This window comes from Mycobacterium sp. 3-98 (genome assembly GCF_035918355.1).
In the GTDB taxonomy this organism is placed as follows: domain Bacteria; phylum Actinomycetota; class Actinomycetes; order Mycobacteriales; family Mycobacteriaceae; genus Mycobacterium; species Mycobacterium intracellulare.
The window spans coordinates 5409459-5464993 of record NZ_CP142360.1 but is presented as its reverse complement, the minus strand read 5'-3'; the positions used below and the strand labels follow the sequence as shown (position 1 = coordinate 5464993).

The 55535-nt window shown below is 68.0% G+C and carries 59 protein-coding genes (2 of these 59 cut by a window edge); 30 read left to right on the top strand and 29 right to left on the bottom strand.

Features of this window, described 5'->3' with window-relative positions; translation table 11 throughout:
- Positions 1–253, bottom strand: the 5' portion of a protein-coding gene (locus QGN30_RS25695; RefSeq protein ID WP_202349675.1) for a metal ABC transporter solute-binding protein, Zn/Mn family. The gene continues 650 nt to the left of window position 1, outside the view; only the first 253 of its 903 coding nucleotides appear in the window; its start codon is at positions 251–253; the stop codon falls past the left edge of the window.
- Positions 254–380: 127 nt separating this feature from the next.
- Here QGN30_RS25695 and QGN30_RS25690 point away from each other — a divergent pair, with 127 nt between their 5' ends.
- Positions 381–1460 (top strand): LacI family DNA-binding transcriptional regulator, encoded by a 1080-nt coding sequence (locus tag QGN30_RS25690; protein WP_009957019.1) that lies wholly within the window; start codon positions 381–383, stop codon positions 1458–1460.
- Between the two features lie 6 nt (positions 1461–1466).
- Here the strand turns inward: QGN30_RS25690 and kstR are convergent, their stop codons facing one another.
- On the bottom strand, positions 1467–2066 hold the full coding sequence (kstR, locus tag QGN30_RS25685) for a cholesterol catabolism transcriptional regulator KstR (RefSeq protein WP_008263559.1): 600 nt from the start codon (positions 2064–2066) through the stop codon (positions 1467–1469).
- A gap of 370 nt (positions 2067–2436) precedes the next feature.
- On the opposite strand from kstR, the gene QGN30_RS25680 reads away from it, so the two are divergent.
- Positions 2437–4575 carry an acyl-CoA dehydrogenase gene (locus QGN30_RS25680; RefSeq protein WP_248923355.1) on the top strand — a complete coding sequence of 713 codons (2139 nt, stop codon included), beginning with the start codon at positions 2437–2439 and terminating at the stop codon, positions 4573–4575.
- Here QGN30_RS25680 and QGN30_RS25675 read toward each other — a convergent pair.
- On the bottom strand, positions 4572–5144 hold the full coding sequence (locus tag QGN30_RS25675) for a TetR/AcrR family transcriptional regulator (protein ID WP_009957021.1): 573 nt from the start codon (positions 5142–5144) through the stop codon (positions 4572–4574). The two genes, QGN30_RS25680 and QGN30_RS25675, sit on opposite strands and share 4 nt — an antisense overlap.
- Before the next feature lie 85 nt (positions 5145–5229).
- Between QGN30_RS25675 and QGN30_RS25670 the strand changes: the two genes are divergently transcribed.
- Positions 5230–6123 carry an SDR family oxidoreductase gene (locus QGN30_RS25670; RefSeq protein WP_248923356.1) on the top strand — a complete coding sequence of 298 codons (894 nt, stop codon included), beginning with the start codon at positions 5230–5232 and terminating at the stop codon, positions 6121–6123.
- A 4-nt stretch (positions 6124–6127) separates the two neighbouring features.
- Here the strand turns inward: QGN30_RS25670 and QGN30_RS25665 are convergent, their stop codons facing one another.
- Entirely contained in the window at positions 6128–6661 is a 534-nt protein-coding gene (locus QGN30_RS25665; RefSeq protein ID WP_008263570.1) for a hypothetical protein, read from the bottom strand.
- Positions 6662–6713: 52 nt separating this feature from the next.
- Positions 6714–7808: a ferredoxin--NADP reductase gene (locus QGN30_RS25660; RefSeq protein ID WP_036454500.1), complete on the bottom strand. Its 1095-nt coding sequence runs from the start codon at positions 7806–7808 to the stop codon at positions 6714–6716.
- Between the two features lie 158 nt (positions 7809–7966).
- On the opposite strand from QGN30_RS25660, the gene hsaA reads away from it, so the two are divergent.
- The 5 genes from hsaA (at position 7967) to QGN30_RS25635 (ending at position 12491) form a co-directional block, all read left to right on the top strand.
- Positions 7967–9151: a 3-hydroxy-9,10-secoandrosta-1,3,5(10)-triene-9,17-dione monooxygenase oxygenase subunit gene (gene hsaA, locus QGN30_RS25655; protein ID WP_248923357.1), complete on the top strand. Its 1185-nt coding sequence runs from the start codon at positions 7967–7969 to the stop codon at positions 9149–9151.
- A gap of 54 nt (positions 9152–9205) precedes the next feature.
- Positions 9206–10078, top strand: coding sequence for a 4,5:9,10-diseco-3-hydroxy-5,9,17-trioxoandrosta-1(10),2-diene-4-oate hydrolase (gene hsaD / locus QGN30_RS25650; RefSeq protein ID WP_009957025.1), 873 nt, complete (start codon positions 9206–9208; stop codon positions 10076–10078).
- A complete protein-coding gene (hsaC, locus tag QGN30_RS25645) occupies positions 10078–10980 on the top strand; it encodes an iron-dependent extradiol dioxygenase HsaC (RefSeq protein WP_009957026.1) in 903 nt (300 codons plus the stop codon). The genes hsaD and hsaC overlap by 1 nt, the downstream gene beginning before the upstream one ends.
- A gap of 2 nt (positions 10981–10982) precedes the next feature.
- Positions 10983–11546 (top strand): 3-hydroxy-9,10-secoandrosta-1,3,5(10)-triene-9,17-dione monooxygenase reductase subunit, encoded by a 564-nt coding sequence (hsaB, locus tag QGN30_RS25640; protein WP_008263575.1) that lies wholly within the window; start codon positions 10983–10985, stop codon positions 11544–11546.
- A 114-nt stretch (positions 11547–11660) separates the two neighbouring features.
- Positions 11661–12491 carry an arylamine N-acetyltransferase family protein gene (locus QGN30_RS25635; RefSeq protein WP_009957028.1) on the top strand — a complete coding sequence of 277 codons (831 nt, stop codon included), beginning with the start codon at positions 11661–11663 and terminating at the stop codon, positions 12489–12491.
- A gap of 11 nt (positions 12492–12502) precedes the next feature.
- Here QGN30_RS25635 and QGN30_RS25630 read toward each other — a convergent pair whose 3' ends face one another.
- From QGN30_RS25630 to fadD3, 5 genes are all read right to left on the bottom strand, one after another.
- Entirely contained in the window at positions 12503–13669 is a 1167-nt protein-coding gene (locus QGN30_RS25630; RefSeq protein ID WP_008263579.1) for a pyridoxal phosphate-dependent aminotransferase, read from the bottom strand.
- The gene (gene ipdE2 / locus QGN30_RS25625) at positions 13666–14616 is read right to left on the bottom strand and encodes an acyl-CoA dehydrogenase IpdE2 (protein WP_014379009.1); all 951 of its coding nucleotides are present in this window, start codon (positions 14614–14616) and stop codon (positions 13666–13668) included. Before ipdE2 ends, QGN30_RS25630 begins: the two co-directional genes overlap by 4 nt.
- Before the next feature lie 256 nt (positions 14617–14872).
- Positions 14873–15817, bottom strand: a complete 945-nt coding sequence (locus QGN30_RS25620) for an acyl-CoA dehydrogenase family protein (RefSeq protein ID WP_248923358.1) — start codon at positions 15815–15817, stop codon at positions 14873–14875.
- On the bottom strand, positions 15814–16959 hold the full coding sequence (locus QGN30_RS25615; RefSeq protein ID WP_008263612.1) for an acyl-CoA dehydrogenase family protein: 1146 nt from the start codon (positions 16957–16959) through the stop codon (positions 15814–15816). The genes QGN30_RS25620 and QGN30_RS25615 overlap by 4 nt, the downstream gene beginning before the upstream one ends.
- Positions 16959–18494 (bottom strand): 3-((3aS,4S,7aS)-7a-methyl-1,5-dioxo-octahydro-1H-inden-4-yl)propanoate--CoA ligase FadD3, encoded by a 1536-nt coding sequence (gene fadD3, locus QGN30_RS25610; protein ID WP_136245524.1) that lies wholly within the window; start codon positions 18492–18494, stop codon positions 16959–16961. Before fadD3 ends, QGN30_RS25615 begins: the two co-directional genes overlap by 1 nt.
- Before the next feature lie 59 nt (positions 18495–18553).
- On the opposite strand from fadD3, the gene ipdE1 reads away from it, so the two are divergent.
- The 4 genes from ipdE1 to fadA6 are packed head-to-tail and all read left to right on the top strand — an operon-like array spanning position 18554 to position 22299.
- The gene (ipdE1, locus tag QGN30_RS25605) at positions 18554–19702 is read left to right on the top strand and encodes an acyl-CoA dehydrogenase IpdE1 (protein WP_008263616.1); all 1149 of its coding nucleotides are present in this window, start codon (positions 18554–18556) and stop codon (positions 19700–19702) included.
- A complete protein-coding gene (ipdF, locus tag QGN30_RS25600) occupies positions 19699–20487 on the top strand; it encodes a (5R,7aS)-5-hydroxy-7a-methyl-1-oxo-2,3,5,6,7,7a-hexahydro-1H-indene-carboxyl-CoA reductase (RefSeq protein WP_009956926.1) in 789 nt (262 codons plus the stop codon). The genes ipdE1 and ipdF overlap by 4 nt, the downstream gene beginning before the upstream one ends.
- A 47-nt stretch (positions 20488–20534) precedes the next feature.
- On the top strand, positions 20535–21137 hold the full coding sequence (kstR2, locus tag QGN30_RS25595) for a TetR family transcriptional regulator KstR2 (protein ID WP_008263620.1): 603 nt from the start codon (positions 20535–20537) through the stop codon (positions 21135–21137).
- A gap of 1 nt (position 21138) precedes the next feature.
- A complete protein-coding gene (gene fadA6, locus QGN30_RS25590; protein ID WP_014381749.1) occupies positions 21139–22299 on the top strand; it encodes a steroid 3-ketoacyl-CoA thiolase FadA6 in 1161 nt (386 codons plus the stop codon).
- 25 nt (positions 22300–22324) lie between these two features.
- Here the strand turns inward: fadA6 and QGN30_RS25585 are convergent, their stop codons facing one another.
- From QGN30_RS25585 to echA20, 6 genes are read right to left on the bottom strand one after another with little or no spacing between them, the layout of a single operon-like run.
- Positions 22325–23065 carry a hypothetical protein gene (locus QGN30_RS25585; RefSeq protein WP_014383764.1) on the bottom strand — a complete coding sequence of 247 codons (741 nt, stop codon included), beginning with the start codon at positions 23063–23065 and terminating at the stop codon, positions 22325–22327.
- Positions 23062–23709, bottom strand: coding sequence for a SatD family protein (locus tag QGN30_RS25580; protein WP_248923359.1), 648 nt, complete (start codon positions 23707–23709; stop codon positions 23062–23064). The genes QGN30_RS25585 and QGN30_RS25580 overlap by 4 nt, the downstream gene beginning before the upstream one ends.
- Before the next feature lie 60 nt (positions 23710–23769).
- The gene (gene ipdC, locus QGN30_RS25575; protein WP_008263630.1) at positions 23770–24843 is read right to left on the bottom strand and encodes a (3aS,4S,5R,7aS)-5-hydroxy-7a-methyl-1-oxo-octahydro-1H-indene-4-carboxyl-CoA dehydrogenase; all 1074 of its coding nucleotides are present in this window, start codon (positions 24841–24843) and stop codon (positions 23770–23772) included.
- Positions 24843–25586, bottom strand: a complete 744-nt coding sequence (ipdB, locus tag QGN30_RS25570) for a cholesterol ring-cleaving hydrolase subunit IpdB (protein WP_014379016.1) — start codon at positions 25584–25586, stop codon at positions 24843–24845. The genes ipdC and ipdB overlap by 1 nt, the downstream gene beginning before the upstream one ends.
- A gap of 2 nt (positions 25587–25588) precedes the next feature.
- Positions 25589–26464: a cholesterol ring-cleaving hydrolase subunit IpdA gene (ipdA, locus tag QGN30_RS25565; protein WP_014379017.1), complete on the bottom strand. Its 876-nt coding sequence runs from the start codon at positions 26462–26464 to the stop codon at positions 25589–25591.
- The gene (gene echA20 / locus QGN30_RS25560; RefSeq protein WP_014379018.1) at positions 26461–27219 is read right to left on the bottom strand and encodes a (7aS)-7a-methyl-1,5-dioxo-2,3,5,6,7,7a-hexahydro-1H-indene-carboxyl-CoA hydrolase; all 759 of its coding nucleotides are present in this window, start codon (positions 27217–27219) and stop codon (positions 26461–26463) included. The genes ipdA and echA20 overlap by 4 nt, the downstream gene beginning before the upstream one ends.
- Before the next feature lie 59 nt (positions 27220–27278).
- Here echA20 and QGN30_RS25555 point away from each other — a divergent pair, with 59 nt between their 5' ends.
- Together QGN30_RS25555 and QGN30_RS25550 are read left to right on the top strand one after the other, a co-directional pair.
- A complete protein-coding gene (locus QGN30_RS25555) occupies positions 27279–28076 on the top strand; it encodes an SDR family oxidoreductase (RefSeq protein ID WP_162832313.1) in 798 nt (265 codons plus the stop codon).
- 14 nt (positions 28077–28090) lie between these two features.
- A complete protein-coding gene (locus QGN30_RS25550) occupies positions 28091–28996 on the top strand; it encodes an SDR family oxidoreductase (RefSeq protein ID WP_008263643.1) in 906 nt (301 codons plus the stop codon).
- Positions 28997–29021: 25 nt separating this feature from the next.
- On the opposite strand, the gene QGN30_RS25545 is transcribed toward QGN30_RS25550, so the two are convergent.
- Genes QGN30_RS25545 through QGN30_RS25530 form a run of 4 tightly spaced genes read right to left on the bottom strand, consistent with a single transcriptional unit; the run spans position 29022 to position 31586 of the window.
- Positions 29022–29519, bottom strand: a complete 498-nt coding sequence (locus QGN30_RS25545; RefSeq protein WP_248923360.1) for a nitroreductase family deazaflavin-dependent oxidoreductase — start codon at positions 29517–29519, stop codon at positions 29022–29024.
- Positions 29520–29558: 39 nt separating this feature from the next.
- Positions 29559–30011, bottom strand: coding sequence for a nitroreductase family deazaflavin-dependent oxidoreductase (locus tag QGN30_RS25540; RefSeq protein ID WP_008263646.1), 453 nt, complete (start codon positions 30009–30011; stop codon positions 29559–29561).
- A 17-nt stretch (positions 30012–30028) separates the two neighbouring features.
- Positions 30029–30415, bottom strand: a complete 387-nt coding sequence (locus tag QGN30_RS25535; RefSeq protein ID WP_009956914.1) for a hypothetical protein — start codon at positions 30413–30415, stop codon at positions 30029–30031.
- Positions 30416–30422: 7 nt separating this feature from the next.
- Positions 30423–31586: a steroid 3-ketoacyl-CoA thiolase gene (locus QGN30_RS25530; RefSeq protein ID WP_038534905.1), complete on the bottom strand. Its 1164-nt coding sequence runs from the start codon at positions 31584–31586 to the stop codon at positions 30423–30425.
- A 159-nt stretch (positions 31587–31745) separates the two neighbouring features.
- Here QGN30_RS25530 and QGN30_RS25525 point away from each other — a divergent pair, with 159 nt between their 5' ends.
- From QGN30_RS25525 to QGN30_RS25495, 7 genes are all read left to right on the top strand, one after another.
- On the top strand, positions 31746–32996 hold the full coding sequence (locus QGN30_RS25525; protein ID WP_009956913.1) for a cytochrome P450: 1251 nt from the start codon (positions 31746–31748) through the stop codon (positions 32994–32996).
- Positions 32997–33015: 19 nt separating this feature from the next.
- Positions 33016–34029: an acyl-CoA dehydrogenase family protein gene (locus QGN30_RS25520; RefSeq protein ID WP_248923643.1), complete on the top strand. Its 1014-nt coding sequence runs from the start codon at positions 33016–33018 to the stop codon at positions 34027–34029.
- Positions 34020–35183 (top strand): acyl-CoA dehydrogenase FadE29, encoded by a 1164-nt coding sequence (gene fadE29 / locus QGN30_RS25515; RefSeq protein WP_009956911.1) that lies wholly within the window; start codon positions 34020–34022, stop codon positions 35181–35183. Before QGN30_RS25520 ends, fadE29 begins: the two co-directional genes overlap by 10 nt.
- A complete protein-coding gene (locus tag QGN30_RS25510; protein ID WP_009956909.1) occupies positions 35180–36142 on the top strand; it encodes a bifunctional MaoC family dehydratase N-terminal/OB-fold nucleic acid binding domain-containing protein in 963 nt (320 codons plus the stop codon). The genes fadE29 and QGN30_RS25510 overlap by 4 nt, the downstream gene beginning before the upstream one ends.
- Positions 36139–36540, top strand: a complete 402-nt coding sequence (locus tag QGN30_RS25505) for a MaoC family dehydratase (RefSeq protein WP_008263666.1) — start codon at positions 36139–36141, stop codon at positions 36538–36540. The genes QGN30_RS25510 and QGN30_RS25505 overlap by 4 nt, the downstream gene beginning before the upstream one ends.
- A complete protein-coding gene (locus tag QGN30_RS25500; RefSeq protein ID WP_036397586.1) occupies positions 36541–37722 on the top strand; it encodes a lipid-transfer protein in 1182 nt (393 codons plus the stop codon).
- 142 nt (positions 37723–37864) lie between these two features.
- A complete protein-coding gene (locus QGN30_RS25495; RefSeq protein ID WP_029385379.1) occupies positions 37865–38710 on the top strand; it encodes a DUF559 domain-containing protein in 846 nt (281 codons plus the stop codon).
- A gap of 74 nt (positions 38711–38784) precedes the next feature.
- Here QGN30_RS25495 and QGN30_RS25490 read toward each other — a convergent pair whose 3' ends face one another.
- Together QGN30_RS25490 and kstD are read right to left on the bottom strand one after the other, a co-directional pair.
- Positions 38785–39645, bottom strand: a complete 861-nt coding sequence (locus QGN30_RS25490) for a MaoC/PaaZ C-terminal domain-containing protein (protein WP_014379029.1) — start codon at positions 39643–39645, stop codon at positions 38785–38787.
- A 5-nt stretch (positions 39646–39650) separates the two neighbouring features.
- Complete coding sequence (gene kstD, locus QGN30_RS25485) at positions 39651–41342, bottom strand: 3-oxosteroid 1-dehydrogenase (RefSeq protein ID WP_008263674.1); 1692 nt, start codon at positions 41340–41342, stop codon at positions 39651–39653.
- Between the two features lie 73 nt (positions 41343–41415).
- Between kstD and QGN30_RS25480 the strand changes: the two genes are divergently transcribed.
- From QGN30_RS25480 to QGN30_RS25450, 7 genes are all read left to right on the top strand, one after another.
- Positions 41416–42201 carry a 2-keto-4-pentenoate hydratase gene (locus tag QGN30_RS25480; protein ID WP_008263676.1) on the top strand — a complete coding sequence of 262 codons (786 nt, stop codon included), beginning with the start codon at positions 41416–41418 and terminating at the stop codon, positions 42199–42201.
- Positions 42202–42252: 51 nt separating this feature from the next.
- The gene (locus tag QGN30_RS25475) at positions 42253–43185 is read left to right on the top strand and encodes an acetaldehyde dehydrogenase (acetylating) (RefSeq protein ID WP_014710858.1); all 933 of its coding nucleotides are present in this window, start codon (positions 42253–42255) and stop codon (positions 43183–43185) included.
- Positions 43182–44240, top strand: a complete 1059-nt coding sequence (dmpG, locus tag QGN30_RS25470) for a 4-hydroxy-2-oxovalerate aldolase (protein WP_008263680.1) — start codon at positions 43182–43184, stop codon at positions 44238–44240. The genes QGN30_RS25475 and dmpG overlap by 4 nt, the downstream gene beginning before the upstream one ends.
- Before the next feature lie 62 nt (positions 44241–44302).
- The gene (locus tag QGN30_RS25465; protein WP_008263682.1) at positions 44303–44605 is read left to right on the top strand and encodes a hypothetical protein; all 303 of its coding nucleotides are present in this window, start codon (positions 44303–44305) and stop codon (positions 44603–44605) included.
- Between the two features lie 88 nt (positions 44606–44693).
- On the top strand, positions 44694–45833 hold the full coding sequence (locus QGN30_RS25460; protein WP_009956901.1) for a hypothetical protein: 1140 nt from the start codon (positions 44694–44696) through the stop codon (positions 45831–45833).
- Positions 45830–46612, top strand: coding sequence for an SDR family oxidoreductase (locus QGN30_RS25455; protein ID WP_009956900.1), 783 nt, complete (start codon positions 45830–45832; stop codon positions 46610–46612). The genes QGN30_RS25460 and QGN30_RS25455 overlap by 4 nt, the downstream gene beginning before the upstream one ends.
- Positions 46612–47757, top strand: coding sequence for a sulfotransferase family protein (locus QGN30_RS25450; RefSeq protein WP_009956898.1), 1146 nt, complete (start codon positions 46612–46614; stop codon positions 47755–47757). The genes QGN30_RS25455 and QGN30_RS25450 overlap by 1 nt, the downstream gene beginning before the upstream one ends.
- 189 nt (positions 47758–47946) lie before the next feature.
- On the opposite strand, the gene QGN30_RS25445 is transcribed toward QGN30_RS25450, so the two are convergent.
- Positions 47947–48399 carry a hypothetical protein gene (locus tag QGN30_RS25445; RefSeq protein ID WP_014379036.1) on the bottom strand — a complete coding sequence of 151 codons (453 nt, stop codon included), beginning with the start codon at positions 48397–48399 and terminating at the stop codon, positions 47947–47949.
- Between the two features lie 5 nt (positions 48400–48404).
- Complete coding sequence (locus tag QGN30_RS25440) at positions 48405–49562, bottom strand: Rieske 2Fe-2S domain-containing protein (RefSeq protein ID WP_008263691.1); 1158 nt, start codon at positions 49560–49562, stop codon at positions 48405–48407.
- Positions 49563–49677: 115 nt separating this feature from the next.
- Between QGN30_RS25440 and QGN30_RS25435 the strand changes: the two genes are divergently transcribed.
- On the top strand, positions 49678–50202 hold the full coding sequence (locus tag QGN30_RS25435; protein ID WP_008263694.1) for a gamma carbonic anhydrase family protein: 525 nt from the start codon (positions 49678–49680) through the stop codon (positions 50200–50202).
- On the opposite strand, the gene QGN30_RS25430 is transcribed toward QGN30_RS25435, so the two are convergent.
- The 4 genes from QGN30_RS25430 to QGN30_RS25415 are packed head-to-tail and all read right to left on the bottom strand — an operon-like array spanning position 50199 to position 53888.
- Positions 50199–50606, bottom strand: a complete 408-nt coding sequence (locus QGN30_RS25430; protein ID WP_008263695.1) for a nuclear transport factor 2 family protein — start codon at positions 50604–50606, stop codon at positions 50199–50201. The genes QGN30_RS25435 and QGN30_RS25430 overlap by 4 nt on opposite strands.
- A gap of 7 nt (positions 50607–50613) precedes the next feature.
- Entirely contained in the window at positions 50614–51813 is a 1200-nt protein-coding gene (locus QGN30_RS25425) for a thiolase domain-containing protein (protein WP_008263698.1), read from the bottom strand.
- Positions 51813–52877: a thiolase domain-containing protein gene (locus QGN30_RS25420; RefSeq protein WP_008263700.1), complete on the bottom strand. Its 1065-nt coding sequence runs from the start codon at positions 52875–52877 to the stop codon at positions 51813–51815. Before QGN30_RS25420 ends, QGN30_RS25425 begins: the two co-directional genes overlap by 1 nt.
- 15 nt (positions 52878–52892) lie before the next feature.
- Complete coding sequence (locus QGN30_RS25415) at positions 52893–53888, bottom strand: Zn-ribbon domain-containing OB-fold protein (RefSeq protein WP_008263702.1); 996 nt, start codon at positions 53886–53888, stop codon at positions 52893–52895.
- Positions 53889–53951: 63 nt separating this feature from the next.
- Here QGN30_RS25415 and QGN30_RS25410 point away from each other — a divergent pair, with 63 nt between their 5' ends.
- Entirely contained in the window at positions 53952–54983 is a 1032-nt protein-coding gene (locus QGN30_RS25410; protein WP_248923361.1) for an LLM class F420-dependent oxidoreductase, read from the top strand.
- 140 nt (positions 54984–55123) lie between these two features.
- Here the strand turns inward: QGN30_RS25410 and QGN30_RS25405 are convergent, their stop codons facing one another.
- Positions 55124–55535, bottom strand: partial view of an acetoacetate decarboxylase family protein gene (locus QGN30_RS25405; RefSeq protein ID WP_008263712.1) — the 3' portion only. It continues 311 nt past the right edge of the window; the window shows 412 of its 723 coding nt (coding positions 312–723); its start codon lies off the right edge, out of view — the gene reads right to left on this strand; its stop codon occupies positions 55124–55126.

Sequence of the window (55535 nt, the reverse complement as noted above, 5' to 3'; positions counted from 1 at the left end):
CCAGGGCGGCGTCGGCGATGGCGGCGGCGTCCGAGGGGCTGGCCTCGTAGGAGTGCGGGTCGGTTTCCGCGCCGCTCAGGATGGACTTGACCGCCACATGGCTGCCGGCGACGGCGCGCGCGACGCTGCCCCACACGTCGGTGGAGGCGACGACGGCAGACGCGTGCGGGTGCGCGGGGTGCCCGCCGCAGCCGGACAGCACCGCCGAGCCGGCCACGGCCAGTGCGGCCGCCAGCCCACGCGTCAGTGCCATGCGCACGTCCGATTTCCTCCCGCCCGCCAGCAAGCCGATCCACAATACTAATGAAAATCGTTTCCATTACAAAGCCGCGGTCGGAAGCGCATGGGCCGCGCACCGATCCGCTGTAGCGTCACCGAACGTGAGCCCCACACCGCGCCGGCGTGCGACCCTGGCGTCGGTCGCGGACGAGCTCAACGTTTCGCGCACCACGATCTCGAACGCCTTCAACCGCCCCGATCAACTCTCCGCCGACCTGCGTGAACGCGTGCTCGCGACGGCCAAGCGGCTCGGCTACGCCGGCCCCGACCCGGTGGCGCGCTCGTTGCGGACCCGCAAGGCCGGCGCGGTCGGTCTGGTGATGGCCGAGCCGCTGACCTATTTCTTCAGCGACCCCGCCGCCCGGGATTTCGTCACCGGGGTGGCGCAGTCCTGCGAGGCGGCCGGGCAGGGGCTCCTGCTGGTGGCCGTGGGGCCCAGCCGCAGCCTGAAAGAGGGAACCGACGCGGTGCTGTCGGCGGGCGTGGACGGTTTCGTGGTGTATTCGGTGTGCGATGACGATCCCTACCTGCAGGTGGTGCTGCAGCGGCGGCTGCCGGTCGTGGTGGTCGATCAGCCGAAGGATCTCGCCGGCGCCTCGCGGGTGGGCATCGACGACCGCGCGGCGATGCGTGAGCTCGCCGACTACGTGCTCGGGCTGGGGCATCGCGAGATCGGGCTGCTGACCATGCGGCTGGGCCGGGACCGGCGCCACGGCCTGGTGGACGCCGAGCGGTTGCGCTCGCCCGCCTTCGACGTGCAACGCGAGCGCATCATCGGCGTGTGGGAGGCGATGACGGCCGCCGGCATCGACCCGGATTCGCTGACCGTGGTGGAAAGCTACGAGCACCTGGCCGAATCGGGCGGCGCGGCCGCCAAGGTGGCGCTGGAAACCAATCCGCGCATCACCGCGCTGCTGTGCACCGCGGACATCCTGGCCCTGTCCGCCATGGATTACCTACGGGCGCATGGCATTTACGTGCCCGGCCAGCTGACCGTCACCGGATTCGACGGCGTGCCCGAGGCCATCAGCCGCGGGCTGACCACGGTGTCGCAGCCGAGCCTGCACAAGGGGCGCCGCGCGGGCGAGCTGTTGTTGAAGCCACCGCGGTCCGGTCTGCCGGTCACCGAACTCCTCGACACCGAGCTGATCCGCGGACGCACCGCCGGCCCGCCCGGGTGAGCGCCGCTATTTGGAGTCTTGGTCGCCGATCAGCAACCGCACGGCCAGATCCAGCCGCTTGCTGACGTCGGTGGCCGAGGCGCGGCGGGTGAGCCAGGCGAGCAGGTTCGACAGCCACACGTCGGAGATCACCCGGGCGATGTGGTACTGGTCCTCGGTCGGTTCGCCGTCGGCCATCGCGCGCGCGAACATGGAGTCGATGAGCTTTTCGACCTGGTCGACCTCGCTGGCCGCCGACGCGTCGGCGAAGACGTAGGCGCGCGTCATCGCCTCGGTCAGCAGCGGGTTGCGTTGCATCGCGCGGTTGAGCTTGCCCACCATGAAGTTCAGCCGCTGAAAGGGTGTGCCGCCGGTCATCGCCGAGCGGTCGGTCTTGGCGTCGATGCGGCCGAACTCGCGGCCCAGCGCCGACACCAGCAGGTGCACCTTCGACGGGAAATACCGGTACAGCGTCCCCACCGCCACGTCGGCGCGATCCGCGACCGCACGCATCTGAACGGCCTCGTAGCCGCCCTTGGACGCGATGGCCATGGTGGCATCCAGGATGCGCTTGCGGCGTTCCCGCTGCGCCTCAGACCCGAGTTCGGACTCCGCCAGAACCGCCACGTTTATGACCTCACGCGGCTGCGAGTCGGAAACGCGGCCCGAACTAGCCTTGGAAGTGGCCTTGGCATTGGCGCTGGCTGGCATGTGATGGTTTGCTCCTGTTCCGGGCGGTTCGTTTGCAAACGATACGCATTCTGCGTGTGAATTTCCCACCTCCATACCGCCGGGGACAAGCGCATGTGCTGCTGCAATGGCGTTCGACTTGACGGTCGATCACTGGCACTATTAGAACACGTTCTAGTCTTCGGTGAGCGGGTTGCGCGCCAACTGGTGGTGGGGATGTCCCCGCTCGCGCAAGATCGGACAATCAGGACACGGGTGCCGGCCGGCCCCGTGTCACGTCGAGCCAAGGACGCGGAGGTCCTCTCAGGTGGTAGCGACCGTCACCGATGAGCAGTTTGCCGCGCGCGCCCTGGTGCGCGATTGGGCCCGCAATGCGACGTCGGGACCGGGTGGCACCGCGGCGATCCGCGAGGTCGAGCAGGGCAAGCCCGACGCGTGGCGGCCGGTGTTCTCCCGGCTGGCCGAACTGGGAATCTTCGGCGTCGCGATCCCGGAGGAATCCGGCGGGGCGGGTGGGTCCATCGAAGACCTGTGCGCGATGGTCGAGGAGGCGGCCAAAGCGCTGGTCCCCGGCCCGGTCGCGACCACCGCGCTCGCGACGCTCGTCGTCACCGACCTCGAACTGCTGGAGGCGCTGGCCGCCGGGGAGCGCTTCGCCGGGCTGGCGCTCGAAGGCGACGTCCGACTCGACGGCGCGACGTCGACGGCGTCGGGCACACTTCCGTTCGCGCTGGGCGCCGCCGACGATGGCGTGCTGCTGGCGCCCGCCGACGGCAAGTGGCTGCTGATCGACGCCGCCGGCGAGGGCGTGCGGGTCGAGCCGCTGCAGGCCACCGACTTCTCCCGGCCGCTGGCCCGGGTGGTGCTCAGCTCCGCCCCGGCCACGGTGCTGTCCGAAACCGGCACGCGCGTCGAGGAACTGGCCGCGACCGTCCTGGCCGCCGAGGCCGCCGGCATCACCCGATGGGCGCTCGAGACCGCCGTCGACTACGCCAAGGTCCGCGAGCAGTTCGGCAAGCCGATCGGCAGCTTCCAGGCCATCAAACACCTGTGCGCCGAGATGCTGTGCCGCGCCGAGCAGGCCGAGGTGGCCGCCTCGGACGCGGCTCGCGCCGCCGGCGACGGCGACGCGTCCCAGTTCTCCATCGCGGCCGCGCTGGCCGCCAGCACCTGCATCACCACCGTGAAGGCCAACGTCAAGGACTGCATCCAGGTGCTCGGCGGCATCGGCTGCACCTGGGAGCACGACGCGCACCTGTACCTGCGCCGGGCGCACGCCATCGGCCGCTTCCTGGGCGGCCCCGAGCGCTGGCAGCGGCGCATCACCGCGCTCACCCAGGACGGCGTGCGCCGGCGGCTGGGCATCGACCTCACCGAGGTCGAGGGCCGGCGCGCCGAGATCGCCGCGGCCGTCGCCGAGATCGCCGAACTGCCGGCCGAGAAGCGACAGGTGGGTCTGGCCGAGGCGGGCCTGCAGGCGCCGCACTGGCCCAAGCCGTACGGGCGCGCCGCATCCCCGGCGGAGCAGCTGCTGATCGATCAGGAGCTCGCCGCGGCCGGCGTCGAACGGCCGGACCTGGTGATCGGCTGGTGGGCGGCGCCGACCATCCTCGAGCACGGCACACCGGAGCAGATCGAGCAATTCGTGCCGGGCACGTTGCGCGGTGAATTCCTGTGGTGCCAACTGTTTTCCGAGCCCGGCGCGGGCTCCGACCTGGCGTCGCTGCGCACCAAGGCGGTCCGCGGTGACGGCGGCTGGCTGCTGACCGGCCAGAAGGTGTGGACGTCCGCGGCGCACAAGGCGCGCTGGGGCGTGTGCCTGGCGCGCACCGACCCCGATGCGCCGAAACACAAAGGCATCACCTACTTCCTGGTCGACATGAAATCGCCCGGCATCGACATCCGGCCGCTGCGCGAGATCACCGGCGACTCGCTGTTCAACGAGGTGTTCCTGGACAACGTGTTCGTGCCCGACGAGATGGTGGTCGGTGAGGTCAACGACGGCTGGCGGCTGGCCCGCACCACGCTGGCCAACGAGCGGGTGGCGATGGCCAACGGCACGGCGCTGGGCAACCCGATGGAAGAGCTGTTAACCCTCTTGGCGGCAAGGGAACTCGACGTCGCCGAGCAGGACCGGCTGGCGCGCCTGATCATCCTGGCCCAGACCGGCGCGCTGCTGGACCAGCGCATCGCCCAGCTCGCGGTGGGCGGCCAGGACCCCGGCGCCCAATCGAGTGTGCGCAAGCTGATCGGCGTCCGCTACCGCCAGGCGCTGGCCGAATTCACCATGGATGCCGCCGAAGGCGGCGGCCTCGTCGACCGCCGGGCCGACGGCGACCGGGCGGTGTTCGATTTCCTCAACACCCGCTGCCTGACGATCGCGGGCGGCACGGAGCAGATCCTGCTGACCGTGGCGGCCGAACGCCTGCTCGGTCTGCCGCGCTAGCCGAGATCGGCCGCGGCGGCGTGTAATTCGTGCAGCGCGTCGCATGCCATGGCGCCCAGGTCTCGGTCGTCGCCCGGTTCGCTCCAGCGTGCGTAGGCCGTCTTGAACGCCAGCGCACCGAGTTCGGCGGCCAATACCGCCGTCGGCTCGGGTATGCCGCGCGCCTGGAGTGCCTCGGCCACCGCGCGCGCCAGCCCGATTTGTTTGAGCGCGTTGCGCTCCTGGAGTTCGGTGCTGGCGGCGATCGCGGCCTTGAGCCTGGGCGCGAGCTCCCGGTTGAACGACGTGAACGCGGCCGCGGCCGATTTCAGCCCGGAGCACACGGCGGCCAGCGGCGTCGCGTCGGCCGGCGCCGTGGCGATGCCCTCGCGCAGTAGTTGCGCGATCGCGTCCTGGCCGGCCGCCAGCACGTCCCGCTTGTCCGGGAAGTGCCGAAAGAACGTGCTTTTCGTCAGGCCGGCGCGCTCGGCGATCTGCGTGACGGTCGTCTCGTCATAGCCCCGTTCGTTGAACAGGTCCAGTGCGGCGGCGACCAGGCGTTCGCGCGCATCGGGTTCCCACCGGGCCATGGCCCCAGCCTAGTGATGCGACCATAGTCCCGTCACGGGTGTAGGGTGATGGGACAAATGTCTCATCACATGGAAGGAGCTGCTCGTGCGCGTATTCGTCACCGGCGCCAGCGGAGGAATCGGCTCGGCCGTCGTCACGGAACTGCTCGCCGCCGGCCATCAGGTCGTGGGCCTGGCCCGCTCGGAGGCCGCGGCGGCGACCATCGGCGGACTCGGGGGCGAGCCGCTGCGCGGCGACGTCACCGACCTCGACGTGTTGCGGGAGGCGGCCGGCGACGCCGACGGCGTTGCCTACCTGGCGTTCTCGCACGACTTCGCCGGTACCGGCGACGTGATCGGAGACGCGATCGGGGACGAGGCCCGCGCGGTCGCCGCGCTCGGCGACGCGCTCGTCGACACCGGCAAGCCGCTGGTGCTCGCCAGCGGCACCCCCGCGGTGGCCGGTCGCGCCAGCACCGAGGACGACCCGTTCAACACCGAGGGGCCGATGGCCGGGCGTGGCCGCACCGGACAAGCCGTCATCGACCTGGCCGAGCGCGGTGTCAGATCGGCCGTGGTGCGGCTGCCGCGGTCGGTCCATGACGCCGGCGGACGCTACGGCTTCGCCGGCATGCTGATTCAGCTCGCGCGCCGGCGCGGGGTGTCGGCCTTCATCGGCGACGGCGCGCAACGCTGGCCCGCGGTGCACCGCGACGACGCGGCGTCGTTGTTCCGGCTGGCCCTCGAGCAGGCCCCGCCCGGCTCGGTACTGCACGCGGTGGGTGACGAAGGCGACCCGATGCGGGCGATCGCCGAGGTGATCGGCCGCCGGCTCGGGGTGCCCGTCGAATCCGCCCCGGTCGAGGCCTTCGGCCCGCTCGGCGCCATCTTCGCCGCCGACCAGCCCTCGTCCAGCGCGCTGACCCGCCAACGATTCGACTGGAAACCCACGGGCCCAAGCCTTCTCGACGACCTCGAGACCGGCGACTACCCGGACTGAGAGATCAGGAGAAGGTGGTCTGCGCGCAGGTGCTGGGCGAGGTGATGTTGACCCCGGAGTAGACGACCTGGATGTGGGTGCAGGCGATGACGTTGTTGTCGGTCTTGGGTTGCCCCGTCTGCCAATCGGTGGAGTCGATGCGCCCGTTGGTCTGATACTTCTCCGGGGGACCCTCGCCCATGTAGATCGTGGTGATCTCGTCGGAACCCATCGACTTGTGCACCCGCTCGTACTGGCCGTCGGCGTGCGCGTCGAGGTAGGCCAGCCGGTTCGAGGAGCGGATCTCGGTGGTCTGACGGGCCCACAGGCCGGGCGGGAAACCGGTCACCCCGTCGGGCGTCAGCATGTCCGCGCCGGCGGTGAAGTCGCAGTGGCCGTCGGATTTGAAGCAGTTGAGGATCACCCGCGTCTCGAGCTGGTTGGGCCCGTCCAGCGGGAACAGCGTGGTGGCCGTGTTGCTCGCCGCCGCGCACACCCCGGCGGGCAGCAACATCGGCAGCGCCGCGACCACCGCGAATCCCGACACCAGCCGCATCATCGACGCCATCCCTTCCCCGTTGCTGACCCCAAGGGTGAACCTAACCCCGCGACTACTCGTCGTAGGTCACTTCTACCGAATCAGATTCGGGGTGGGATTGACAGGCCAGGATCAGGCCCTCGTCGAGGTCCTGCTGCTCGAGCACGTCGTTGACCTCCATGTTCACCTTGCCGCTGCGCAGGGTGCAGGCGCACGCGCCGCAGTGACCCTCGCGGCAGGAGAACGGCGCGTCGAGGCCCTTGGCCAGCAGCACGTCGAGCAACTTGGCGTTGCGCGGCCATGACACCGTGTGGGTCTCGCCGTCGAGCTCCACCACCGCGGTGGCCGGCGGCTGGTCACCCTCGGGGGTGTCCTCGATCTTCACCGCGGCGAACGGATCCGATTCCAGCGACTTGAACACCTCGATATGTATTTGTGGCGCAGGCACTTTCAGCGTCTCCAGCGCCTCCTTGGCGGACTCCATGAACGCGCCCGGGCCGCAGATGTACACGGGCCTGTCGGTGTAGGGGGCCGCCAGCTTGGCCAGCGCGGCCACGCTGGGCAGGCCCTGCAGCGATTCCAGCCAGTGCACGACGGTGAGCCGGTCGGGGTATTTGGCCGACAGCTCGCGCAGCGCCTCGGCGAAGATCACCGAATCCTCGTCGCGGTTGGCGTAGACCAACGTCACCTGTCCGCCGCCGTCGGCCAGCGCCGACTTGCAGATCGACATGATCGGGGTGATCCCGCTGCCCGCGGCCATCAGCAGGAAGTCGTCGCCGAGCGTCTTCGGCACGAAATTGCCCGACGGGGCCAGCACGTGGATACGCATGCCCGCCCGCGCGTTGTCGCACAGCCAGTTGGAGGCGTACCCGTCGGCGGTCCGTTTGACCGTGACGGCCAGGGCGTCGTCGGTGAACGGCGAGCTGCACAGCGAATAGCAGCGCGCCACCGACCCGGTGCGCTCGCTGGGGACGCGCAACGTCAAGAACTGGCCCGGCGAGTAACGCAGTCGCTCGGGCGGGATGCCGGGGTCCCCTTCGTCGTCGGGCACCGCGAACACCAGCGACCGCGCATCGTCGGTCTCCGCGATGACCTCGGCGATCTGCAGTTCGAGGACGTGGTCACCGAGTGGCTCGTCGGGTACTTGGTCCAGATCCGCCTCGGTCAAGGCCCGTGCCTTCCTGTCGTTGCAACTAGAACATGTTACAGAAAAGTGGATTCGTATCGCTACCAGCCGCAGGAATACCCTGCTCGACACAAATCGGAACGTGTTCTAGTCTCTGGTGTAAGTCCGCTGTGTAAGTCTGGCCCAGGAGGCAAACTTAAGTGACGTCCATTCAACAGCGCGATGCGCAGTCGGTTCTGGCTGGCATCGATGATCTGCTCCCGCAGATCCGGGAGCGCGCTCAGGCGACGGAGGATCTGCGGCGGCTGCCCGACGAGACCGTTCAGGACCTGCAAGACGTGGGCTTCTTCACGCTGTTGCAGCCCGAGCAGTGGGGCGGACTGCAGTGCGATCCGACGCTGTTCTACGAGGCGGTCCGGCGGCTGGCCAGCGCCTGCGGCTCCACCGGCTGGGTCAGCTCCATCATCGGCGTGCACAACTGGCACCTGGCGTTGTTCGACCAGCAGGCCCAGGAGGAGGTCTGGGGCGAGGACCCCAAGACCCGGGTTTCCTCGTCGTACGCCCCGATGGGCGCGGGCGTGGTGACCGACGGCGGCTACCTGGTCAACGGCGCGTGGAACTGGTCCTCGGGCTGTGACCACGCGACGTGGGCGTTCCTGGGTGGCCCGGTGATCAAGGACGGCCGCCCGGTCGACTTCGGCAGCTTCCTGATCCCGCGCAGCGAGTACCACATCGACGACGTGTGGCACGTCGTCGGCCTGCGCGGCACCGGCAGCAACACCGTCGTCGTCAAGGACGTCTTCGTGCCGCGGCACCGGTTTTTGTCCTACAAGTCGATGAACGACGGCACCGCCGGGGGTTATGAGACCAACACCGCGCCCGTCTACAAGATGCCTTGGGGCACAATGCATCCCACCACCATCTCGGCGCCGATCGTCGGCATGGCCTACGGCGCCTACGCCGCGCACGTCGAGCACCAGGGCAAGCGGGTGCGCGCGGCGTTCGCCGGCGAGAAGGCCAAGGACGACCCGTTCGCCAAGGTCCGCATCGCCGAGGCGGCCAGCGACATCGACGCGGCGTGGCGCCAGCTGAGCGGCAACGTCGCCGACGAGTACGCGCTGCTGTCGGCCGGCAAGGAGATCCCGTTCGAGCTGCGCGCCCGCGCCCGTCGCGACCAGGTGCGCGCCACCGGCCGGGCCATCGCCTCCATCGACCGGTTGTTCGAGGCGTCCGGTGCCACCGCCCTGGCCAACGACCAACCGGTGCAACGGTTCTGGCGCGACGCCCACGCCGGCCGGGTGCACGCGGCGAACGACCCCGAGCGGGCCTACCAGATCTTCGGGAACAACGAGTTCGGGCTGCCACCCGGCGACACGATGGTCTAAACCATGCGCGCCGACGACGATGCAGAGCGAAGCGATGAGGAGGAGCGGCGCTAAGTGACCGCGACAGAGGAACTCACTTTCGAGTCGACCTCGCGGTTCGTGGAGGTGGACGTCGACGGACCGCTGAAGCTGCACTACCACGAGGCGGGGGTCGGCAACGACCAGACCATCGTGCTGCTGCACGGCGGCGGACCCGGGGCGGCGAGCTGGACGAACTGGTCGCGCAACATCCCGGTGCTCGCCGAGCGGTTCCACGTGCTCGCCGTCGATCAGCCCGGTTACGGGCATTCGGACAAGCGCGCCGAGCACGGGCAGTTCAACCACTACGCGGCCAGGGCGCTCAAGGGCCTCTTCGACCACCTGGGCCTGGGACGCGTTCCGCTGGTGGGCAATTCGCTGGGCGGGGGCACCGCGGTCCGGTTCGCCCTGGACTACCCCGACCTGGCCGGGCGCCTGGTCCTGATGGGGCCCGGCGGGCTGAGCATCAACCTGTTCGCCCCGGACCCCACCGAGGGCGTCAAGCGGCTGGGCAAGTTCTCGGCCGAGCCCACCCGGGAAAACCTCGAGGCGTTCCTGCGGGTGATGGTCTACGACCAGAAGCTGATCACCGACGAATTGATCGACGAGCGGTTCGCGTTGGCCAGCACGCCGGAATCGCTGACGGCGACGCGGGCGATGGGAATGTCGTTCGCGGGCGCCGATTTCGAGCTCGGCATGATGTGGCGCGAGGTGCACCGCCTGCGCCAGCCCGTGCTGCTGATCTGGGGGCGTGAGGACCGCGTCAATCCCTTGGACGGGTCGCTGGTCGCGCTCAAGACCATCAAGCGTGCGCAGCTGCACGTTTTCGGGCAGTGTGGGCATTGGGCGCAGGTGGAGAAGTTCGACGAGTTCAACAAGCTCACCATCGATTTCCTGGGAGGTGCGTGATGAGCATCCGTTCGCTGGGCTATCTGCGCATCGAGGCCACCGACATGGCGGCCTGGCGTGAGTACGGCCTGAAGGTTCTCGGCATGGTCGAGGGCAGCGGCAACACCGAGGGCGCCCTGTATCTGCGGATGGACGACTTCCCCGCGCGGCTGGTGATCGTGCCCGGCGAGCGCGACCACCTCATGGAGGCCGGCTGGGAGTGCGCGAACGCCGAAGGCCTGCAAGAGATCCGGGACCGCCTCGACGTCGAGGGCGTCCCCTACAAGGAAGCCACCGCCGCGCAACTGGCGGACCGCCGGGTCGTCGAGATGATCCGGTTCTCCGACCCGTCGGGCAATTGCCTGGAGGTCTTCCACGGCGTCGCCCTGGAACACCGCCGGGTGGTCAGCCCCTACGGGCACAAGTTCGTCACCGGTGAGCAGGGCCTGGGGCACGTGGTGTTGTCCACCCGCGACGACGACGAGGCGCTGCACTTCTACCGCGACGTGCTGGGGTTCAAGCTGCGCGACTCGATGCGGATGCCGCCGCAGGTGGTGGGCCGGCCCGCCGACGGGGCCCCCGCCTGGTTGCGTTTCTTCGGCTGCAACCCGCGCCATCACAGCCTGGCCTTCCTGCCGCTGCCCACACCGAGCGGCATCGTGCACCTGATGATGGAGGTCGAGAACGCCGACGACGTGGGGCTGTGCCTGGACCGGGCGCTGCGCCGCAAGGTGCCCATGTCGGCCACCCTGGGCCGTCACGTCAACGACCTCATGCTGTCGTTCTACATGAAGACACCCGGCGGATTCGACATCGAATTCGGTTGCGAGGGAAGGCAAGTCGAAGACGACGACTGGGTCGCCCGGGAAAGCACCGCGGTCAGCCTGTGGGGCCACGACTTCACGGTCGGCATGCGCGGCTGACCATGTCGGCGCCCATCGATCCGCGGACCTTCCGGCAGGTGCTGGGGCAGTTCTGCACCGGCATCACCATCATCACCACCGTGCACGACGACGTCCCCGTCGGCTTCGCCTGCCAGTCGTTTGCGGCGCTGTCGCTGGACCCGCCGCTGGTGCTGTTCTGCCCGACCAAGGTGTCGCGGTCCTGGAAGGCCATCGAGGCCTCCGGCCGGTTCTGCGTCAACATGCTGACCGAGAACCAGAAGCACGTCTCGGCCCGGTTCGGCTCCAAGGAGCCCGACAAATTCGCCGGCATCGACTGGCACCTTTCCGATCTCGGTTCACCGATCATCGACGGGTCGCTGGCCTACATCGACTGCACCGTGGCCTCCGCGCACGACGGCGGCGACCACTTCGTGGTGTTCGGTGCGGTGCAATCGCTTTCGGAGGCCCCCAAGATCAAGCCGCGGCCGCTGCTGTTCTATCGCGGTGAATACACCGGCATCGAGCCGGACAAGACGACGCCGGCGCAGTGGCGCGACGACCTGGAAGCGTTCCTCACCACGACCACCCAGGACACCTGGCTGTAGGGGTTCTCTTCGCCGTAACGCCACGGCGACTTCGCGCGCGTTTTTCCGCCGTGGCGTTACGCCCGCGGGACACCCGGCCGCCGTAACGCCCCGCATGGGGCCCAGAATGGTTTCATGACGCTGGATCTGGGCGCGTACTTCGACCGCATCGACTACCGCGGTGCCGCCGAGCCGAATCTCGAGGTGCTGCAGGATCTGATGACCGCGCACACCGGGTCGATCCCGTTCGAGAACCTCGATCCGCTGATGGGGGTGCCGGTCGACGACCTGAGCCCCGAAGCCCTCACCGACAAGCTGGTGTACCGGCGCCGGGGCGGCTACTGCTACGAGCAGAACGGCCTGATGGGTTACGTGCTGGCCGAGATCGGGTTCCGGGTGCGCCGCCTGGCCGGGCGGGTGGTCTGGATGCAGCCGCCCGACGCGCCGTTGGGAGCCCAGACGCACACGGCGCTGGCTGTGACGTTCCCGGGCTCGCAGGGCTCCTATCTGGTCGACGTCGGTTTCGGTGGCCAGACGCTGACGTCCCCCATCCGCTTCGAGACCGGAAACGCCCAGCAGACAACGCACGAGCCGTACCGGCTCAACGACCGCGGCGACGGCCTGGTGCTGCAAGCCCTGGTCCGCGACGAGTGGAAACCGCTGTACGTGTTCGGCACCCAGACCGTGCCGCAGATCGATCTGCGGGTGGGCAGCTGGTACGTCTCGACGCACCCCGAGTCGCACTTCGTGACAGGGCTGATGGCCGCCCTGACGACCGCCGACGCCCGCTACAACCTGGCCGGCCGCCACCTGACCGTCCACCGCGCCGACGGCAGCGAGAAGATCCGCCTGGACGACGCGGCGGCGGTCGTCGACGTGCTCGGTGAGCGATTCGGCATCGATGTGGCCGGCATCGGCGAGCGCAGTGCGCTCGAGGCGCGCATCGGCCAGGTGCTGGACGCGTAGGCGCGGCGCGGCTAGCGGGCCGAAAGCCACGGGCCGAGCCGTCGCACCGCTTCCTCGATGTCGGCGGTGGGCCCCGCGAACGACAGCCGGACGAACGAATTGCCGCGGGTGGTATCGAAGTCGATGCCGGGCGCGATGGCGATGCCGGTCTCTTCCAACAGTTTCGAGCAGAACTCCATCGAGTTGTCGGTGAAGTCCGAGACGTCGGCGTACACGTAGAACGCGCCGTCGGTGGGGGCCAGGCGCTCGACACCGATGCCGCGCAGCCCGTCGAGCAGCAGCGAGCGGTTGGTCGCGTAGTGGTGCAGGTGGCCGTCGGCTTCGGCGGTGGCCTCCGGGGTGAAGGCCGCCACCGCGGCCAGCTGCGAGAGCACGGGCGGGCAGATGGTGAAGTTGCCGGTGAGGCGATCCACCGCGCGGCGTAACTCGGCCGGCACCAGCAGCCAGCCCAGCCGCCAGCCCGTCATCGCGTAGTACTTCGAAAAGCTGTTGACCACCACGGCATTTCGCGATGTCTGCCACGCGCAGCTGGTCTGTGGCGCGCCCTCGTAGACCAGCCCGTGGTACACCTCGTCGCTGATCAGCCGCGCCCCGGAGGCGTCGCACCAGGCGGCGATCGCGGCCAGCTCCTCCGGCGCGATGACCGTTCCGGTGGGGTTGGCGGGGCTCGCCACGATGACGCCCTGCACCGGGGGGTCGAGCTCGGCGAGCATCCGCGCGGTGGGCTGGAAGCGGGTCTGGGGCCCGCAGGGGATCTCCACGACCTCACATCCCAAGGCCGACAAGATGTTTCGGTAGCACGGATAGCCGGGGCTGGCCAGGGCCACCCGGTCGCCGGCGTCGAAGCAGGCCAGGAAGGTCAGCAGGAAGCCGCCCGAGGAGCCCGTGGTGATCACCACGGCGTCGGGTTCGACGTCGAGGCCGTGCTGGCGCCGGTAATCCGCGGCGATCGCGGCACGCAGCTCGGGGGTGCCCAGCGACACCGAGTAGCCCAGCTGGTTGGAATGCACGGCCGCCGCGGCGGCCGCGCGCACCGGCTCGGGCGCCCCGACGCTGGGCTGGCCCGCCGACAGGTTGACCAGATCGCCGTGGCTGCGCTGGCGTTCGGCGGCCGCCAACCAGACATCCATCACGTAGAACGGTGGGATGCCCGCGCGCAGCGAGACACGATCGGTCACGGCGTGTTGAGTACCTCGGATTCCAGCCGGTTAAGCAGCTCCTGCGGCGTGTCCAGCAGGTGCGCGCTGCCGTGGGCGCGTTTGAAGTACAGGTGCATGTCGTGTTCCCACGTGATCGCGATGCCGCCGTGCAACTGGATGCCCTCGGCGGCCACCGTGTTCAGCGCCTCGGTGGCGGCCAGCCGTGCCGCGGCGGCGTTGGTGGGTGAGGGGTCCTCACACGCGTCGGACACGACGGCCTTCGCCGCGGCGACCGTGACATACAGGTCGGCCATTCGATGCTTGAGCGCCTGAAAGCTGCCGATCGGCCGGCCGAATTGCACTCGGTCCTTGGCGTATTCGACCGTCAGCTCCAGACAGCGTTCGGCGGCGCCGATCTGCTCGGCGGCCAGCAGGACGGCAGCCTTGTCCGCCAGGCCGGGATCCGCGCCGATCGCCTCGGCCTCCTGCGGTTGCACCCGGGCCAGGCGCCGGGTCGGGTCCATGGTGGTGCCGGCCTGCGCGCTGAAGCGGGTCCACCTGCTCAGCCGGCCGTCCTCGACCGCGCACACGACGTCGGCGATGTCGCCGTTGACCACGTAGTCGGGATCGAGCACCAGCGCGCCGATCGCGGTGCCCTCGGCCAGGCCCGCCAGCGTCGCGGCGTCGGGCTCGGCGGCGCTCAGCAGCGCCAGCTCGGCCAGCGTGGTGCCCAGCAGCGGGGAGGGCACCAGGGCGCGGCCCAGCTCCTGCAAAACCGCTGCGGCGTCGGCCAATTCACCGCCGGCGCCGCCCAACTCCTCCGGTATCACCAGGGCCGCGGCGCCGACCTGCTCGCACAGCAGCCGCCAGAGCGATTCGTCGTAGCCGCGGTCGGACTCCATGGCGGCGCGCACCGCCGCCGGGCCGGCGTGCTTGGCGACCAGCGCGGCGACGGTCTCGCGGAGCAGCTCGCGTTCCTCAGTCATGGGCGCCGCTCCTTCTCATCGCTACGCTCTGCATCGTCGCGGCGCGAGTCATGGGCGCCGCTCCTTCTCATCGCTACGCTCTGCATCGTCGCGGCGCGAGTCATGGGTGCCGCTCCTTCTCATCGCTACGCTCTGCATCGTCGCGGCGCGAGTCATGGGTGCCGCTCCTTCTCATCGCTACGCTCTGCATCGTCGCGGCGCGAGTCATGGGTGCCGCTCCTTCTCATCACTAGGCTCTGCATCGTCGCGGCGCGAGTCATAGCGCCTCCAGCACTCGTCGCCGATGTTCTTCCGGTGTGCCCCAGGCGGATCGCAGCGCCTGCACCCGCAGCAGCAACAGCGACAGGTCGTGTTCCTGGGTGAACCCGATCGCGCCGTGGGTCTGCAGCGCCGACCGCGCGGCCAGCAGGCCCGCGTCGGAGGCCGCCGCCTTGGCCGCGCTCACGTCCCGGGGGTCCAGCGTCAGCGCCGCGCCGTGCACCAGCGGCCGGGCCAGTTCGATGGCGATGTGCACGTCGGCGAGCTTGTGCTTGATCGCCTGATACGAGCCGATCACCCGGCCGAACTGGGTGCGTTGCTTGGCGTAGTCGACGGCGGCGTCGCGCAGCGCCTCGGCGGCGCCGACCAGTTGCGCGGCGGTACCCAGCGTGCCGAACTCGTAGGCGCGCTTGACGTCTGCTTCCCAAGCGGCGCCGGTCGGGGTCACGTCATACAGGTGGCGGCTGGGGTCGACGGACTCGTGCTCTTCCCCCGCGGTGGCTTCGGTGACCCCCTCGTCACCGGCCAGCAGCACCAGGTTCGCCACGTCGGCGTCGACGGCCCGCGGCACCCGCGGCGGCAGCGCGACCGTGGCGATCAGCTCGCCGGCCGCGAGCCCGGCGCACCGCTCGGCGTGATCGTCGGAGTCGAGCAATACCGGTGCCACGGCGATGGATTCGACCACCGGGCCCGGCACGCACCAACGCCCGAGGCGTTCGAGGGCGAGGACCAGGTCGATCGGGTCCGCCCCGATGCCGTCGAATTTCTCCGGAACGGCCAGGGCGGTGACACCCAGGTTGGCCAGCTGTTCCCACACCTTGCGGCCCGGCGCGGTGTCGCCCGCCGCCCACGCCCGCACGGCGCTGGGCAGGTCCGCCGAGCCGAGCGCGGCGTCGATGCTGGCCGCGAAGTCACGCTGCTGTTCGTCTAGCGCAAATCTCACTTCTTGCCCCCGGACTTCTCGCGCGGCAGGCCCAGCAACCGCTCGGAGATGATGTTGCGCTGAATTTCGTTGGTGCCGGCATAGATCGGGCCGCCCAGCGCGAACAGCAGACCTTCGGTCCACGGGCCGGCGAGTTCCCCGTCCGCGGCCAGGATGTCGAGCGCGGTCTGGTGCAGTTCGACGTCGAGGTCGGACCAGAACACTTTGGTCACCGACGATTCGGCGCCCAGCTCACCACCGAGTGCCAGCCTGGTCACCGTGCCGAAGGTCTGCAGCCGGTAGGCCTGCGCCTTGATCCAGCCGTCGGCGACCCGGTCGGCGAACGCGGCGGGTGCGCCGGCCTCCTTCCAAAGCTGCACCAACCGTTCCGCCGTCGCCAGGAAGCGGGCCGGGCTGCGCAGCGACATGCCGCGTTCGTTGCTCGACGTGCTCATCGCCGCCCGCCAGCCCTCGTGCGGGGTGCCGATCACGTCCTCGTCGGGGACGAAGACGTCGTCGAGGAAGATCTCGCCGAATCCGGTGTCGCCGCCCAGTTGGACGATCGGCCGCACGGTCACGCCCTTGGCCTTCAGGTCGAACATGAAGTAGGTCAGCCCGTTGTGGCGTTCGGCGCCGGGGTCGGAGCGGAACAGCCCGAATCCCCGCTCGGCGAACGGCGCCCGTGAGCTCCAGATCTTCTGCCCGTTGAGCAGCCAGCCGCCGTCGGTCGCCGTCGCGGTGGACCGCAGCGACGCCAGGTCGCTGCCCGATTCGGGCTCGGACCACGCCTGCGCCCAGATCTCCTCGCCGCTGGCCATTTTGGGCAGGATCCGGTCGCGCTGCTCTTCGGTGCCGTGCGCAAACAGCGTCGGGGCCAGCATCGAGGTGCCGTTGGCGCTGGCCCGGCCGGGCGCCCCGGCACGGAAGTACTCCTCTTCGAACACCACCCAGTGCAGCAGCGGCGCGTCGCGGCCGCCGTAGCGCTTCGGCCAGGTGATCACCGAAAGCCCGGCGTCGAACAGCACCCGGTCCCAATGCCGGTGCTGCTCAAAGCCTTCGGCGTTGTCGTATGACTTCGTCGGGATCGACTCGGCATTGGCCGACAAGAATTCCCGGACCTCGGCCTGGAAAGCCAAGGTGTCGTCGTCTAGATCCAGATCCATCAGTCCAGCTCTCGCAGTTGTGGTTTGAGCACCTTGCCGCCGGCATTGCGCGGCAACGCGTCGACGAACCGCACCGACCTCGGTGTCTTGAAGTTCGCCAAATGCTCACGGGTGTATGCGATCACAGATTGTTCGTCGAGTTGTGCCCCCGGGCGGGTGACCAGAAACGCCCGGCCGACTTCGCCGAGTCGCTCGTCGGGAACCCCGATCACCGCCGCATCGGCCACACCGTCGAGCCGGGCCAGCACCTGCTCGATCTCGGCGGGGTACACGTTGAATCCCCCGCAGATGTACATGTCCTTGAGCCGGTCGGTGATGCGCAGGTTGCCGGCCGCGTCCAGCACACCGATGTCACCGGTGTGCAGCCAACCGTCGGCATCGATGGCGGCGGCGGTGGCCGCCGGGTCGTCGAGGTAGCCCAGCATCACGTTGGGCCCACGCAGCAACACCTCTCCCGATTCGCCGGATTCCCCGGAGTCGATGCGCAATTCGAAGTCGGCGAACGGGCGCCCGCAGGTGGTGGCGACGGTGACCGCGTCGTCGTCGGCGCGGCACATGGTTCCCATGCCGTTGGCCTCGGTGAGGCCGTAAGCCGTCAGCACGATGTCGATGTCGAGTTCGGACTGCATGCGCTCGACCAACACGACCGGCACGGTGGCCGCCCCCGTCACCGCGAAGCGCAGCGAGCTCAGGTCGTAATCGCCACGAGCCGGATGATCGAGCAGGGTCTGGTAAATCGTTGGCGGACCGGGCAATACGGTGATGCGGTGTTGCTCGATCGCCCGCAGCGCGCGCAGCGGGTCGAAGGTGAGGTGGGGGATCAGCGTCGCGCCGGTCTGCAGGCACGCCAGGATGCCGGCCTTGTAGCCGAAGTTGTGAAAGAACGGGTTGATGCACAGGTAGCGGTCGTCGGCGGTGATCTTGCCGTTGGCGGCCCACGACGCCGAGGCCGACAGCGACTGCCGGTGCGCGCACAGCACGCCCTTGCTGCGGCCGGTGGTGCCCGACGTGAACAGGATGTCGCTGACGTCGTCGGGTGTGACCGCCGCGGCCCGGGCGGCCACCGCGTCGAGATCGGCGCCGCCGGCGATGAATTCGTCCCAGGTGCCATCCGCGGCATCGATCGGTATCCGCACGATGTGCCGCAGCGCGGGCAGCGCCGCCCGATCCAGGTCGGCGACGCGGTCGTTGCCCAGGAACTCGCCCATGCCGAACAGCACCGGCGCCTCGACGCGGGCCAGGATGTCACCGGCCTCCGCGGCGGTGTAGCGGGTGTTCAGCGGGACCATCGCGGCGCCGGCGTGGTGGATCGCCAGGCAGGCCACCACCCAATGCCAGGTGTTGGGGGACCAGATCGCCACCCGGTCGCCGGGCTGCACGCCCAGCGCGATCAGCGCCGCCGCCGCCCGGTGCACCTCGTCGCGCAACGCCGCGGCGGTGAACGACCGGTCCTCGGTGACCAACGCGTCGTGATCGGGGAGTTGGCGCGCGAAACGATCCAGCGCCGCGGGCACGGTGCGGGGATCGGTGGTCATCGGCGCTTCTCCTACGGCGGCCTAACAAAGCAAGTGCTTGGTAGGTTAGCCTACAAGGCATGCAGGACGTCGAGGAGTTCCGGGCCGAGGTCCGCTCTTGGCTCGCCGACAATCTGGTCGGTGAATTCGCAGCTCTCAAGGGTCTCGGGGGCCCCGGCCGCGAGCACGAGGCCTTCGAGGAACGCCGGGCCTGGAACCAGCATCTCGCCAAGGCCGGACTGACCTGCCTGGGCTGGCCGGTCGAACACGGCGGCCGCGGCCTGTCCACCGCGCACCGGGTGGCGTTCTACGAGGAGTACGCCCGCGCCGACGCCCCGGACAAGGTCAACCACTTCGGCGAGGAGCTGCTGGGGCCGACGCTGATCGCGTTCGGGACGCCCGAGCAGCAGCAGCGTTTCCTGCCCAAGATCCTCGATGTCACCGAGCTGTGGTGCCAGGGCTATTCGGAACCCGGCGCCGGCAGCGACCTGGCCAATGTGGCGACCACCGCCGAACTCGACGGCGACCACTGGGTGATCAACGGCCAGAAGGTCTGGACGTCGCTGGCGCATTGGGCGCAGTGGTGCTTCGTGGTCGCGCGCACCGAGAAGGGCTCCAAGCGGCACGCGGGGTTGTCCTATCTGCTGGTGCCGCTGGACCAGCCGGGCGTGGAAGTGCGGCCGATCATCCAGCTGACCGGCGACTCGGAATTCAACGAGGTGTTCTTCGACGACGCCCGCACCGAGGCCAACCTGGTGGTCGGCGAGCCCGGTGACGGCTGGCGGGTCGCGATGGGCACGCTGACGTTCGAGCGCGGCGTCTCGACGCTCGGGCAACAAATCCGTTACGCCCGTGAGCTTTCCAACCTTGCCGAGCTCGCCCAGCGGACCGGCGCGGCCGACGACCCGTTCATCCGCGAGCGGCTGACCCGGGCGTGGACGGGCCTGCGGGCCATGCGTTCGTACGCGCTGGCCACGATGGACGTCGAGCAGCCGGGCCAGGACAACGTGTCGAAGCTGTTGTGGGCCAACTGGCATCGCGATCTGGGCGAGCTGGCGATGGACGTCGTCGGCAAGCCGGGCCTGACCCTGGCCGACGGCGAGTTCGACGAGTGGCAGCGGCTGTTCCTGTTCAGCCGCGCCGACACCATCTACGGCGGGTCCAACGAGATCCAGCGCAACATCATCGCCGAGCGGGTGCTCGGCCTACCCCGAGAGGTTAAGGGATGAGTCTGTCCGAAGCTCCCAAAGAGATTGCCGGACATGGACTTCTGCAGGGCAAGGTGGTGGTCGTGACGGCCGCCGCCGGCACCGGGATCGGCGCGGCGACCGCGCGGCGGGCGTTGGCCGAGGGTGCCGACGTGGTGATCTCCGACCACCACGAACGGCGCCTGGGGGAGACGGCCGAGCAGCTCGCCGCGCTGGGGCAGGGCCGCGTCGAGCACGTGGTCTGCGACGTGACCTCGACCGCTCAAGTCGACGCCCTCATCGCGTCGACCACCGCTCGGATGGGCCGGATCGACGTGCTGGTCAACAACGCCGGGCTCGGCGGACAGACGCCGGTCGTCGACATGACCGACGAGGAATGGGATCGCGTCCTCAACGTGACGTTGACGTCGGTGCTGCGTGCCACGCGCGCGGCGCTGCGCTACTTCCGCGAGGCACCACACGGCGGCGTCATCGTCAACAACGCCAGCGTCCTGGGCTGGCGGGCCCAGCACTCGCAGTCGCACTACGCGGCCGCCAAGGCCGGCGTGATGGCCCTGACCCGGTGCAGCGCAATCGAAGCCGCCGAGTATGGGGTACGGATCAACGCGGTGTCGCCGAGCATCGCGCGGCACAAGTTTCTGGAGAAGACGTCGTCGGCCGATCTGCTCGACCGGCTGTCGGCGGGCGAGGCCTTCGGCCGCGCCGCCGAGCCGTGGGAGGTCGCGGCCACCATCGCCTTCCTCGCCAGCGACTACTCCAGCTACCTGACCGGCGAGGTCATCTCGGTATCCAGTCAGCACCCGTGAGAGCCGGCCCGCTGGCCAAGCAAGCGCTTGGTTGATACTCTGGTCGGGTGGACCGAGTGACCGGTCAGGCCAACAGCCGGCGAGACGAGTTGCTGGAGCTTGCCGCGACCATGTTCGCCGAGCGCGGGCTGCGCGCCACCACGGTGCGCGACATCGCCGACAGCGCCGGCATCCTGTCCGGCAGCCTCTACCACCACTTCTCGTCCAAAGAGGAGATGGTCGACGAGCTCTTGCGCAGCTTCCTGGACTGGTTGTTCGCCCGGTACCGCGAGATCGTGGACGGCGAGGCCAACCCGCTGGAGCGGCTCAAGGGGCTGTTCATGGCGTCGTTCGAGGCGATCGAGCACCGGCACGCGCAGGTCGTCATCTACCAGGACGAAGCCCAGCGGCTGTTGTCACAGCCCCGGTTCTCCTACATCGAGGACATGAACCGGCAACAGCGCAAGATGTGGCTCGAGCTGCTCCATCAGGGCGTCGACGAGGGCTACTTCCGTCCCGATCTCGACGTCGACCTTGTCTACCGCTTCATCCGTGACACCACGTGGGTGTCGGTGCGCTGGTATCAGCCCGGCGGTCCGCTCACCGCGCAGCAGGTGGGTCAGCAATACCTCGCCATCGTTCTTGGCGGGATCACCAAAGAAGGAGTCTGAAATGCCAGAGGCCTACGTCATCGACGCCGTGCGTACTGCGGTCGGCAAGCGCGGCGGATCGCTGGCCGGAGTGCATCCGGTCGACCTGGGTGCGCTGGGATGGCGCGGACTGCTCGACCGGGTCGACGTCGACCCCGCCGCAGTCGACGACGTGATCGCCGGCTGCGTCGATGCCATCGGGGCGCAGGCCGGCAACATCGCGCGCCTCTCCTGGCTGGCCGCGGGCTACCCCGAAGAGGTGCCCGGCGTTACCGTCGACCGCCAGTGCGGCTCCAGTCAGCAGGCCATTTCCTTTGGCGCACAGGCGATTATGTCCGGCACCGCCGACCTCATCGTCGCCGGGGGCGTGCAGAACATGAGCCAGATCCCGATCTCGTCGGCCATGACCGTCGGCGAGCAGTTCGGCTTCACCTCCCCGACCAACGAGTCCAAGCAGTGGCTGCATCGCTACGGCGACCAGGAGATCTCGCAGTTTCGCGGCTCGGAGCTGATCGCCGAGAAGTGGAACCTGTCGCGCGAAGAGATGGAGCGATACGCGCTGACCAGTCACGAGCGCGCGTTCGCGGCGATCCGGGGCGGCCACTTCGACAACGAAATCATCACCGTGGAAACCGAATCCGGGCCGTTCCGGGTCGACGAGGGCCCGCGCGAATCGTCGCTGGAGAAGATGGCCGGCCTCAAGCCTCTGGTCGAGGGCGGCCGGCTGACGGCGGCCATGGCCAGCCAGATCTCCGACGGGGCCAGCGCGGTGCTGCTGGCGTCCGAGCGGGCCGTCAAGGAGCACAACCTGACACCGCGGGCCCGCATCCACCACATCAGCGCACGCGCGGCCGACCCGGTCTTCATGCTGACCGGGCCGATTCCGGCGACCCGCTACGCGCTGGACAAGACCGGGCTGTCGATCGACGACATCGACACGGTCGAGATCAACGAGGCGTTCGCCCCGGTGGTCTTGGCCTGGCTCAAGGAAGTCAAGGCCGACCCGGAGAAGGTCAACCCCAACGGCGGGGCGATCGCGCTCGGGCACCCGCTGGGCGCCACCGGCGCCAAGCTGTTCACCACCATGCTCAACGAGCTCGAGCGCACCGGCGGCCGTTACGGCCTGCAGACGATGTGCGAGGGCGGGGGCACCGCCAACGTCACCATCATCGAGCGGCTGTAGCTCGCTCGGCCTTCTCGCCGCTCGGCTACGGGGTCGCCAGAACGAGCCCGATGCCGCCCAGGGCGAGCAGCCAACTGGTGAAGCTGCCGACGAGGAAGTACTCGGTCACCTCGTCGATGCCGACGTCGCCGTTACCGCCCTTCTGCGCGTTCAACTCCGGGAAGCGGATGATCCCCTTGGCGGCGACGACGGCGCTCGCCGCGGCGACCTGCCCGCCGACACCGAGGCTCAGGATCAGCAGGCGTTCCATCGGTCCCAGCAGTCTGCCGCCCTTGAGCCGGTCCGACGGCTGCGGCTGACCTTCCGGGCGCATCGCGCCCACCGAGGCAAGAACCAAGCGCACCAACTGATTTGCGGTGGCGAACTGGGCCAGGACGACGCCGACGATCATCAGCAGCCGGGTGGGCGTGACGTGGGTGAGCGGCAGGTGCACCCAGGACGACCATCGAGCGATCGCGCCGTTGGTCGGCGACGACCACCCGGACAGCAGCATCAGCAGTGCGAGCGCGGCGCCGAACACCGCCAGGGCCGCGCCTTGCCGGCTACCGCTGTGTTCGCTTCGCGCGCACAGCCATTCCCAGGCCACTACCGCCGCGGCGGCCAGCACCAGCAAGGGGATGTCGCCGGCATGCCAGAGGGCTCCCGCTGCGGCGCACGCCACCACCACGACCGGCCCGATCACGAGCGACGGCCATACCGTGCGGAGCGCTCGCCGACCGAGATCGGCGACTGCGAGTGCCGTGAGGAATACCGCGACGGCGCTCACGGCAGACTCCGAAGATAGTGGCTGGCAAGGACAATCAGATCCAAACCATCGCGGCTCGCGCGCTGAGACACCGCGGATGGACTGATGCCCTCGTCCGCGGCGAGCTCCTTTTTGGTTCGGCCCGTCATCAAGCCCCTCACGATCCGCAACGATCTTTCGTCGAGCGATCCAAGCAGATGGTCCCGACAAATCAGCGCCGCGTTGACCGCCGCGGCGTCGGTGCGTGTGTCACCGTCCGCCCGGAACGTCGTGCGTACCAACGCGAAGCCGGGTTGCCGCTGGGCCTCTGCGGTCTGCTGGATGGCCGCCCGTGCGCTCCACCAACCGGGCCCGTCCTGAATTCCCGCGTCGGCATCGAGGATGGTGACCGCGCCCAATCCGATGCCGAAACGGACGTCGATGTCCGGGGCGAGCAGCAGGCGGACGGTCAATGCCGCGTCGATGGCGGCCCCGACGGTGGGGTAGCTGCCCTGGAACTCGTCGCCGACGGTGAAGGCGGGCGGGTCGATCGCGCCGTCGCCCACTTCCCGCAGAGCCGCGGACAGGGCGCGGTGCAACCCGGGGCGATCGGTGGCATGCCGGGAACCGACGACATCACCGATCAGCGTCGCGCGAGATGAAGGCTGTGGCTTCATCCGATCCATTTGAAGAGTATAGCTTAATTACATCAAGATTCAGCAAATAGCTTCACAAGCGGCGCGTGGCTACTCGTGCACCAGGGCGGATGCCGCCCGCAGGTGCTCGATGGCGTCCCGCACGATCGAATCGATCAGCTCGGCGCACGACGGCAGATCCTCGAGGATGCCCGCCACCTGCCCGGAGGCCAGCACCCCGGCCTCCGTATTGCCGTCCACCAGACCGGCTTTCAACAGCATCGGGGTGTTGGCCGCCATGACGACCTGCGACCAGGTCAGCTCCTTGCCGTGCCGCATCGCCAGGCCGTCGCTGATCATCGACCGCCACGTCATCCGTGACATGTGCTTGAACTTGGCCGCGTTGCGCACCGCGGCGGTCAGACCCCGCACCGGCGAACCGTTTTCCAGCTTCTCGACCAGGCCGGTGCGCAGGACCCGGTGCGGCATGCCGTCGACGCGGGTGGTGACGACGGTGCCGTCCAGCGCCGCCTCCAGGTAGCGCCGCTTGACCGCGTCGGGCACGGTCGAATCCGAGGTCAGCAGGAAACGCGTGCCCATCGCGACACCGGCGGCGCCGTAGCTCAGGGCGGCCGCCAAGCCGCGCCCGTCGAAGAATCCGCCCGCGGCGATGACGGGAATGCCGGTGCCTCGCACGGCGTCCAGCACCGAGGGCAGCAGCAGCGTGGTGGCGACGGGACCGGTGTGCCCGCCACCCTCGCCGCCCTGCACGATCATCGCGTCCGCACCCCACCCGGCGACCTTGCGGGCGTGCTTGGCCGCGCCGATCGACGGAATCACCACCGCGCCGGCCTCTTTGAGCCGGGCGATGAGCTCCTGCTTGGGCGCCAGGGCAAAGGACGCCACCTTGACGCCTTCGCGGATCATCAGATCGACCCGGTCGCCGGCATCGGCCGCGTCGGCGCGGATGTTCACGCCGAACGGCTTGTCCGTGGCGGCCTTGACCTTGGCGATGGCCGTCGCCAATTCGTCCAGCGTCATGGTGGCCGACGCCAAAATGCCCAGCCCGCCCGCGTTCGCGGTGGCCGACACCAGGCGCGCCCCGGCCACCCAGCCCATCCCGGTTTGCACCACCGGGTGCTCGACACCGACCAGCTCGGTCAGCGGCGTGCGCAACCTGGTCATCAACGTATCTCTCGGTCGCGCAACGACTTCGGATCGATCGTTTCGCGGATGAGGCGCAGTTCGTCCGCGGTGGGCAGCCGGGTCTCCTCGGCGTCCTCGAGCCCATGGATCTCGAACGAGGTGGCCTCGCGGACCTCGTCCGGCGAGACCCCTGGGTGCAGGCTCAGCGCCCGCATGGTCCGGTCGGGCCCGCCGAAGTCGAAGACGCCGAGGTTCGACACGACCCGGTAGGTGTTGGCGAACCGAAACGCCGGATTGTCGGCATCGACGTTGTCCCAACCGATCCCGCAGACCACGTCCACCTTCTCGCTGAACACCCGCTTGGAATGGTTGCCCACCCAATAGCTGGTCGCGTGGTTGATGGCGTTGCCCGGGGCGCCGCGCACGCCGAACATCTGGCGTTTGGGTTGCTGCAACGGGCCGAACGCCGAGATGTTCTGATTGCCAAACCGGTCAACCTGATTGGCGCCCATCACCACGTGGCGGCGCCCCCAGGCCAGCGTCTCGAACACCCGGCCGAACGGCATCCAGCCCTCGACGGTACCGGTCGCGCCGAGCGCCGGGGTGTCGGCCAGCAGTTGGGCCTCGCCGTCGGTCAGCAAGATATCGGGGGAGAAGGTCAAGCGGGCTAGCCGCGCCCCGACGGAGGCCATGTTGGTCATCGGGCTGACCATGATCTCGCCCGCGTCCCTGAACAATTCGGCACAGGCGACTGCGCACACTTCGGCGCGGGTGCTGCTCACTTTCAGGCCTCCTCTGCGAATGCGCGAACCGCCGCCTGGTAGTCGTCTTCGGTGCCCGACAGGTAGGTCTGGGTGAACTTCTGCCAGCCCTCGTCGGTCGACGCCGCCTCGGCGTAGTGCCGCTGGAACTTCTCGTCGCGCCCGTAATCCGGTGCGGCGGTGGTGAAGTGGGCACCGTTGGGCGCCTCCACGACGCTGTCGACCATCATCCGGTTGACCAGCAGCGCCTGCGGCGGCACCGCCTTGATCAGTTCGTCGGTGGATACGATGCGCTCGACCGACAGGTGGCGCCTGTCGGCGGCCATCAGGAACAGATCGTCGAAGTAGGGGTCGATCCCGGTGTAGGCGGCGTTGCCCCGGCTGTCGCCGAGGTTGAGGTGGACGAATGCGGCGTCCAGGCGCAGCGCGGGCATGGCGATCAGCGTTTCGTGGCCGCCGTCCGTGGGGTACGGCGAAGTGACGGTCTGCAGTTCACCCTCCCAGAAGTCGGGCACCGAACTGCCCAGCCCGGCCCGGATCGGCAGGAACGGCAGGCGTTGCGCGGCGGCCTGTAACCCGCAGCGCAGCATGCCCTCGTCCATTTCGCGGGCCTCGATCGCCCCGGCCGCCCGGGCCTTGGCGAACCACGGGTCGTAGAACGGCGGGGAGTCCAGCGAGACGAACCCGTAGTAGACGCGCTTCACCTTGCCGGCCGAGCACAGCAGCCCCAGGTCGGGCCCGCCGTAGGTGACCACGGTCAGGTCGGTGACATCGGTGCGCAGCAGGGCGCGCACGAATGCCATTGGCTTGCGCCGAGATCCCCATCCGCCGATGCCGATGGTCATGCCGCTGCGCACCTGCGCGACGGCCTCGTCGAGGGTGGTTCTCTTGTCGCTCACGCGTCCTTGCCCTTCGTCGTGCCGGCGAACGCGTCGCGGTGCTCGTCGGCCACCCCGGCGAGATTGAGCTCGAACGTAAAGCCTTGCTCCATCCGGTAACTCGAGTTGACGCGTTGCACGTCGATGAGGTTCAGTGCCTCCTTGGCCGCCCGGATGACCCGGGTGTCCTTGGCGGCGATGTCGCGCGCGACCCGCAATGCGGCCTCGTCCAGCTGATCCCGCGGCACGATCTCGTGCACCGAACCGAAGTGGTGCAGGGTGGCGGCGTCGACGGTGGCGGCGGTGAAGAACAGCCGTCGCATCAGGTGCTGGGGCACCAGCCGGGACAGGTGGGTGGCCGCGCCGAGCGCGCCGCGCTCCACCTCGGGGAGCCCGAAGGTGGCGTCCTCGGAGGCGACGATGACGTCGGAGTTGCCGACCAGGCCGATGCCGCCGCCGACGCAGAATCCGTTCACGGCCGCGACGACGGGCACCGCGCACTCATAGACGGCGCGGAACGCGGCGAAGCAGCCGCGGTTGGCGTCGATCAGCGCGGTGAATCCCTCGGTGCGCTGCATCTCCTTGATGTCGACCCCGGCGTTGAAGCCGCGGCCCTCGGCCCGCAGGATGACGACGTGGGTTTGCGGGTCCTGGCCGGCCGCGGTGACGGCGTCGGCCAGTTCGAACCAGCCGCGCGACGGGATGGCGTTGACGGGCGGGTAGTCGACGGTAACCGCGACGATGCCCGGTTCGGTGGTTGTGGATGTGATGGTCAAGGTGCCACTTCCTTGTGGGGTAACTACCTAAGCAAGCACTTGCTTGGTACGCTAGCACAGTGACTCGCGCCGAAGCATGCCCCCCGTTTGCAGAAGCCATGAACTTGGGGCTGGCCGGGCGGGTGGTTCTCGTCACCGGCGGCGTTCGCGGGGTGGGCGCCGGAATCAGCGCGGTTTTCGCCGCGCAGGGCGCCACCGTCGTCACCTGCGCGCGACGGCCGGTCGAGGGATCGCCCTATGAGTTCCACTCCTGCGACGTCCGCGATGACGACGCGGTCAGTGAATTGATCGACACCGTCGCGGACCGGCACGGGGGCCTCGATGTCGTCGTCAACAACGCCGGGGGATCGCCCTACGTGCTGACCGCGGAGTCCAGCGCCAAGTTCAACCGCAAGATCATCGAGCTCAATCTCATTGGCGCGCTGTCTGTTTCGCAGCACGCGAACGACAAGATGCAAGCCCAGCCGCGCGGCGGGTCGATCATCAACATCTGCAGCCTGTCGGGGCGTCGACCCTCCCCGGGTACCGGCGCGTACGGGGCGGCCAAGGCGGGGCTGGAGAGCCTCACCCAGACCTTGGCCGTGGAATGGGGACCCAAGGTCCGGGTCAACGCCTGTGTGGTCGGCATGGTGGAGACCGAACAATCGGAACTGTTCTACGGCGACGCAGAATCGATCGCCGCGATCTCGAAGAACGTGCCGCTCGGCCGGCTGGCCAAACCGGACGACATCGGCTGGGCCGCGGCGTTTCTGGCCTCGGACGCGGCCTCCTACATCAGCGGCGCCTCGCTAGAGGTGCACGGCGGCGGCGAGCCCCCGCACTACCTGGCCACCACGAACGCGAACGCGATCAAGTAGAGGAGAAAACAACTATGGGAGTGGTTGACGGCCGCGTCGTCATCGTCACCGGAGCCGGCGGGGGTATCGGTCGCGCGCACGCGCTGGCCTTCGCCGCCGAGGGTGCGCGGGTGGTGGTCAACGACATCGGGGTGGGCCTGGACGGTTCACCGGCGGGCGGCGGCAGCGCCGCCCAGGGGGTGGTCGACGAGATCATCGCCGCCGGGGGCGAAGCCGTCGCCAATGGTTCCAACGTCGCCGACTGGGACCAGGCTGCCGAACTGATTCGGACCGCCGTCGAAACATTCGGCGGCCTGGACGTTTTGGTGAACAACGCCGGCATCGTGCGCGACAGGATGATGGCCAACACCAGCGAGGAGGAGTTCGACGCCGTCGTCGCCGTGCACCTCAAGGGCCACTTCGCCACGATGCGGCACGCCGCGTCGTATTGGCGTGGGTTGTCCAAAGAGGGCAAAACCGTTGACGCGCGGATCATCAACACGAGCTCGGGCGCCGGCCTGCAGGGCAGTGTCGGGCAGGGCAACTACAGCGCCGCCAAGGCGGGCATCGCGGCGATGACGCTCGTCGGCGCGGCCGAGATGGGCCGCTACGGCGTCACCGTCAACGCCATCGCTCCCTCGGCGCGCACCCGCATGACCGAGACCGTCTTCGCCGAGATGATGTCCACCCAGGATCAGGATTTCGACGCGATGGCCCCGGAAAACATTTCCCCCCTGGTGGTTTGGCTGGGTAGCGCCGAATCGCGCGACGTGACCGGCAAGGTGTTCGAGGTCGAGGGCGGCAAGATTCGCGTCGCCGAGGGCTGGGCGCACGGGCCGGAGATCGACAAGGGGGCGCGGTGGGATCCCGCGGAGCTGGGACGCGTCGTCGCCGACCTGCTCGCCAAGGCGCGCCCGCCGGTCCCGGTCTACGGCGCCTGACGCGGCGCCCGCGCCGAACGTGCACTCACGGCGATGATTTCGCCGATTCTTCGCCGTCGGTGCACGCTCGCCGAGGGGGTTCGCACACCACGAGCGGGATGACCCGGTCGGCGGCTTCGCGGTACTTGCGGTAGGGCGGGTACATCCGCATCAGCGGCGGCCAATAGCGTTCGCGCTCGGCGTCGGTCGCGTCGCGCGCGATCAATTCCAGGCGCTGAGCCCGGATCTGCACCCGCACCTCGGGATTCTCCCGAAGGTTCAGATACCACACCGGGTCTTCGTCGCGGCCGCCGAACGACGCGGGCAAAATCACCCGTTCACCGTCGCGCAGGTAGAGCGTCGCGGTGGTCCGCGGCCGGTTGGACTTGCGTCCGGTCGTGGTCAGCAGCGCCGCCGGGAATCGCAGCAATTTCGCGCCGATCCTGCCGTTGGTTCGACGGTACACCCAGATGTGCAGGCGCGCGAAGTACTTGAGCAGCAGCGCAATCGGGCGCGAGTTGCGGATCCAGCGACGGTCGGACATCTTGCCCAGGATGGTTCCCCATCCGGGCGATTTGAAACTCTAGGGGTCGCAGATGACGACCGGGATCACCCGATCGGTCCAGGACCGGTAATCGTCGAACGAGGGATACATGGCGTCCAACTTCGGCCAGTACTCGGCCCGTTCCGCCTCGGTGGCGTCGCGGGCCTGCAGGTGAAGCACCTCGTCCTTGATCTGCACGGACACTTTGGGATTGGCCTTGAGGTTGAGGTACCACAGCGGGTGCTTGTCGCTGCCGCCCTTCGATGCGACCAGTACCACCCGATCGCCCTCGCGCAGGTAAAGCAGCGGGCTCACCCGCGGTTCGCCGGTCTTGCGTCCCGTCGTGGTGAGCAGCGCGACGGGGGCCTTCTGGAAAGTGCCGCCGAATTTTCCATTGCTGCGTCGGTATATCCATGCGTTGCCCTTGGCCATCCACTTGATGATGAAGGCGACCCAGGGTGAGTTCAGTGCGCGTGGCTTCGGTTTCGGCATGATGTTCCTCGACGTCCCTAACGCTGGATGAAGGGGTGGAAGCGAACCTTGATGTGGTGGATTTCGGCTTTCCCGCTTGCGCTTTCGGCCGGAATGACGAAGGTCTCGGTGACGTGCGCCGCGAGCCGACGCCCGCCCAACGCCGCCTTGGTCAGCACCTGGTACGCGGCGTGCACGTCGTCGCCGTCGATGCGGTACTCCGGCGTCGTCGTGTGCGCCAGCAACCGATACTGCGGCCCGCGATTCAGGCTGCGCCGCAGGTGATTTCCGGAGAACCCGTTCTTGATGCCCTGCTCGATGCGGGTGCAGCCGGCCGCGAACGGGACGGTGTCGCCGTCATGGCTGACCAGCGCGTCGATATAGGACTGCGCCGCGGCGATGCGGCTCTCTTCGGAGACGAGCAAGGGGGAACTAGATGCGCTCGATGATGGTGCCGGTGGACAGGGCGCCGCCCGCGCACATCGTGATCAATGCGGTGGTCTGGTCGGTGCGCTCCAATTCGTGCAGCGCGGTGGTGATCAGCCGGCTGCCGGTCGACCCGACCGGGTGGCCGAGCGCGATGGCGCCGCCGTTGACGTTGACCCTGGCCATGTCCGGCTCGTGCACCCGCGCCCAGGACAACACCACCGAGGCGAACGCCTCGTTGATCTCGACGAGGTCGATGTCCCCCATCTTCATGCCGGCCTTCTCCAGCACCTTGGCCGTCGACTGCACCGGTCCGTCGAGGTGGTAGTAGGGCTCGGCGCCGACCAGCGCCTGGCTGACGATGCGGGCGCGCGGCCGCAGGCCCAAAGCCTTGGCCTTGTCCTCGTCCATCCACAGCACGGCCGCCGCGCCGTCGGAGATCTGCGACGACGTTCCCGCCGTGTGGATCCCGCCTTCGAGGACCGGCTTCAGCGCGCTCAGACCCGACAGGGTCGTCTCGCGCAGGCCCTGGTCGCGGGAGATGGTGACGCGCTCCGACGTCGGCTGCTTGTTCTCGTCGAGCGCCGGGGCCTCGATCGGGGAGATCTCACGGTCGAAGCGGCCCTCGTCCCAGGCCTGCTTGGCCCTGGCCTGCGAGTTGAAGCCGAACTCGTCGATCTCCTCGCGGGAGATGCCGCGCCGCTTGGCGATCCGCTCGGCGGCGGTGAACTGGTCGGGCAGGTCGATGTCCCACGACGCGGGCCGCAGGATGCTGCGGTCGGGGCCCGCGTTGGCGCCGAGGCCGACGCGGCTCATGGCCTCGATGCCACACGCGATACCGATGTCGATGGCGCCGGCGGCGATCAGCCCGGCGACCAGGCCGTTGGCCTGCTGGCCGCTGCCGCACTGGCAGTCCACGGTCATGGCGCCGACGTGCTCGGGCAGACCGGCCACCAGCCAGCTGACCCGGCTGATGTTGTTGGACTGTTCGCCGTACTGCGTGACGCAGCCGCCGATGACCTGTTCGACGTCGCCGGCGTCGATGCCTGCCTTCTCGACCAGCGCCTTCTGCACCGCACCCAACAGCTCGGTGGCGTGCAGCCCTGACAACCATCCATTGCGCTTGCCGATCGGGCTGCGAGTGGCTTCGACGATTACCGGGTTACCCATGACGCCAGGCTAGAACACGTTTCATTACTATGACAAGCGAGGATGCGTCGCCGCCTTTTGTCTGCGGTGGAGGCATGTTTTACTGGCACCAGAGCATCACTAGGACAACTAGTGTCCTGGGATCGCAAGTCATCGAGGACTGTAGTTAGGAGAAGTAGCGTGCCCAGTCCGAATCTTCCGCCCGGGTTTGATTTTCTCGATCCGGACGTCAGTGTCAAAGGCCTCCCGGTCGCGGAGTTGGCCGAAGTGCGCAAGTCCGAGCCGATCTTCTGGGTAGACGTCCCGGGCGGCACGGGCGGTTTTGGCGACAAAGGCTATTGGGCCATCACCAAGCACAAGGACGTCAAGGAGATCTCTGTGCGCAGTGACATCTTCTCGTCTCAGCAGGACTGCGCCATCCCGGTGTGGCCGCAGGAGATGACGCGCGAGCAGATCGACCTGCAGCGCAACGTCATGCTCAACATGGACGCCCCGCACCACACGCGGCTGCGCAAGATCATCTCGCGCGGCTTCACCCCGCGGGCCATCGGACGGCTGCGCGACGAGTTGGACGCCCGCGCGCAAAACATCGCGAAGACGGCCGCCTCGTCGGGCTCCGGCGACTTCGTCGAGCAGGTCTCCTGTGAGCTGCCGCTGCAGGCCATCGCGGGTCTGCTGGGTGTTCCGCAGGAGGATCGGGACAAGATCTTCCGCTGGTCCAACGAGATGACCGGCAACGAAGACCCCGAGTACGCGCACATCGATCCCGCGATGTCCTCGGCCGAGCTGATCATGTACGCGATGAAGATGGCCGAGGAGCGCGCCAAGAACCCCGGCGACGACATCGTCACCCAGCTGATCCAGGCCGACATCGACGGCGAGAAGCTCTCCGACGACGAATTCGGGTTCTTCGTGGTCATGCTGGCCGTCGCGGGCAACGAAACCACCCGGAACTCGATCACGCACGGCATGATCGCGTTCGCGGACAACCCCGACCAGTGGGAGCTGTTCAAGAAGGAGCGCCCGGACACCGCGCCCGACGAAATCGTCCGGTGGGCAACGCCGGTCACGGCGTTCCAGCGGACCGCGCTGGAGGACTACGAGCTGTCCGGAGTGCAGATCAAGAAGGGCCAGCGGGTCGTGATGTTCTACCGTTCGGCCAACTTCGACGAAGAGGTCTTCGAGGACCCGCACAGCTTCAACATCATGCGAAACCCCAACCCGCACGTGGGCTTTGGCGGCACCGGTGCCCACTACTGCATCGGCGCCAACCTGGCCCGGATGACGATCAGCCTGATCTTCAACGCCGTGGCCGACCACATGCCGGACCTCAAGCCGATCTCCGCGCCCGAGCGGCTGCGGTCGGGGTGGCTCAACGGCATCAAGCACTGGCAGGTCGACTACACCGGCAAGTGCCCGGTGGCGCACTGATATGGCGGCCGAAGCCACGATGGATTTCGATCTCACCGCGACACAACAGGCGGTCGCCGACGTCGTGACGTCGGTGTTCGAGCGCGAATTGAGTTGGGAGGCTTTGGTCAACGGCGGCGTGACGGCGCTGCCGGTGCCCGAGCGCCTCGGCGGTGACGGGGTGGGATTGCCCGAGGTCGCGACCGTGCTGACGGAGATCGGTCGCCACGGCGCGATCACGCCGGCCCTGGCCACCCTGGGTTTCGGTGTGCTCCCCCTGGTTGACCTGGCGTCCGAGGACCAGCAGGAACGGTTTTTGGCGGGCGTCGCCAAGGGCGGCGTGCTGACCGCGGCGCTCAACGAGCCCGGCGCCGCGTTGCCGGACCGGCCGTCGACCACGTTCGCGGGCGGCCGGCTGTCGGGCACCAAGGTCGGCGTCGGCTATGCCGGACAAGCGGATTGGATGATCGTCACCTCCGACAGCGCGGTGGTCGTGGTGTCGCCGAAGGCCGGCGGCGTCGAGGTGGTCCAGACGCCGACCTCGAACGACTCCGACGAGTACACGGTCACGTTCACCGATGTCGCCGTCGAGGACGCCGACGTCTTGGCCGGCGCCACCGCGCAGCGCGTCAACCAGCTGGTGCTGGCTTCCATCGGCGCCTACGCCGACGGGCTGGTGGCCGGGGCGCTGCGGCTGACCGCCGACTACGTGGCCAACCGCAAGCAATTCGGCAAGCCGCTGTCGACCTTCCAGACCGTGGCCGCACAGCTCGCCGAGGTCTACATCGCCTCGCGCACCATCGATTTGGTGGCGAAATCGGTCGTGTGGCGGCTGTCGGAGGGGCGGGATGCCGACGACGACCTCGATGTCCTGGGGTATTGGGTCACCTCACAGGCGCCGCCGGTGATGCAGCTCTGCCATCACCTGCACGGCGGCATGGGCATGGACATCACCTATCCGATGCACCGGTACTACTCCACGATCAAGGACCTGACCCGGTTGCTGGGCGGTCCTTCTCATCGTCTCGATCTGGTGGGAGCGCAATGTTCATAGACCTGACCCCGGAGCAGCGCCAGCTGCAGGCGGAATTGCGGGAATACTTCTCGAACCTGATCTCGTCCGACGAGATGAAGGCGATGGAGCAGGACCGTCACAACGAGGCCTACCGCGCGGTGATCCGCCGGATGGGCCAGGACGGCAAGCTCGGCGTCGGGTGGCCAAAGGAATTCGGCGGCTTGGGTTTCGGCCCGATCGAGCAGTCGATCTTCGTCAACGAGGCGCATCGCGCCGACGTGCCGCTGCCCGCGGTCACGCTGCAGACGGTCGGTCCGACCCTGCAGCAGTTCGGCAGCGAGATGCAGAAGAAGAAGTTCCTGCCGGCGATCCTCGCCGGCGAGGTGCACTTCGCGATCGGCTACACCGAGCCCGAGGCCGGTACGGACCTGGCGTCGCTGCGGACCACCGCCGTGCGTCACGGCGACGAGTACATCGTCAACGGGCAGAAGGTCTTCACCACCGGAGCCCACGACGCCGACTACATCTGGCTGGCCTGCCGCACGGACCCCGAAGCCGTGAAACACAAGGGCATTTCGATCCTGATCGTCGACACCAAGGATCCCGGTTACTCCTGGACGCCGATCATCCTGTCCGACGGCGCCCACCACACCAACGCCACGTATTACAACGACGTGCGGGTGCCCGCCGACATGCTGGTCGGCGAGGAGAACGGCGGGTGGCGGCTGATCACCACCCAGCTCAACAACGAACGCGTCATGCTCGGCCCGGCCGGGCGTACCGCGGGCATCTACGACCGGGTGCACGCCTGGGCGTCCAAGCCGGGAAGTGACGGGGTCACCCCGATCGACCACGCCGACGTCAAGCGCGCGCTCGGCGAGATTCACGCGATGTGGCGGATCAACGAGCTGCTCAACTGGCAGGTGGCCGCCGCCGGGGAGGACATCAACGTCGCCGACGCGGCGTCGACCAAAGTCTTTGGTACCGAGAAGATTCAGTACATCGGCCGGCTCGCCGAGGAAATCGTCGGCAAGTACGGTAACCCCGCCGACTCGGACACCGCCGACCTGCTCAACTGGCTGGACTCCCAGACCAAGCGCAACCTGGTCATCACCTTCGGGGGCGGCGTGAACGAGGTGATGCGCGAGATGATCGCCGCGGCCGGACTCAAAGTGCCGAGGGTGCCTCGATGACCGATATCAAGGAAGCGGTTGCGGAGATCACCGCCACCGTCGTCGCTGCACCGCGCGAGGCCCGGGATCCGGTGAACCAGCCGACGATCAACAACTGGGTCGAGGCGCTGGGCGACCGCAACCCGATCTACGTCGACGAGGCCGCGGCCAGGGCCGCCGGTCATCCCGGAATTGTCGCCCCGCCGGCCATGATTCAGGTGTGGACGATGTTCGGCCTGGGCGGGGAACGCCCGACCGACGACCCCATGGGCCCGATCATGCAGCTGTTCGACGAGGCCGGCTACATCGGCGTGGTCGCCACCAACTGCGAGCAGACCTACCACCGGTATCTGCGTCCCGGCGAGCAGGTCACCGTCGTGTCCGAGATGCGCGACGTGGTCGGCCCCAAGCAGACCGGGCTCGGCGAGGGCTGGTTCATCAACCAGCACATCACGTGGCGGGTCGGCGACGAGGATGTCGCCGAGATGGCCTGGCGGATCCTGAAATTCAGGCCCCGCGAGGATTCCGGCGCGACCGCATCGGTCCCTCAGGACCTGGACGCCGACGCCATGATGCGTCCGGCGGTCTCACGCGACACCGCCTTCTTCTGGGAGGGTGTGGCGGCGCACGAGCTGCGTATCCAGCGCCTCCCCGACGGCGCCCTGCAGCACCCGCCGGTGCCCGCGGTGTGGCAGGACAAGGCCGAGCCGATCGATTTCGCGGTCGCCAGCGGCCGCGGCACGGTGTTCAGCTACGTGGTGCACCACGCACCGAAGGTGCCCGGGCGCACGCTGCCGTTCGTGATCGCACTGGTCGAACTGGAAGAGGGCGTCCGGATGCTCGGCGAGCTGCGCAACGTCGACCACGCCGAGGTCAAGATCGGAATGCCGGTCCGCGCAACCTATATCGACTTCCCGGCCGGTGAATCCGGGCCCGAGTGGAGCCTCTACGCCTGGGAGCCCATGGGAGACGAAGCATGAGCGCACCCGTTGTCGAAGTGGGCACCACCCTGCCCGAACTCAAGCTGCATGGCACGCCGACGTTCATCATCTCGACGGCCCTGGCCACCAGGGACTTTCAGGACGTGCACCACGACCGGGACCTGGCGCAGGCCAAGGGTTCCAAGGACATCTTCGTCAACATCCTCACCGACACCGGGCTGGTGCAGCGCTACGTCACCGACTGGGCGGGCCCGACGGCGCTGATCAAGTCGATCGGCCTGCGCCTGGGTGTGCCGTGGTACGCCTACGACACCGTGACGTTCTCCGGTGAGGTGACGGCCGTCGACGACGGCCTGATCACGCTGAAGGTGTTTGGCCGCAACAGCCTTGGCGATCACGTCATCGCGAACGTGACGCTGACGATCGGGGGCGCATAGATGTCAGCGGGCTTATTGAACGGCCGAGCCGCGATCGTCGGGATCGGCGCTACCGACTTCTCCAAGGACTCCGGCCGCAGCGAGCTGCGGTTGGCCGCCGAGGCGGTCCTGGATGCCCTGGACGACGCCGGGCTGAGCCCGTCCGATGTCGACGGGTTGACCACCTTCACGATGGACACCAACAACGAGACCGCTGTGGCACGCGCGGTCGGCATCGGTGATCTGAAGTTCTTCTCGCAGATCGGTTACGGCGGCGGCGCCGCCTGCGCGACCGTTCAGCAGGCGGCGCTCGCCGTGGCCACCGGCGTGGCCGACGTCGTCGTCGCGTACCGGGCGTTCAACGAGCGATCCGGCATGCGGTTCGGTCAGGTGCAGACCCGATTGGTGGGAAACGCCGGCGTGCAGGCTGATTCGACGGCGGCGGACAACTCGTTCTCCTACCCGCACGGGCTGTCCACGCCCGCCGCACAGGTCGCGATGATCGCCCAGCGCTACATGCACCTGTCCGGGGCGACCAGCCGGGACTTCGGCGCGATCTCGGTGGCCGACCGCAAGCACGCGGCCAAGAACCCGAAGGCCTACTTCTACGAGAAGCCGATAACCATTGAGGACCACCAGAATTCGCGGTGGATCGCCGAGCCGCTGCGGCTGCTGGACTGCTGCCAGGAGACCGACGGAGCGGTGGCGATCGTGGTGACGTCGCCCGAGCGGGCAAAGGACCTCAAGCAGCGGCCGGCGATCATCGAGGCGGCGGCGCAGGGCTCCAGCCCCGACCAGTACACGATGGTCAGCTACTACCGGCCCGAGCTCGGCCTGCCGGAGATGGGGGTCGTCGGTCAGCAGTTGTGGGCGCAGTCGGGGCTCAAACCGAGCGACATCCAGACCGCCGTGCTGTATGACCACTTCACTCCGTTCACGCTGATTCAGTTGGAGGAGTTGGGATTCTGCGGTCGCGGAGAGGCCAAGGACTTCATCGCCGACGGGGCGATCGAGATCGGCGGCCGGCTGCCCATCAACACCCATGGTGGCCAACTCGGCGAGGCCTACATCCACGGCATGAACGGCATCGCCGAGGGTGTGCGGCAGCTGCGGGGCACCTCGGTGAATCCGGTGCCCGACGTCGAGCACGTGCTCGTCACCGCGGGTACGGGCGTGCCCACCTCGGGCCTCATCCTCGGCTAGGTCTCCTTCCCCCGCCTTTTCCGCCTTTTTCGCGAATGCGCGGCCAGCCGCACATTCGCGCGTCGGAGTGCGGCCAGCCGCACACTCGGCGAGTGTGGATAGCCGAAGTGACGAGCTGAGTGCTCTCTGCGACGCTGCCTTCGTGCGGGAGCCATTCATCGGCAGCGAGGCCATAGCCGCGGGCGTCTGGACTAAGACCCAACTGGCTACCCGGTGTCGCCGTCTGTTTCCCGATGTATATACGGAACGTGATATTGAAGTTGATGCCGCTTTACGTGCGAAAGCAGGGTGGCTTTGGACCGGACGCCGAGGTGTTGTCGCGGGGTTTTCCGCCGCAGCTCTACATGGCAGTAATTGGGCGAACGACTTCCAGGCAGTGGAGTTGATTCACGATAATCGGCGGAGTCCACCTGGAATCCAAACACATCGAGACCGTATCGAGGCCGACGAGATAGAGACGGTTGCGGCCATGCCGGTTACTTCGCCGACCAGAACGGCCCTGGATTTGGGCTGCTGGTATCCCATCACGACCGCCGTGGCAGCTATCGACGCGCTTGCCCGCGCCACTAACGTCAAAGCGGCTGATGTTGAGCTGCTGGCTCGCAGATATGCTGGACGGCGAGGGATCGCGCGAGCGCGTGAAGCGGTGGACCTATTCGATGCCGGCGCGCAGTCACCGAAAGAGTCCTGGCTACGCCTCGTGCTGATCCAAGCGGGCTTGCCCAGGCCACAGACTCAGATTCCAGTTGTCAACGAATTCGGCAGCGCCATTGCATATTTGGATATGGGCTGGGAGGACGTCAAAGTCGCGGTCGAGTATGACGGCGAGCAACACCGCAGCGATCGACACCAGTACAGGTGGGATCTCCGTAGATCAGAGATATTGCAGCGGCGTGGCTGGATCGTTGTGCGAGTGGTCGCCGGTGACCGCCCGGCCGAGGTCGTCAGGCGTGTTCGCGACGCGTTGGCCGGCCGAGTGTGCGCATAGCCGCACAGTCGAGACCGAATGCGCGGCTAGCCGCACACTGACGCGAAGCAAGGGAGGAAGCGCGCCGGAAGCCGCTAGGCCGGGATGAGTTCGACCCCGGAGAGCACGACGGCGTTGTCGCGCGAGGGCGCGACAACGCTGGCCAAAAAGCGGCCGCCCTCCTTCCAGATGCCGACCTTGAGCGTTTCGCCGGGGAATGCCACCCCGGCGAAACGCGCACCGTAGGCGGCCACCGCGGCGGTGTCACCGTCGAGCAGCGCGTCGGTGATCGCCTTGCAGGTCATGCCGTACGTGCACAGCCCGTGCAGGATCGGCTGCGAAAAGCCTGCGGCAGCGGCGAATTCGGGATCGGAGTGGAGCGGGTTGCGGTCGCCACACAGCCGGTAGAGCAGCGCCTGCTGCGGCAGGATCGGCACGTCGACCTCCAGGTCGGGGGCCCGCTCCGGTGCGGCGTCACCCCCCGACGGGCCGCGCTCACCGCCGAAGCCGCCTTCGCCGCGGGCGAAGATGGACCGCCGTTGCGTCCACAACAGCGTGCCGTCGGGCGCGGTCACCGTCGTCTCGCTCCAGATCACCGCGGCCTTGCCCTTGTCCCAGATGTCGGTGAACCGGGTGACGGCCTTGGCCGAGCCCGACGGCGGCAGCGGCCCGGGCACCTCGACCCGCTCGCTGGCGTGCAGCACCTTGCTCAGCTCGATGTCGATGCCCGGGAACTGCACGGTCGGCGGCTTCGTGGCGTGGAACGTGGCGGCCACGTTGCCGAACGTGGGCAGCACCTGCGGGGTGTCGTCCACCAGGTAGCGCAGCTCGCGCGGATCCATCGGATCGGCGCCTGCGCCGAGCCCGAGGTGGTAGAGCTGCACATCGCTGCTGGCCCAAGAGAATTCGATGGGATCCAGCTCGGCGTTCAGCGCGACGTCTACGTCGATGGGCATCGCGGTTATCTTTCCCCGGCTCCGCCGGCAATGTGCAATGCCGCCAGGTAGCCGAACGTCATGGCCGGGCCGATCGTGCCACCCGGACCGGGGTACGTGTGGCCCATCACCGGCGCGCTGACATTGCCGGCGGCGTAAAGGCCTTCGATGATACTGCCGTCGTCGCGCAGCGCCCGCCCGTGGACATCGGTCCGGATGCCGCCCTTGGTGCCCAGGTCGCCGGGCACCATCTTGGCGGCGTAGTACGGCGCGTGGCTGATCTCGCCGAGGTTGGGGTTCGGCTTGTTGGTCGGGTCGCCGTAGTACCTGTCGTAGGCGCTCTCGCCGCGGTGGAAGTCCGCGTCGACGCCGGAGCGCGCGAAACCGTTGAAACGTTCCACGGTGGCGGTGAATTCGTTCACCGGAAGGCCGGCCTTCTGGGCCAGCTCCGCGAGCGTGTCGGCCGTGATGATGACGCCCGACTCCAGCCACTTGCGCGGAATGCGTTGTCCGGGCTGCAATCCCGCAAAGATGTAGCGGTCGCGGTACTGCTGGTCGAAGACCAGCCATGCGGGGATGTTCTCGCCCGGCCCGGGTCCCTGGCCATATTCCCCGCCGTACATGTGGTGGCAGGCCTCGACGTAGGGCATCGACTCGTTCATGAATCGCTTGCCGGACATGTTGACGATGATCGATCCCGGCGAGTTGCGCTCCGACAGCGCGAACCACGGCGCGCCGACCAGCGGGACGGTCGGGCCCCACCAGGCGTCTTCCATCAATTCCAGTCCGGCGCCCAACTTTTCGGCGGCGACGATGCCGTCGCCGGTGTTCGCCACCGCGCCCACCGTCCATTCGGTGGTGATCGGGGCGCGCTGGTATTTCACCCGCATTTGTTCGTTGTGCTCGAACCCTCCCGACGCCAGGATCACCCCGCGTCGGGCCCGGATCAGCCGGGGCTCACCCGATTCGGCATCAGCGGCGCCGCGCACATAGACTCCGCGCACGACGCCGTCTTCGACGTACAGGTCGGTCAGCGCGGTGTTGAGCACCACCGGAACGCCGGCGCGTTGCAAGCCGATCCGCAGCGGTCCGATCAGTGCCCGTCCCATGCCGACGAGGTTCTTGCCGGTCGCCTTGGCCCACATCGTGCGCGCGCCGACCTTCAGGCTGCGCAGCACGCCGCGCGGGTGACGCTTCAGTTGGTTCAACCGCACGTAATCCTGTTGCATCACCACAACGTTGAGCGGCACTTTGCCGTACGCGGGCTCCAGGCCGGACTCGTCGGCGCCGAGCTTGCGGGCATCGAACGGCTTCGGCTCGATCGACCGGCCTTCCGCGCGCCCGCCGGGCGACTCGGGGTAGTAGTCGGAATACCGCGGCACCCAGCACATCTTCAGCGGTGTGTGCTTGAGCACGAACGACAACATCTCGGGCCCGCGCTCGAGGTAGGTGTCGATGCGTTCGGGTTCGACGACGCTGCCGACGATCCCGTGCAGATAGGTGCGGGCCGCCTCGGCGGTGTCCTTGACCCCGTCACGCTTGAGCACTTCGTTATTCGGGATCCAAACGCCGCCGCCCGACCGCGCGGTCGAGCCGCCGAAGTGAGGGGCCTTTTCGATGACTATGGTGGAAAGACCCCGGTGAGCGGCGGTAAGGGCGGCCACCATGCCGGCCCCGCCGCTCCCGACCACGACGACGTCGTACTCCTGCGCTGACATGTAGAACACGTTATAGAATTGCCCAGGGCGGCCGCTACTGGCCCGGGTCGACCGTACGAGGAGACGTAGAAAAATGCTCAGTGTTGCTACCCGCGACGAGCTGGCTGCGGACTTGGCGCAGGCCGAGCGGAGCGGTGAGCCGATCGCCCCGCTGACCGCGGCCTACCCGGACATCGACGTCGTCGATGCCTACGAGATCCAGCTGATCAATATCCGGCAGCGGGTCGCCGAGGGGGCGCGGGTGCTGGGCCACAAGGTGGGGCTGTCGTCGAAAGCCATCCAGCAGATGATGGGCGTCGACGAGCCGGACTACGGGCATTTGCTCGACGAGATGCAGTTGTTCGAAGACACCCCCGTCAAGGCGAACCGCTACCTGTATCCGCGGGTGGAGGTCGAGGTCGGCTTCATATTGAACGCCGACCTGCCGGGAGCCGGTTGCACCGAGGACGACGTGCTGGCGGCGACCGAGGCCTTGGTCCCGTCCATCGAGTTGATCGACACCCGGATCACCGACTGGAAGATCGAGCTGTGCGACACCATCGCCGACAACGCGTCGTCGGCCGGTTTCGTGCTCGGCGAGGCCCGGGTTTCCCCCCGCGACATCGACGTCAAGGGGATCGACGCGGTGCTGCGCTGCAACGGCGAGGTCGTCGCGGAGGGCCGCACCGACGCGGTGCTGGGCAACCCCGTCACCGCGGTGGCGTGGCTGGCGCGCAAGGTCGACGGGTTCGGTGTGCGGTTGCGCAAGGGCGACGTGGTGCTGCCCGGATCGTGCACGCGAGCCATCGACGCGCACCCGGGCGACGAGTTCGTCGCCGACTTCGCGGGCCTCGGTTCGGTGCGTTTATCGTTCGAATAGGCTCGAATTAAATCGACTAACTTAAATCTCAGCAGTTCGAAAAGGGGCATCATGCCGTCTAAGGCGAGTGTGGCCATTGTCGGGTCGGGCAACATCAGCACTGACCTGCTTTACAAGTTGTTGCGGTCGGACTGGCTGGAGCCGCGCTGGATGGTCGGCATCGACCCCGAAAGCGAGGGCCTGGCGCGGGCCCGCAAGCTGGGTTTGGAGACCACCCACGAGGGCGTGGACTGGTTGCTGGCGCAGTCGGACAAGCCCGATCTGGTGTTCGAGGCGACCAGCGCCTATGTGCATCGCGACGCCGCGCCCAAGTACGAGGCCGCCGGCATCCGGGCCGTCGACCTGACGCCCGCCGCGGTGGGTCCCGCGGTGATCCCGCCGGCCAACCTGCGCCAGCACCTGGATGCGCCCAACGTCAACATGATCACCTGCGGCGGGCAGGCCACCATCCCGATCGTGTACGCGGTGTCGCGCGCCGTCGCCGACCTCGGTGGGGTGCCGTACGCCGAGATCGTCGCCTCGGTCGCCTCGCTGTCGGCGGGGCCGGGAACCCGGGCCAACATCGACGAGTTCACCAAGACCACCAGCAAGGGCGTGGAGACCATCGGTGGCGCCAAGCGCGGCAAGGCGATCATCATCTTGAACCCCGCCGATCCGCCGATGATCATGCGCGACACCATCTTTTGCGCCATTCCCGAGGACGCCGACCGCGACGCGATCGCCAAGTCCATCCACGACGTGGTGGCCGAGGTGCAGACCTACGTTCCCGGCTACCGGCTGCTCAACGACCCGCAGTTCGACGACCCGTCGATCAACTCTGGCGGCCAGGCGCTGGTCACCACGTTCGTCGAGGTCGAGGGGGCCGGCGATTACCTGCCCCCCTATGCGGGCAACCTGGACATCATGACCGCCGCGGCGACCAAGGTCGGCGAGGAGATCGCCAAGGAATCCTTGACCGCGACGGCCGGAGGAGCGCAATCATGACTACCGACATCTTCTTCAACCCGGTCTGGGACGTGCGGATGACGGACACGTCGCTGCGCGACGGCTCACACCACAAGCGCCACCAGTTCACCAAGGACGAGGTCGGCGCGATCGTGGCCGCCTTGGACGCCGCGGGTGTGCCCGTCATCGAGGTCACCCACGGCGACGGACTGGGCGGCTCGAGCTTCAACTACGGGTTCTCCAAGACGCCCGAGCAGGAGCTGATCAAGCTCGCCGCCGAGACCGCCAAAGAGGCCAAGATCGCCTTCTTGATGCTGCCCGGCGTGGGCACCAAGGAAGACATCAAAGAGGCCCAGAACAACGGCGGCTCGATCTGCCGGATCGCCACGCACTGCACCGAGGCCGACGTCTCGATCCAGCACTTCGGCCTGGCCCGCGAACTCGGCCTGGAAACCGTCGGCTTCTTGATGATGAGCCACACCATTTCGCCGGAGAAGCTGGCCGCCCAGGCCCGCATCATGGCCGACGCGGGCTGCCAGTGCGTCTACGTGGTCGACTCGGCCGGGGCGCTGGTCCTCGAGGGCGTGCGCGACCGCGTCGCCGCGCTCGTCGCCGAACTCGGTGACGACGCCCAGGTCGGCTTCCACGGGCACGAAAACCTCGGACTCGGGGTGGCAAACAGCGTCGAGGCCGTGCGCGCCGGCGCCAAGCAGATCGACGGCTCGTGCCGCCGCTTCGGGGCTGGGGCGGGCAACGCCCCCGTCGAGGCCCTGATCGGGGTGTTCGACAAGATCGGCGTCAAGACCGGCATCGACTTCTTCGACATCGCCGACGCCGCCGAGGAGGTCGTCGCCCCAGCCATGCCCGCCGAGTGCCTGCTCGACCGCAACGCCCTGATCATGGGCTACTCCGGGGTGTACTCCAGCTTCCTCAAGCACGCCATCCGCCAGGGTGAGCGCTATGGCGTCCCGCCGCATGAGCTGTTGCACCGGGCCGGCCAGCGCAAGCTCATCGGCGGCCAGGAGGACCAACTGATCGACATCGCGCTGGAGATCAAGCGCGAGCGAGAAAGCGGCGCCGCCGCCGCGCGCTGACCTGCCGCTTCACCCAGGGCGCGCACAGGCTACGCAAAGGTAGCGCGCGTAGCCTGGTGGGCATGAGCACATCCAAGACAGTCGGTACTCGTGGCCGCGGACTCTTCGGCCTGCTCGCCGGGGGGTTACTGACCGCGACCGCCGCGACGATGATCGCGCTGCCAGTGGCCAGCGCGGATCCCGGGTGCAATCAGGACGTGGGCAGTTCCATCGACTCGTACCTGCAGCGGCACCCCGACCTCCATCAGCAGCTGATCGACAAGTCAAAGGGCGAGGGGGGCAACGGCAGCGTGATCGACTACCTGAACCGGCATCCCGACGTACGCCAGCACCTGATTCAGCTGTCCCACGCGTGCCCGCCCTAGCGAACCCGCATCGTCGTGCAACCCCGCAGCCGACGCGCGGGAATGTTCGCCATTGACGAAAAAGTAGAACACGTTCTAGCGTCTAGGCGTGTCCGTAACTTCCTTTTCCGGCCCGCTCACCCACGCGATCGCTGAGGCCGAGGAGCTGGTGGCCGCCGCGCCGCACATCGAGTCCGAAGCCGACTTGCTCGAAGGGCTCCAATATCTGGCCGGCTGTATCGCGGCCTGCACGCATCTGGCCTTCGACTACGACCGCGACCACCCCTTTCTGCAGTCGGGGACCGGGCCGTTCACCAAGATGGGCCTGGACAACCCCGACACGCTGTACTTCGGCACCCGGGTGCACGCCAACCACGATTACGTCGTCACCGGCAGGCGCGGCACCACCACCGACCTGAGCTTCCAGCTGCTCGGCGGCGAGTACACCGACGACAACGTGCCCGTCAGCCAGGCCGCGTTCGACGACCGGGAGCTACAGATCGCCCCCGACGGCAGCTTCGAATGGCGGTTTCGGCCGACCGACCCCGGACAGCTGGTCATCCGCGAGGTGTACGGCGACTGGGCCGCGCAGCGCGGCACGCTGGCCATCTCCCGGCTGGACACCGCGGGCACCGCGCCGCCGCCGCTGAGTCGCGAAACCATCGAAAAGCGTTTTGCCACAGCGGGAAAGCAGCTGGTTAACCGGGTGAAGACGTGGCTGCAGTTCCCGCAGTGGTTCTATTTCAACATCCCGGTCAACACGATGGTCGCGCCACGGTTGACGCCGGGCGGCCTGGCGACCCAGTACTCGTCGGTGGGGCACTACGAGCTGCGGCCCGACCAGGCGCTGGTGATCAACATCCCGGTCACCGACGCCCCCTACCTGGGCTTCCAGCTGGGCAGCCTGTGGTACATCTCGCTGGACTACATCAACCACCAGACCTCGCTGAACAACACTCAGGCGCAAGCGGATCCGGACGGCAAGGTGCGCATCGTCGTCGCCGACCAGAACCCCGGCGTGACCAACTGGGTGGAGACCCTCGGGCATCGGAAGGGCATCTTGCAGTTCCGCTGGCAGCGGGTGTCGCGACAACTCACCGACGTCGACGGCCCCACCGTAGAGCTGGTCGACATCGACGCCGTGCCGGCGGCGCTGCCGTATTTCGAGCACAACAAGATTTCCGAGGACGACTGGCGTGCGCGGATTGCGCTGCGCCACCAGCAGATTCAGGCAAGGATGTTGGGATGACGAAGTTGCTCGACGGCAAGGTGGTGGTGATCAGCGGCGTCGGCCCGGGTCTGGGCACGACGCTGGCGCACCGATGCACGCGGGAAGGCGCCGACCTGGTGCTGGCCGCCCGCACGCCGGAACGCCTGGACGACGTCGCCAAACAGATCGCCGACCTCGGAGGCCGGGCGACCACGGTGCGCTCCGACATCACCGAGGACGACCAGGTGAGCAACCTGGTCGATGCCACCTTGGAGGCCTACGGCAAGGTCGACGTGTTGATCAACAACGCGTTCCGCGTACCGTCGCTGAAGCCTTTCTCGGGCACCAGCTTTCAGCACATCCGCGACGCGATCGAACTCAGTGCGCTGGGCGCCCTGCGGCTCATCCAGGGATTCACGCCGGCGCTGGCCGAGTCGAAGGGCTCGATCGTCAACGTCAACTCCATGGTGCTGCGGCACTCGCAGGCGAAGTACGGCGCCTATAAGATGGCCAAGTCCGCGCTGCTGTCCATGTCTCATTCGCTGGCCACCGAGCTGGGCGAGCAGGGAATCCGGGTCAATTCCGTTGCACCCGGCTATATCTGGGGCGAGACGCTGCAGGGCTACTTCAACCACCAGGCCGGCAAGTACGGCACCACGGCCGAGCAGATCTACCAGGCCACCGCGGCGGGCTCCGACCTGAAGCGGCTGCCGACCGAGGACGAGGTGGCCTCGGCGATCTTGTTCATGGCGAGCGACCTGTCCAGTGGCATCACCGGGCAGACCCTCGACGTCAATTGCGGGGAGTACCACACCTGATGGCTGAGCGTACCGACGTCGGCACCGTTGACGACCTGAAGGCGTCGGCCAGCAAGATGATCGGGCTGGACGATTTCGGCAGCAACGACGACAACTACCTCGAAGCGCTGGAAGTGCTGCTCGACTCCTATCGCCGCGACGCCGACTTGACGCCGTTGGGCAGCAAGATGAATCGGTTCTTTTTGCGCGGTGCGCTGGTGGCCCGGCTGCTGTCCGAAGCGGCGTGGAAGCAATACCCGCAGCACGCGGACGTCGTCATCGAGCGGCCGATCTTCGTCACGGGACTGGTGCGCACCGGCACCACCGCCTTGCATCGGCTGCTGGGCGCCGATCCCGCGCACCAGGGCCTGCATCTGTGGTTGGCCGAATTCCCGCAGCCGCGCCCGCCTCGTGAAACCTGGGATTCCAACCCGTATTACAGCCAACTGAACGCGCAGTTCGAGAAGCATCATGCCGAAAACCCGGACTACACCGGTCTGCATTTCATGGCGGCGTACGAGCTGGAGGAGTGCTGGCAGCTGCTGCGGCAGTCGCTGCATTCGGCGTCCTACGAGACGCTGGCGCACCTGCCCACCTACTCGCAGTGGCTCTCGCGGCAGGACTGGACGCCGTCGTACCAGCGGCACCGCCGCAACCTTCAGCTGATCGGACTCAACGACGCGGACAAGCGGTGGGTGCTGAAGAATCCCAGCCACCTGTTCGCGCTGGACGCGCTGATGGCGACCTATCCCGACGCGTTGGTGATCCAGACCCATCGTCCGGTCGAGACGATCATGGCCTCGATGTGCTCGCTGGCGCAGCACACCGCCGAGGGATGGTCGACGTCGTTCACCGGCGCCCAGATCGGCGCTGACGCAATGGAAACGTGGTCGCGGGGCCTGGAGCGGTTCAACACCGCGCGGGCCAAATACAGCCCGTCGCAGTTCTACGACGTGGACTACAAGGAGCTGATCGCCGACCCGATGGGCACGGTGGCCGACATCTACCGGCACTTCGGGATGACGTTGACCGAAGAGGCCAAGGCGGCCATGGAAAAGACCCACGCCGACAGCCAGTCCGGCGCGCGGGCGCCCAAGCACTCGTACTCGCTGGCCGACTACGGCCTGAGTGTCGAGACGGTCAAGGAGCGGTTCGCGGGGCTGTAGAAATCACAGGCGCCACAGGAGTTTCCGGTCCGATGGACGCGCCTTTTGCCCACCTCCGAGCGACAAAGCCGCGAATCCATCCGCGCCAATCCATCCGCGCCCCCTGCCGGTTGTCGCTCGGAGGTGGGCACGACGCCCATGGCTTCCGGCTCGGGTCCGACGGGCCGCTATGACGAACGAGACCGTCGCTCAGTGCTCGTCTGGCTCGTCTTCGAGGTACCCCTCGGCGACCGCATGCTCGATGCTGTCGCTCAGTTTGGGGCAGGACCGGGTGCGCGCGGTGTCGCCGCCGGACTCGCGCACCTCGGTGAAGTGCGCGCAACGCTGCCAGGCCTCGGTATTCCATTGCACCGCAGTGTGTCCCGGCCCGAGCCTGCGCACCGTGACGCGGACGTGGCAGAAACGGCAGTCCACCGGCAACAGACCCGAGTTGAGATAGCGCTCGCGGTCAGCGCGGCTGGCCTCGGCCACGGCGGCCGCGCGCTGGGGATCGTTGGCGAAATCCCTTGACTTCGACCACGATCGGGACCCCCCGCCGTTGCCGGCCGGCTTCTCCTCGTGGTCGTGATGATCGCCGTGCAGCTGCAACATCGACCGCGCGAGCCGATCGACGTCAGGTACCTGCGGCTGATCGTCGGCCATGATGCCTAGTGCTGCTCGGCCGGAACGTCCTCGGATTCCTTGGCCTTGAGGTTCTCGGAGACCTCGGAATTCCAGTACTCGTTGGCGCGGGTGGTGTCGACCTCGATCTCGAAGCGTTCCACCATTTCCGGCTCGATGTCGGCGACGTCGACATAGAACTGCTGATACCAGCGGCGTAGCTGGTAGACGGCGCCGTCCTCTTCGACCAGCAGCGGATTGTCGATGCGGGTCTTGTGCTTCCAGATCTCGACGTCCTGCAAAAAGCCCTTGCTGACGCCCTCGGTGAACACCTTCGACAGCTTGTCGGTCATCTTTTCGTCCATGCCCTTGGGCTTTTCGACGATGACACCCCACTGCAGCACGAACGAGTTCTGGGTCACCGGGTAGTGGCAGTTGATCAGGATCGACTCGGCCTTGTAGCCGCCGTAGCTGTTGTGCAACCAGTTGATCATGAAGGAGGGCCCGAAGTAGGACGCCTCGGAATCCAGGTGCGCCTCACCGTAAGACGTGCCGAGGTCGTTCACGTCGGGCCGGCCCACGTTGTGCAGGTACTGCGAGGCGATGTGTCCCTCGAAGACGTTCTTGAAGTACGTCGGCAACCCGAAATGGATGTAGAAGAAGTGCGCCATGTCGGTGACGTTGTCGATGATGTCGCGGCAGTTGGACCCCTCGATGAGGATGCTGTTCCACCGCCAATCGGTCCACTCGTCGCTGTGGGCCTCCGGGATCTCCGGGATCCGCACGGCGGGGTCCGGCGGATTGTTTTCGTGGTCGTGCCAGACGAACAGCAGGCCGCCGCGGACGTCGGTCGTCCACGACCGGGTGCGGGCCGTCTTGGGCGTGCGCTTGGCGTACGGCACCAGCTTGCAGCGGCCGTCGCCGCCCCAGCGCCAGTCGTGGAAGGGGCAGGCCACCTCGTCGCCCTTGATGGTGCCCTCCGACAGATCACCGCCCATGTGCCGGCAATAGCCGTCGAGGACCTTGATGTCCCCGTGGGAGTCGGCGAAGACCACCAGCTTGGTGCCGAAAGCCTCGATCGAATGCGGCTTACCGTCCTGGAAGTCCTTTGCGACGCCCAGGCAGTGCCAGCCGCGGGCGTACCTGGTCGGCAAGGCGCCGGGATCGATCTCCCGGATGCCGACCGCCTTGGTGTCGGTACTCACCTGTCCACCTCCAACTAATAGCCCTCTAACTAGAACACGTTACAGTTTTGCGGCGGGGGCGCGCAACGACGGCGAGCCTGGCTGGGACATATGCGTGTTGGGGTATACGTAGACGATGCCGCTGTTTGCATTCGAGGGCCGCGCACCACGGGTCGATCCCACCGCTTTCGTCGCCCCGACCGCCACTTTGATCGGTGACGTCGTCGTGGAGGCGGGGGCCTCGATCTGGTTCAACGCCGTGCTGCGCGGCGACTACGGGCCCATCGTGGTGCGGGAGGGCGCCAATGTGCAGGACGGGTCCGTGCTGCACGCGCCTCCCGGCATCCCGGTGGACATCGGTCCGGGCGCGACGGTCGCGCATCTGTGCGTCGTCCACGGGGCGCACGTGGGACCGGAGGCGTTGATCGCCAATCACGCCACCGTTTTGGACGGGGCGGTGATCGGGGCGCGCAGCCTGGTCGCCGCGCACTCGCTGGTCACCGCCGGCACCCAGATCCCGGCCGGGATGCTCGCGGTCGGCGCCCCGGCTCAAATCAAGGGCCCGGTGGCCGGCACCGGCGCCGAGATGTGGCTCAAGCTCAATCCGCAGGCCTACCGCGACCTCGCCCAGCGGCATCTGGCCGGGCTGGAGCCGATCTAGACCTTGCGGGTGTTGGCCGCCGCGCGGTCCATCTCCCAATACGCGCGCAGGGCCACCAGCTTGCCCTCGTCGTTGGCCTTGTAGGTGAACACGCCCTCGGCGGTCGTCTGGTATTCGCCCGTCGTGATGAGGATGTGCCCGACGTTGGCTTCCTCGTTGCCGCACTGATAGGTATCGCGGAAAACGAACTCGATCTTGGTGGTCGGGGCGATCGCCTTGTCCCAGAAGGCCGAAATCGCGTCACGGCCCCGATGCCCTTTGCCCTCGGGGTCGAACGCGGAGGGGCCGATCGGGTCCTCGACGATGGCGTCGTCGGCGAACACCGCCAGCCAGGCATCCTTGTCCCGGGCCGCCACCGCCTCGCGGGAGCGGCGGCCGGCCTCGTGCGCGGGATGCTTGGTCATCGCGTGCTCACGCGTCGACTTTTTGGGGCGTCGGCTTGTCGGCGCCGACCACCCACATGGAGTAGTACTGCGAGCCGCCGCCGTAGGCGTGTCCCAACGCCTTTCGCGCGTTGGGCACCTGGTGGTCGCCGCCCTTGCCCATGACCTGGATCGCCGCCTCGGCGAAGCGGATCAGGCCCGAGGCGCCGATCGGGTTCGACGACAGCACGCCGCCCGACGGGTTCACCGGTAGCCGGCCGCCGATCTTGGTCTCGCCCGCTTCGGTGAGCTTCCAGCCTTCGCCTTCGGGCGCAAACCCGAGGTTTTCCAACCACATCGGCTCGAACCAGGAGAACGGCACGTAGATCTCCGCGGCGTCGATCTCGTCGATGGGGCTCGTGATGCCGGCGGCCTTCCACAGCGCGGCGGCCGCGTCGCGGCCGGCCTGCGGGCTGACCTGGTCGCGCCCGGAGAACTGCAGCGGTTCGGTGCGCAGCGCCGTGGCGTGGATCCATGCCACCGGATTGCCCTGCGCCAGGCGGGCTTCGGCGGCCTCCTCGTTGCCGATCACGACCGCCGCCGCGCCGTCGGAGGACGGGCAGGTCTCGTCGTAGCGGATCGGGTCCCACAGCATCGGCGACGCCATCACCTTCTCCACGGTGATGTCGGGCTGGTGCAGGTGCGCCAGGGGGTTGCGGGCGCCGTTGAGCCGGTCCTTGACCGCGACGATGGCACCGATGTTGGTGGGCGCCCCGGAACGACGGATGTACGAGCGCACGTGCGGGGCGAAGTAGCCGCCCGCGCCGGCGCCCACCGGCTTGATGAAGGGAATCGGGATTGACAACGCCCACATGGCGTTTGACTCCGACTGCTTCTCCCAGGCCATCGCCAGCACGCGCCGGTACTTGCCGGACTGCACCAGACTGGCGGCCACCACGCCGGTGGAGCCACCGACCGATCCCGCGGTGTGCACCCGGATCAGCGGCTTGCCCGTGGCGCCCATGGCGTCGGCCATGAACAGCTCGGGCATCATGACGCCCTCGAAGAAGTCCGGCGCCTTGCCGACCACGACGGCATCGATGTCGTCGAACGTGCAACCCGAGTCGGCCAGCGCCCGATCGATCGCCTCGCGCACCAGGCCGTTCATCGAAACGTCCTGGCGCTTGGCGACGTACTTCGTCTGTCCGGTACCCAGTACCGCAGCGATGTTTGGCCCTGCACCGGCCATTAGTTCTTCCCTTCCATGACCGCGACCAGGTTCTGTTGTAGCGCAGGCCCGCTGGTGGCGTGCGCGAGCACCCGCTCAGCCGAACCATTCCAGATGTGTTGTGCTGCAAAGCCGATGCGCTCGAGGCCGGCGACGAACATGGGATTGGCCGCCAGCGCGCCACCGGACGGATTGACCTTGGTCGGTCCCGGTATCCGGATGGCTTCCTCGATGATCAGGTGCTGGTGGGTGAAGGGCGCGCAGATCTCCGCCACGTCCAGGTTGTCGGTCCTGCCGCCGGTGGCCACGTGGGCCGCGGCCTTGGTCGACGGGGATTCGGTGAGGTCGCGCGCGCCCAGCGACGGGGTCTCGATGCGGTGCTCGATTCCCGTGATCCAGGCGGGGTTTTCGCGCAGTTCGCGTGCCCGGTCGCCGGCAGCGAGCACGATCGCCGCGGCGCCGTCGGTGATCGGCGCGATGTCGTGGCGCCGCAGCGGGTCGGCGAAAAACGGCCGTTCGAGCAGTTCGGCCACGCTGATCGACCCCTCGACCTTGTCCACCCGCCGCGCGTTCGCGAAGGAGTCGAAGGCCACGCGCGCCATCTGCTCCTCGGTCCACTTGCCGCTGTCGAGCCCGATGCGGGCCTGCAGCCCGGCCATCGAGATCGAATCGGGCCACAACGGCGCGACGGTGTAAGGGTCGGTCTGCCGCGACAGGATCTGGCGCAGGACCCCGGCCGAGGACTTGCCGAAGCCGTACACCAGCGCGGTGTCGACCTCACCGGTCAACAGCTTGATGTAGGCCTCGTAGAGGGCCCAGGCCGCGTCCATCTCGACGTGCGATTCGTTGATCGGCGGAACGGCGCCGATGGAGTCGATCGCCGAGATGAACGAAAAGGCCCGTCCGGCAAGGTAATCGGACGATCCGGAGCACCAGAAGCCGATGTCAGTCCGCTCGATGCCCAGCTCCTCGTAGAGCTGGGCGAAGCACGGTATCAACATCTCGACGCCGTTGGTGGTGCCGTCGGTGCGGCGGACGTGTGGTGCGTGGGCGAAGCCGACGACCGCAACGTTGCGAGCGCTCATAGGTAGGTAAGCCCTTTACAGGTGGTGCTTGTAGGTGTCGTAGTCGGCGTCGGGTTCCCCGGTCGGCCGGAAGTACTCGATGTTGTCGATGCCAAAACCCCACTCCTCGCGGGGTTTCCACACCGCTTCCACGCGCATGCCCATCCGTACCTCGTGCGCGTCGATGTCGGCGACGAGATGCAGGAACGGGATGTCGGCCCCATCGAGCAGCACATAGGCGGCCACGTAGGGCGGCTTGATGCGCTGGCCCTGGAACGGGATGTTGATGATCGCGAACGTCGTCACGGTGCCCTTGTCCGGCAGCTCGACGAAGTCGGTGGTCGGCTGGCCGGTCGCCGGGTCGGCGCCGTGGGGCGGGAAGTACACCTTGCCGTTCTCGCCCGTCTTCGCGCCCAGCAGCTTGCCCTGGGCGATGGCCCGCAGGTAGGCGCTCTCCTCGTGCGAGGCGCTGTGCTGGATGGTCAGCGAGACGGGCGTGACGATCATGGTCACGGGGTCCTTGTCGCCGTCCGACTGCTCCGCGACGGCTTCGGCTTCCTCCCCCAGCTCGAAATAGGCGATGTCGGTGATGGCGCCCACCGGTTCGTCCACCCAGTGCACGTGCACGCGGGAGCCGGTCTTGATGGCCTTGGGCTCGCCCGCATCCACCGCATGGATCAGCGGGGTGTCGGCGCCGTCGAGCTTGATCAGCGCCCAGGCGAACGGCCGGTCGAGCGGCTGGCCCTCGATCGGTTCGGGCTGCCAGGTCCACGAGACGACGGTGCCGACGCTGGATACCGGTACCATCTCGCCCAGCGGCTCGTAGGTGACCGGGTCATATTCCGGCGGCGGCACGTGCACCCGGCCATCCGACCCGCGCACCCCGAGGACGTGGCGGTCACGCAGTGCGGTGAAGAACTTGCTCAGCGTGGGGCCGACCGAACGGGTGTAGTCGAAGGCCAACGTCAGTGGCGCGGAGAGCGGTGGCTCAGGGTGATCCATCAGGGGCGGGCTACTCGAGCTGGCTGTCACGCCATCGAGTAGAACAGGTTCTAAGAACGGATTCAACATCGGGTCTGCGGAAGGGTGACGACGATGAAGCTGGGACTGCAGCTGGGATATTGGGGCGCGCAGCCGCCGCAGAACCACGGTGAGCTCGTCGCCGCGGCAGAGGAGGCCGGCTACGACGCCGTCTTCGCCGCCGAGGCGTGGGGATCCGACGCCTACACGCCGCTGGCCTGGTTGGGTTCGTCGACGTCCCGGGTGCGGCTGGGCACCTCGGTGGTTCAGCTGTCCGCGCGGACCCCGACGGCCTGCGCGATGGCGGCTCTGACGCTGGACCACCTGTCCGGCGGCCGGCACGTGCTCGGCCTCGGCGTCTCGGGGCCGCAGGTGGTCGAGGGCTGGTATGGCCAGTCGTTCCCCAAGCCGCTGGCCCGCACCCGGGAATACATCGACATCGTCCGGCAGGTGTGGGCGCGGGAGGCGCCGGTGACCAGCGCCGGTCCGCACTACCCGCTGCCGCTGACGGGCGAGCGCGCAACGGGTCTGGGCAAGCCGCTCAAGCCGATCACTCATCCGCTGCGGGCCGACATCCCGATCATGCTGGGCGCCGAGGGGCCGAAGAACGTCGCGCTGGCCGCCGAGATCTGCGACGGCTGGCTGCCGATCTTCTACACGCCGCGCATGGCCGATACCTACAACGAGTGGCTGGACGAGGGGTTCGCCCGCCCGGGCGCGCGCCGCAGCCGCGAGGACTTCGAGATCTGCGCGACGGCCAACATCGTCATCACCGAGGACCGCAGCGCCGCGTTCGCGGCCATGAAGCCCTATATCGCGCTCTACATGGGCGGCATGGGCGCCGAGGACACCAACTTCCACGCCGACGTCTACCGCCGGATGGGTTACGCCGAGGTGGTCGACGACGTGACGAAGCTGTTCCGCAGCAACCAGAAGGACAAGGCCGCCGAGATCATCCCGGACGAGGTGATCGACGACGCCGCGATCGTCGGCGACATCGACTACGTGCGTAAGCAGATCAAGGCCTGGGAGGCCGCCGGCGTGACCATGATGGTGGTGTCCGGGCGCAGTACAGAGCAGGTCCGCGAGCTGGCGAGCCTGATCTGACCCGTACCCACCACGGACTAGAACACGTTCTACTTTTCTTGCCAGCGGCTGAGAACGCGTTCTAGATTGTCCGGATGGCGCGCCCGACGACGATGCAGAGCGGAGGGGAGGAGCCGGGCGATCGACACCGGTCCGGCCGGTCAGCCGAGCGGGTGGGCGTCGCCGAATGTCATCTCGACGTGGCCGACGGATCCAGAGATCATCGCCCGCTTCGGCAGGCCCAGCGACGCCAGCTCCTTGGCGTAGGCGTGATCGCCCAGTCGCAGCGTCGCGCCGCCGAGCTGACCGCGCAGCCCGCGCACCCGCATCTCCCAGGGCACCTCCCGGGTTGTGCCGTCGGCGTAGGTGTAGGTCTTGAGGACCTGCGGACGCGAGGTGAACACCGATGGCACCGGCAATCCCCGGGCGAAGTCGATGCCCGCGATGTGCGCGCCGTCGGCGCTGACGTCGAATCCGAACCGGCCCTGCTCGCGAACGGTGAAGTCGGCCATGATCTTCGGGAAGCCCCAGATGGACCGTCCCGCCTCCAGGGTGAAGCTCTGGTCGACCGGC

Excerpts from the sequence above, each read along its gene's own strand:
- QGN30_RS25675 (WP_009957021.1), bottom strand. The coding sequence starts at position 5,144 with ATGGCCCGGTGGGAACCCGATGCGCGCGAACGCCTGGTCGCCGCCGCA.
- QGN30_RS25665 (WP_008263570.1), bottom strand. The coding sequence starts at position 6,661 with ATGATGCGGCTGGTGTCGGGATTCGCGGTGGTCGCGGCGCTGCCGATG.
- hsaC (WP_009957026.1), top strand. The coding sequence starts at position 10,078 with ATGAGCATCCGTTCGCTGGGCTATCTGCGCATCGAGGCCACCGACATG.
- hsaB (WP_008263575.1), top strand. The coding sequence starts at position 10,983 with ATGTCGGCGCCCATCGATCCGCGGACCTTCCGGCAGGTGCTGGGGCAG.
- QGN30_RS25635 (WP_009957028.1), top strand. The coding sequence starts at position 11,661 with ATGACGCTGGATCTGGGCGCGTACTTCGACCGCATCGACTACCGCGGT.
- ipdE2 (WP_014379009.1), bottom strand. The coding sequence starts at position 14,616 with ATGACTGAGGAACGCGAGCTGCTCCGCGAGACCGTCGCCGCGCTGGTC.
- QGN30_RS25615 (WP_008263612.1), bottom strand. The coding sequence starts at position 16,959 with ATGGATCTGGATCTAGACGACGACACCTTGGCTTTCCAGGCCGAGGTC.
- fadD3 (WP_136245524.1), bottom strand. The coding sequence starts at position 18,494 with ATGACCACCGATCCCCGCACCGTGCCCGCGGCGCTGGATCGTTTCGCG.
- ipdE1 (WP_008263616.1), top strand. The coding sequence starts at position 18,554 with ATGCAGGACGTCGAGGAGTTCCGGGCCGAGGTCCGCTCTTGGCTCGCC.
- ipdF (WP_009956926.1), top strand. The coding sequence starts at position 19,699 with ATGAGTCTGTCCGAAGCTCCCAAAGAGATTGCCGGACATGGACTTCTG.
- fadA6 (WP_014381749.1), top strand. The coding sequence starts at position 21,139 with ATGCCAGAGGCCTACGTCATCGACGCCGTGCGTACTGCGGTCGGCAAG.
- QGN30_RS25580 (WP_248923359.1), bottom strand. The coding sequence starts at position 23,709 with ATGGATCGGATGAAGCCACAGCCTTCATCTCGCGCGACGCTGATCGGT.
- ipdC (WP_008263630.1), bottom strand. The coding sequence starts at position 24,843 with ATGACCAGGTTGCGCACGCCGCTGACCGAGCTGGTCGGTGTCGAGCAC.
- QGN30_RS25550 (WP_008263643.1), top strand. The coding sequence starts at position 28,091 with ATGGGAGTGGTTGACGGCCGCGTCGTCATCGTCACCGGAGCCGGCGGG.
- QGN30_RS25545 (WP_248923360.1), bottom strand. The coding sequence starts at position 29,519 with ATGTCCGACCGTCGCTGGATCCGCAACTCGCGCCCGATTGCGCTGCTG.
- QGN30_RS25540 (WP_008263646.1), bottom strand. The coding sequence starts at position 30,011 with ATGCCGAAACCGAAGCCACGCGCACTGAACTCACCCTGGGTCGCCTTC.
- QGN30_RS25530 (WP_038534905.1), bottom strand. The coding sequence starts at position 31,586 with ATGGGTAACCCGGTAATCGTCGAAGCCACTCGCAGCCCGATCGGCAAG.
- QGN30_RS25520 (WP_248923643.1), top strand. The coding sequence starts at position 33,016 with ATGGATTTCGATCTCACCGCGACACAACAGGCGGTCGCCGACGTCGTG.
- fadE29 (WP_009956911.1), top strand. The coding sequence starts at position 34,020 with ATGTTCATAGACCTGACCCCGGAGCAGCGCCAGCTGCAGGCGGAATTG.
- QGN30_RS25510 (WP_009956909.1), top strand. The coding sequence starts at position 35,180 with ATGACCGATATCAAGGAAGCGGTTGCGGAGATCACCGCCACCGTCGTC.
- QGN30_RS25505 (WP_008263666.1), top strand. The coding sequence starts at position 36,139 with ATGAGCGCACCCGTTGTCGAAGTGGGCACCACCCTGCCCGAACTCAAG.
- QGN30_RS25500 (WP_036397586.1), top strand. The coding sequence starts at position 36,541 with ATGTCAGCGGGCTTATTGAACGGCCGAGCCGCGATCGTCGGGATCGGC.
- QGN30_RS25490 (WP_014379029.1), bottom strand. The coding sequence starts at position 39,645 with ATGCCCATCGACGTAGACGTCGCGCTGAACGCCGAGCTGGATCCCATC.
- kstD (WP_008263674.1), bottom strand. The coding sequence starts at position 41,342 with ATGTCAGCGCAGGAGTACGACGTCGTCGTGGTCGGGAGCGGCGGGGCC.
- QGN30_RS25480 (WP_008263676.1), top strand. The coding sequence starts at position 41,416 with ATGCTCAGTGTTGCTACCCGCGACGAGCTGGCTGCGGACTTGGCGCAG.
- QGN30_RS25475 (WP_014710858.1), top strand. The coding sequence starts at position 42,253 with ATGCCGTCTAAGGCGAGTGTGGCCATTGTCGGGTCGGGCAACATCAGC.
- dmpG (WP_008263680.1), top strand. The coding sequence starts at position 43,182 with ATGACTACCGACATCTTCTTCAACCCGGTCTGGGACGTGCGGATGACG.
- QGN30_RS25465 (WP_008263682.1), top strand. The coding sequence starts at position 44,303 with ATGAGCACATCCAAGACAGTCGGTACTCGTGGCCGCGGACTCTTCGGC.
- QGN30_RS25455 (WP_009956900.1), top strand. The coding sequence starts at position 45,830 with ATGACGAAGTTGCTCGACGGCAAGGTGGTGGTGATCAGCGGCGTCGGC.
- QGN30_RS25450 (WP_009956898.1), top strand. The coding sequence starts at position 46,612 with ATGGCTGAGCGTACCGACGTCGGCACCGTTGACGACCTGAAGGCGTCG.
- QGN30_RS25445 (WP_014379036.1), bottom strand. The coding sequence starts at position 48,399 with ATGGCCGACGATCAGCCGCAGGTACCTGACGTCGATCGGCTCGCGCGG.
- QGN30_RS25435 (WP_008263694.1), top strand. The coding sequence starts at position 49,678 with ATGCCGCTGTTTGCATTCGAGGGCCGCGCACCACGGGTCGATCCCACC.
- QGN30_RS25430 (WP_008263695.1), bottom strand. The coding sequence starts at position 50,606 with ATGACCAAGCATCCCGCGCACGAGGCCGGCCGCCGCTCCCGCGAGGCG.
- QGN30_RS25425 (WP_008263698.1), bottom strand. The coding sequence starts at position 51,813 with ATGGCCGGTGCAGGGCCAAACATCGCTGCGGTACTGGGTACCGGACAG.
- QGN30_RS25420 (WP_008263700.1), bottom strand. The coding sequence starts at position 52,877 with ATGAGCGCTCGCAACGTTGCGGTCGTCGGCTTCGCCCACGCACCACAC.
- QGN30_RS25410 (WP_248923361.1), top strand. The coding sequence starts at position 53,952 with ATGAAGCTGGGACTGCAGCTGGGATATTGGGGCGCGCAGCCGCCGCAG.